Origin of the sequence: Bradyrhizobium sp. 17, assembly GCF_023073515.1 — a bacterium.
Taxonomy (GTDB): domain Bacteria; phylum Pseudomonadota; class Alphaproteobacteria; order Rhizobiales; family Xanthobacteraceae; genus Bradyrhizobium; species Bradyrhizobium canariense_D.
On record NZ_JADPJQ010000036.1, the window covers coordinates 55,168 to 106,237 of the forward strand.

Annotated in this window: 49 protein-coding genes, 1 tRNA gene and 1 pseudogene (1 of these 51 cut by a window edge); 19 read left to right on the top strand and 32 right to left on the bottom strand. The window is 63.4% G+C overall.

Translation table 11 applies throughout. From position 1 onward, the window contains the following. The 3 genes in view from IVB13_RS06870 to IVB13_RS06880 are tightly spaced (each overlapping or abutting the next) and all read right to left on the bottom strand, a layout consistent with a single transcriptional unit that may run on beyond the window. Positions 1-240, bottom strand: partial view of a Smr/MutS family protein gene (locus IVB13_RS06870; protein WP_018459635.1) — the 5' portion only. It extends 351 nt beyond the left edge of the window; 240 of the gene's 591 nt are visible here — the first part of the coding sequence; it begins with the start codon at positions 238-240; its stop codon lies off the left edge, out of view. After that, a complete protein-coding gene (locus IVB13_RS06875; RefSeq protein ID WP_018459636.1) occupies positions 237-1,760 on the bottom strand; it encodes an MltA domain-containing protein in 1,524 nt (507 codons plus the stop codon). The genes IVB13_RS06870 and IVB13_RS06875 overlap by 4 nt, the downstream gene beginning before the upstream one ends. After that, positions 1,738-2,433, bottom strand: a complete 696-nt coding sequence (locus tag IVB13_RS06880) for a Tim44/TimA family putative adaptor protein (protein ID WP_007604067.1) — start codon at positions 2,431-2,433, stop codon at positions 1,738-1,740. The genes IVB13_RS06875 and IVB13_RS06880 overlap by 23 nt, the downstream gene beginning before the upstream one ends. 415 nt (positions 2,434-2,848) lie before the next feature. On the opposite strand from IVB13_RS06880, the gene secB reads away from it, so the two are divergent. Next, entirely contained in the window at positions 2,849-3,331 is a 483-nt protein-coding gene (gene secB / locus IVB13_RS06885; RefSeq protein ID WP_007598595.1) for a protein-export chaperone SecB, read from the top strand. On the opposite strand, the gene dnaQ is transcribed toward secB, so the two are convergent. The 4 genes from dnaQ to IVB13_RS06905 are packed head-to-tail and all read right to left on the bottom strand — an operon-like array spanning position 3,328 to position 6,162. After that, positions 3,328-4,044: a DNA polymerase III subunit epsilon gene (dnaQ, locus tag IVB13_RS06890; RefSeq protein ID WP_018459637.1), complete on the bottom strand. Its 717-nt coding sequence runs from the start codon at positions 4,042-4,044 to the stop codon at positions 3,328-3,330. The genes secB and dnaQ overlap by 4 nt on opposite strands. 28 nt (positions 4,045-4,072) lie before the next feature. After that, positions 4,073-4,672: a dephospho-CoA kinase gene (coaE, locus tag IVB13_RS06895; RefSeq protein WP_085349243.1), complete on the bottom strand. Its 600-nt coding sequence runs from the start codon at positions 4,670-4,672 to the stop codon at positions 4,073-4,075. A 23-nt stretch (positions 4,673-4,695) separates the two neighbouring features. Further along, positions 4,696-5,304, bottom strand: a complete 609-nt coding sequence (locus IVB13_RS06900) for a Maf family nucleotide pyrophosphatase (protein ID WP_247295824.1) — start codon at positions 5,302-5,304, stop codon at positions 4,696-4,698. A gap of 18 nt (positions 5,305-5,322) precedes the next feature. Further along, positions 5,323-6,162 (bottom strand): pyruvate, water dikinase regulatory protein, encoded by an 840-nt coding sequence (locus IVB13_RS06905; protein ID WP_018459640.1) that lies wholly within the window; start codon positions 6,160-6,162, stop codon positions 5,323-5,325. A 461-nt stretch (positions 6,163-6,623) separates the two neighbouring features. Between IVB13_RS06905 and hemJ the strand changes: the two genes are divergently transcribed. The 7 genes from hemJ to IVB13_RS06940 all read left to right on the top strand — a co-directional run bounded on the left by hemJ (position 6,624) and on the right by IVB13_RS06940 (position 15,182). Further along, positions 6,624-7,058 (top strand): protoporphyrinogen oxidase HemJ, encoded by a 435-nt coding sequence (gene hemJ, locus IVB13_RS06910; protein WP_018459641.1) that lies wholly within the window; start codon positions 6,624-6,626, stop codon positions 7,056-7,058. 247 nt (positions 7,059-7,305) lie between these two features. Further along, the gene (gene rho, locus IVB13_RS06915) at positions 7,306-8,571 is read left to right on the top strand and encodes a transcription termination factor Rho (RefSeq protein WP_007598612.1); all 1,266 of its coding nucleotides are present in this window, start codon (positions 7,306-7,308) and stop codon (positions 8,569-8,571) included. A gap of 309 nt (positions 8,572-8,880) precedes the next feature. After that, positions 8,881-10,239, top strand: a complete 1,359-nt coding sequence (gene mnmE / locus IVB13_RS06920; protein ID WP_247295821.1) for a tRNA uridine-5-carboxymethylaminomethyl(34) synthesis GTPase MnmE — start codon at positions 8,881-8,883, stop codon at positions 10,237-10,239. 435 nt (positions 10,240-10,674) lie between these two features. Next, positions 10,675-12,555, top strand: a complete 1,881-nt coding sequence (mnmG, locus tag IVB13_RS06925) for a tRNA uridine-5-carboxymethylaminomethyl(34) synthesis enzyme MnmG (protein ID WP_247488078.1) — start codon at positions 10,675-10,677, stop codon at positions 12,553-12,555. A gap of 7 nt (positions 12,556-12,562) precedes the next feature. Further along, positions 12,563-13,336: a 16S rRNA (guanine(527)-N(7))-methyltransferase RsmG gene (gene rsmG, locus IVB13_RS06930; protein ID WP_018459644.1), complete on the top strand. Its 774-nt coding sequence runs from the start codon at positions 12,563-12,565 to the stop codon at positions 13,334-13,336. 30 nt (positions 13,337-13,366) lie between these two features. Continuing rightward, a complete protein-coding gene (locus IVB13_RS06935) occupies positions 13,367-14,221 on the top strand; it encodes a ParA family protein (protein ID WP_018459645.1) in 855 nt (284 codons plus the stop codon). A 76-nt stretch (positions 14,222-14,297) separates the two neighbouring features. Beyond that, a complete protein-coding gene (locus IVB13_RS06940; RefSeq protein WP_018459646.1) occupies positions 14,298-15,182 on the top strand; it encodes a ParB/RepB/Spo0J family partition protein in 885 nt (294 codons plus the stop codon). A 154-nt stretch (positions 15,183-15,336) separates the two neighbouring features. Here IVB13_RS06940 and holA read toward each other — a convergent pair whose 3' ends face one another. The 4 genes from holA to IVB13_RS06960 form a co-directional block, all read right to left on the bottom strand. After that, positions 15,337-16,365, bottom strand: coding sequence for a DNA polymerase III subunit delta (holA, locus tag IVB13_RS06945; RefSeq protein ID WP_018459647.1), 1,029 nt, complete (start codon positions 16,363-16,365; stop codon positions 15,337-15,339). Between the two features lie 47 nt (positions 16,366-16,412). Beyond that, the gene (lptE, locus tag IVB13_RS06950; protein WP_018459648.1) at positions 16,413-16,964 is read right to left on the bottom strand and encodes an LPS assembly lipoprotein LptE; all 552 of its coding nucleotides are present in this window, start codon (positions 16,962-16,964) and stop codon (positions 16,413-16,415) included. Then, on the bottom strand, positions 16,951-19,575 hold the full coding sequence (gene leuS, locus IVB13_RS06955; protein ID WP_018459649.1) for a leucine--tRNA ligase: 2,625 nt from the start codon (positions 19,573-19,575) through the stop codon (positions 16,951-16,953). Before leuS ends, lptE begins: the two co-directional genes overlap by 14 nt. Positions 19,576-19,772: 197 nt before the next feature. Next, positions 19,773-21,470, bottom strand: a complete 1,698-nt coding sequence (locus IVB13_RS06960) for a diguanylate cyclase (RefSeq protein WP_018459650.1) — start codon at positions 21,468-21,470, stop codon at positions 19,773-19,775. Positions 21,471-21,578: 108 nt separating this feature from the next. On the opposite strand from IVB13_RS06960, the gene IVB13_RS06965 reads away from it, so the two are divergent. Continuing rightward, the gene (locus tag IVB13_RS06965; protein WP_018459651.1) at positions 21,579-22,268 is read left to right on the top strand and encodes a YggS family pyridoxal phosphate-dependent enzyme; all 690 of its coding nucleotides are present in this window, start codon (positions 21,579-21,581) and stop codon (positions 22,266-22,268) included. 138 nt (positions 22,269-22,406) lie between these two features. On the opposite strand, the gene IVB13_RS06970 is transcribed toward IVB13_RS06965, so the two are convergent. Together IVB13_RS06970 and IVB13_RS06975 are read right to left on the bottom strand one after the other, a co-directional pair. Next, complete coding sequence (locus IVB13_RS06970) at positions 22,407-23,180, bottom strand: fumarylacetoacetate hydrolase family protein (protein ID WP_018459652.1); 774 nt, start codon at positions 23,178-23,180, stop codon at positions 22,407-22,409. A gap of 6 nt (positions 23,181-23,186) precedes the next feature. Continuing rightward, positions 23,187-23,723 carry a L,D-transpeptidase family protein gene (locus tag IVB13_RS06975; RefSeq protein WP_018459653.1) on the bottom strand — a complete coding sequence of 179 codons (537 nt, stop codon included), beginning with the start codon at positions 23,721-23,723 and terminating at the stop codon, positions 23,187-23,189. 235 nt (positions 23,724-23,958) lie between these two features. Here IVB13_RS06975 and IVB13_RS06980 point away from each other — a divergent pair, with 235 nt between their 5' ends. Together IVB13_RS06980 and IVB13_RS06985 are read left to right on the top strand one after the other, a co-directional pair. Next, positions 23,959-24,645: a response regulator transcription factor gene (locus tag IVB13_RS06980; RefSeq protein WP_007598630.1), complete on the top strand. Its 687-nt coding sequence runs from the start codon at positions 23,959-23,961 to the stop codon at positions 24,643-24,645. A gap of 58 nt (positions 24,646-24,703) precedes the next feature. Then, a complete protein-coding gene (locus tag IVB13_RS06985; RefSeq protein ID WP_007598631.1) occupies positions 24,704-25,147 on the top strand; it encodes a cyclic nucleotide-binding domain-containing protein in 444 nt (147 codons plus the stop codon). Between the two features lie 120 nt (positions 25,148-25,267). On the opposite strand, the gene xth is transcribed toward IVB13_RS06985, so the two are convergent. The 13 genes from xth to IVB13_RS07050 form a co-directional block, all read right to left on the bottom strand. Continuing rightward, positions 25,268-26,083 carry an exodeoxyribonuclease III gene (gene xth / locus IVB13_RS06990; protein ID WP_018459654.1) on the bottom strand — a complete coding sequence of 272 codons (816 nt, stop codon included), beginning with the start codon at positions 26,081-26,083 and terminating at the stop codon, positions 25,268-25,270. A 143-nt stretch (positions 26,084-26,226) separates the two neighbouring features. Beyond that, entirely contained in the window at positions 26,227-26,982 is a 756-nt protein-coding gene (locus IVB13_RS06995; RefSeq protein WP_018459655.1) for an outer membrane lipoprotein carrier protein LolA, read from the bottom strand. Positions 26,983-27,133: 151 nt separating this feature from the next. Then, the gene (locus tag IVB13_RS07000) at positions 27,134-29,608 is read right to left on the bottom strand and encodes a DNA translocase FtsK (protein ID WP_026233856.1); all 2,475 of its coding nucleotides are present in this window, start codon (positions 29,606-29,608) and stop codon (positions 27,134-27,136) included. Between the two features lie 9 nt (positions 29,609-29,617). Further along, positions 29,618-30,832 (bottom strand): aminotransferase class I/II-fold pyridoxal phosphate-dependent enzyme, encoded by a 1,215-nt coding sequence (locus IVB13_RS07005; RefSeq protein ID WP_247488080.1) that lies wholly within the window; start codon positions 30,830-30,832, stop codon positions 29,618-29,620. 310 nt (positions 30,833-31,142) lie between these two features. Then, the gene (locus tag IVB13_RS07010; protein ID WP_018459659.1) at positions 31,143-31,547 is read right to left on the bottom strand and encodes a GFA family protein; all 405 of its coding nucleotides are present in this window, start codon (positions 31,545-31,547) and stop codon (positions 31,143-31,145) included. Between the two features lie 119 nt (positions 31,548-31,666). Continuing rightward, positions 31,667-33,265 carry a caspase family protein gene (locus IVB13_RS07015; protein ID WP_039801002.1) on the bottom strand — a complete coding sequence of 533 codons (1,599 nt, stop codon included), beginning with the start codon at positions 33,263-33,265 and terminating at the stop codon, positions 31,667-31,669. A 205-nt stretch (positions 33,266-33,470) separates the two neighbouring features. Continuing rightward, a complete protein-coding gene (locus IVB13_RS07020; RefSeq protein WP_018459661.1) occupies positions 33,471-34,919 on the bottom strand; it encodes an ammonium transporter in 1,449 nt (482 codons plus the stop codon). 38 nt (positions 34,920-34,957) lie between these two features. Beyond that, positions 34,958-35,296, bottom strand: coding sequence for a P-II family nitrogen regulator (locus tag IVB13_RS07025; RefSeq protein ID WP_007598642.1), 339 nt, complete (start codon positions 35,294-35,296; stop codon positions 34,958-34,960). 435 nt (positions 35,297-35,731) lie between these two features. Continuing rightward, positions 35,732-36,334 (bottom strand): ATP-dependent Clp protease proteolytic subunit, encoded by a 603-nt coding sequence (locus IVB13_RS07030; protein ID WP_018459663.1) that lies wholly within the window; start codon positions 36,332-36,334, stop codon positions 35,732-35,734. Between the two features lie 42 nt (positions 36,335-36,376). Next, positions 36,377-36,751, bottom strand: a complete 375-nt coding sequence (locus IVB13_RS07035; protein WP_018459664.1) for an SRPBCC domain-containing protein — start codon at positions 36,749-36,751, stop codon at positions 36,377-36,379. Then, positions 36,748-37,062 (bottom strand): metalloregulator ArsR/SmtB family transcription factor, encoded by a 315-nt coding sequence (locus tag IVB13_RS07040; protein ID WP_018459665.1) that lies wholly within the window; start codon positions 37,060-37,062, stop codon positions 36,748-36,750. Before IVB13_RS07040 ends, IVB13_RS07035 begins: the two co-directional genes overlap by 4 nt. A 41-nt stretch (positions 37,063-37,103) precedes the next feature. Beyond that, entirely contained in the window at positions 37,104-38,405 is a 1,302-nt protein-coding gene (locus tag IVB13_RS07045; protein ID WP_018459666.1) for an ammonium transporter, read from the bottom strand. Between the two features lie 125 nt (positions 38,406-38,530). Then, complete coding sequence (locus IVB13_RS07050; protein WP_007598647.1) at positions 38,531-38,869, bottom strand: P-II family nitrogen regulator; 339 nt, start codon at positions 38,867-38,869, stop codon at positions 38,531-38,533. Between the two features lie 238 nt (positions 38,870-39,107). On the opposite strand from IVB13_RS07050, the gene IVB13_RS07055 reads away from it, so the two are divergent. Then, positions 39,108-39,998, top strand: a complete 891-nt coding sequence (locus IVB13_RS07055; RefSeq protein WP_018459667.1) for a DUF4339 domain-containing protein — start codon at positions 39,108-39,110, stop codon at positions 39,996-39,998. A gap of 40 nt (positions 39,999-40,038) precedes the next feature. On the opposite strand, the gene tesB is transcribed toward IVB13_RS07055, so the two are convergent. Then, positions 40,039-40,902, bottom strand: a complete 864-nt coding sequence (gene tesB, locus IVB13_RS07060) for an acyl-CoA thioesterase II (protein ID WP_018459668.1) — start codon at positions 40,900-40,902, stop codon at positions 40,039-40,041. 139 nt (positions 40,903-41,041) lie between these two features. Between tesB and IVB13_RS07065 the strand changes: the two genes are divergently transcribed. Then, positions 41,042-42,262 carry a ubiquinone biosynthesis hydroxylase gene (locus tag IVB13_RS07065; RefSeq protein WP_018459669.1) on the top strand — a complete coding sequence of 407 codons (1,221 nt, stop codon included), beginning with the start codon at positions 41,042-41,044 and terminating at the stop codon, positions 42,260-42,262. 118 nt (positions 42,263-42,380) lie between these two features. On the opposite strand, the gene IVB13_RS07070 is transcribed toward IVB13_RS07065, so the two are convergent. Both IVB13_RS07070 and IVB13_RS07075 read right to left on the bottom strand, forming a co-directional pair. Beyond that, positions 42,381-42,578 (bottom strand): Trm112 family protein, encoded by a 198-nt coding sequence (locus tag IVB13_RS07070; protein ID WP_018459670.1) that lies wholly within the window; start codon positions 42,576-42,578, stop codon positions 42,381-42,383. 61 nt (positions 42,579-42,639) lie between these two features. Further along, positions 42,640-43,170, bottom strand: a complete 531-nt coding sequence (locus IVB13_RS07075; RefSeq protein ID WP_247295815.1) for a TetR/AcrR family transcriptional regulator — start codon at positions 43,168-43,170, stop codon at positions 42,640-42,642. A 106-nt stretch (positions 43,171-43,276) separates the two neighbouring features. Between IVB13_RS07075 and IVB13_RS07080 the strand changes: the two are divergent. From IVB13_RS07080 to IVB13_RS07090, 3 genes and pseudogenes are all read left to right on the top strand, one after another. Further along, positions 43,277-43,626 (top strand): annotated as a pseudogene (locus IVB13_RS07080) (hypothetical protein). A 221-nt stretch (positions 43,627-43,847) separates the two neighbouring features. After that, entirely contained in the window at positions 43,848-44,126 is a 279-nt protein-coding gene (locus IVB13_RS07085) for a PepSY domain-containing protein (protein WP_007598654.1), read from the top strand. Positions 44,127-44,173: 47 nt separating this feature from the next. Further along, positions 44,174-44,767, top strand: coding sequence for a cytochrome b/b6 domain-containing protein (locus IVB13_RS07090; protein ID WP_018459674.1), 594 nt, complete (start codon positions 44,174-44,176; stop codon positions 44,765-44,767). A gap of 231 nt (positions 44,768-44,998) precedes the next feature. On the opposite strand, the gene IVB13_RS07095 is transcribed toward IVB13_RS07090, so the two are convergent. Beyond that, complete coding sequence (locus tag IVB13_RS07095) at positions 44,999-45,166, bottom strand: hypothetical protein (RefSeq protein WP_231191005.1); 168 nt, start codon at positions 45,164-45,166, stop codon at positions 44,999-45,001. Positions 45,167-45,196: 30 nt separating this feature from the next. On the opposite strand from IVB13_RS07095, the gene IVB13_RS07100 reads away from it, so the two are divergent. After that, positions 45,197-47,560: an EAL domain-containing protein gene (locus tag IVB13_RS07100; protein ID WP_247338189.1), complete on the top strand. Its 2,364-nt coding sequence runs from the start codon at positions 45,197-45,199 to the stop codon at positions 47,558-47,560. A gap of 12 nt (positions 47,561-47,572) precedes the next feature. Here IVB13_RS07100 and IVB13_RS07105 read toward each other — a convergent pair whose 3' ends face one another. After that, a complete protein-coding gene (locus IVB13_RS07105; RefSeq protein ID WP_018459676.1) occupies positions 47,573-48,250 on the bottom strand; it encodes an LON peptidase substrate-binding domain-containing protein in 678 nt (225 codons plus the stop codon). Positions 48,251-48,281: 31 nt separating this feature from the next. Then, positions 48,282-49,205: a thioredoxin gene (gene trxA / locus IVB13_RS07110; protein WP_007598659.1), complete on the bottom strand. Its 924-nt coding sequence runs from the start codon at positions 49,203-49,205 to the stop codon at positions 48,282-48,284. A 276-nt stretch (positions 49,206-49,481) separates the two neighbouring features. On the opposite strand from trxA, the gene IVB13_RS07115 reads away from it, so the two are divergent. Both IVB13_RS07115 and IVB13_RS07120 read left to right on the top strand, forming a co-directional pair. After that, a tRNA-Gly gene (locus IVB13_RS07115) sits at positions 49,482-49,556 on the top strand. Between the two features lie 710 nt (positions 49,557-50,266). Next, positions 50,267-50,926 carry an N-6 DNA methylase gene (locus IVB13_RS07120; protein ID WP_247488082.1) on the top strand — a complete coding sequence of 220 codons (660 nt, stop codon included), beginning with the start codon at positions 50,267-50,269 and terminating at the stop codon, positions 50,924-50,926. The last annotated feature ends 144 nt before the right edge of the window (positions 50,927-51,070 follow it).

Sequence of the window (51,070 nt, forward strand, 5' to 3'; positions counted from 1 at the left end):
CGCTGCGCGCGGTGCCGGGGCAGCGGCAATCGGACGTGGCGACGGCGCAATCCGGGGGGCGGGCGCTGCAGGCGAAGACTCGGTGCGTGGTGCAGCTTGCGCCTTCGCCGCACGATGCTTTCTCAGCGGCTTGACCTGCTTTGCGACCGTATCCCACAGCGCGCGCTCTTCCTCACTCAGCGCGCGACGGCGCGGCGAGGGACGAGGCTCCAGCACGGGCGGACGGGACGATCGCTTCATTGTTGCCGATGGGAGCGATTTTTCACCGGCCGCCGCGGCTCCTGAACTGGCTCGATCACGGGACGCGGCACCGGCAGCGGGACTGGACCGGCGACAGCGACCGTCTCGCTCTTGCTTTGCAGCTCGGCAGGCGGCTTGTCCTTCGCAGGCTCCGTTTGCGGAAACAGCTTTGCGATCTTCTCCGAGGGCCGCGGGTCCGGCACCGGGAGCCGCGCGCCGCGCGTTGTGGGATCGAGGCTCTTCGGCACCAGCATCACGAAATGCATGGCATGGCGCAGCCGTCCGGAGACCCGGCCGGCATCCTGACCCGCGCCGAAATAGAGATCGGCGCGCGCCGGACCGATGATGGCCGAGCCCGTGTCCTGCGCGATCATCAAGCGATGGAACGGCGTCTTCGCGCGTTCGGAATCGATCGGCAGCTCGCCTTCGATGAAAAACGGGGTGCCGTAGACGTGGAGCGATTTGTCGACCGCGATCGAGCGGCCGGCCGTCAACGGAATGCCTTGCGCGCCGACCGCCTCCTCCTTGTCGGATAGATTGACCTCGCGAAAGAAGATGTAGGAGCGGTTCTGGCGGCGCAGCTCCTTGGCACCGTCAGGGGTCTGCGCCATCCACTCCCTGATCTTCTGCATCGACATCTCTTCCTTTGGAATGATGCCGCGCTCGATCAGGATGCGACCGACCGCCGTATAGGGATAGCCGTTATAGGCGTCGTAGTTGAGCCGGACCGTGCCGCCGTCGTCGAACTTGATCCGCGCCGAACCCTGGATCTGGGCGAACAGCAGATCGGTCGGGTCCTTCAGCCAGGCAATCTCGAGTCCGCGGCCGGCGATCTTGCCGTCCTCGATCTCGGCGCGGTCGTAATAAGGCACGAGCTTGCGGCGGCCGATCTTGCGATAGACCGGGCCCTTGTTGGGCAGGCTGACCGAATCCTGCTTGTAACCGCGCACAAAGAGATTCGAGGGGCGGCGATAGACCGGGACATTGTAGACGTCGGTCTGCGTGCGCGATCCCTCCAGCACCGGTTCGTAATAGCCGGTGACGAAACCATCGGGCTCGCCGAGGCGCGAGATCCGCAGCGGCGCAAAATTCTCCTCGAAGAAGGTTTTGGCCCGAGCGTCGTCGGTAAGCTCGAGCGATTTGGCGACCCGGCAGGGTTCGCCCAGCGAGGCGCCCAAAGCCTTCGGTTCGGGAGCGCCGGTCTGCGCGTTGATCGGACGGCAGCTCGCGCGAAAGGTCTTGTAGGCGGCGAGATGATTGTCGTCGCCCCAGCCCTTCACGTCGGCCCAGGCCAGCGGCAGATATTGGGCGCCGGGAATTTCGAGCGGCAGGGGAAGCTGCGGATATGGCAAGGCGCGCGGCGGCGCGGCAGGCAATTCCGGGAGATGATGGTGATGGCTGCGATAGTGGCGCCGCGCCGCCTCAGCGCCGAGTGAAAACGACGACAGCGCGACGGCACCTGCGCAAAGCGCCGTCGCGCTGGTCTTCAGGAAAACCTTAATTCGCGCTTCCGGTGCCAACCAGCTTCCAGTTCGGATCGCGAGAAGTGATGTCGCGGGCGAAAGTCCAGATGTCGGTGATGTCGGCGACCGTGTCGGCGCTTCCGTCGACGATGTTGCCGGCCTTGTCCCGGGTGGCCGAGATCATCTGCGAGACGAAGCGGATCGTGAGCTGGGCGGTGCGGTCGCGCAGTTCGGCGCCGACGAGCTCGGCCTTGTCGATCGAGACAAAACGCGTCTCGGTCTTCTGCTCGTTCTTCTCGCGCTCCTTGATCGCGGCATCGAAGCTTTCATAGACCTCCGACGACAGCAGGTCGCGCAGCGCGCGGCGGTCGCCATTGGCAAAGGCCAGCACGATCATCTCATAGGCGCCGCGGGCGCCGGAGATGAAATGCCGCGGATCGAAGGTGGAATCCTTTTCGACGATGGCGTCGAGACCCTGGGCGAGCACGGTGCCCGGCTCGGTCAGGCCCTTCCAACGGTCGGAGGGCGGGGTCGGCTCGGCCGTCGGCGCCAAGGGAGCCTGGTCGATGACCTTGCCCGGCATGGTGACGACGTTCTTGTCCTGGGCGCCCTGGAGCGCGTTGCGGTCGAACGGCGGCCGCTCGTTGCCCGTGCGCTGCCCCAGCACGCTGCGCAGCCTCAGAAAGATGAAGACCGCCAGCGCCAGGAAGATGATGGTGTAGATGTCCACGTCGTATTCGCTTTCTGGTCGTCTGTAGAAGGGGCCGTCTCGAAAGGATCGTGCCGGGAAAATCGATCCGGCCAGTAGACCGTTCCATACCGGAACGGCAAGTCTACATCACCATTTTGGGTCCGCGCGTCAGGTCCGTGGGATGTAGGCACGAAATCTTGCCCGGCCAATGGCGCCTTTTGGCACAGCACCGAGTGTAGCGCGTTTTATGCTTAAGGGGAAACCCGATCCTGCCCGGAAATCGCGCATCTTCAATCGTTTAAGGCGCAGTTGCGCTGGATCGCCGGGGTGAACGCCACAGTTGTGGGCGTGGCCGGAATTCCCCATCCGGGACCGTTCGTCCTTGTGGAACGAGGTAGCCCTATGTTAGCCAACCGCCGCGAAATTCAGCCCAATCGGGTAAGGAGACACTCTTATGACCAACGGTAACGGCACCCCTCCCGAGGCGGCCCAGGCTCCCCAGCTCAACGTCCTGGCGCAATATACCAAGGACCTCTCGTTCGAAAATCCGAATGCGCCCAGCTCGCTCCAGCAGCAGAGCCAGCCGCCCCAGATCAACATCCAGATCAATGTCAGCGCCAACAATCTCAGCGAACAGGAGTTCGAGGTGACGCTGTCGGTCGAGGGCAAGGCCGAGACCGCCGGCAAGATCATGTTCTCGTTCGAGCTCGCTTATGCCGGCGTCTTCCGCATCTCCAACGTGCCGAAGGACAATTTGCATCCGCTGGTCATGATCGAATGCCCGCGCCTGCTGTTCCCGTTTGCCCGTGAGATCATCGCCACTGCCGTGCGCGACGGCGGGTTCCCGCCTTTGATGCTGGATCCGGTCGACTTCGTCGGCCTCTATCGCCAGAACATGGAGCGGCAAATGGCCGCTCAGCCGAGCGGCCAGGCTTAACCAGCCAAAGGGGCGGCTGGAGCGGGCAAGAACTCGTTCCAGATCGCCTTGTCGCCGAGCGTTGCGATGAAGGCCCGGTGGGCCTCGCGCTCGGCGTCCGAAATGCGCGGGGTGAGCGGCGCCGGCCGTTGCCGCCGAGGCGCATCGGCAGCCCCATTGGCGCGAGTCTCTTCGGATTCCGAAGCAAGCAGCAGCTGCGACTGCCGCGCCCCGACCAGATCCACATAGACTTCCGCAAGCAGCTCGGCGTCGAGCAATGCGCCGTGCTTGGTGCGGCGTGAATTGTCGATCGCATAGCGTGAGCAGAGATCGTCGAGCCGGTTCGACACGCCGGGATGCTTGCGCCGAGCCAGCAGCAGCGTATCGACCAGCCGCTCGCGCGGGATCGCCGGGCGCTTGATCCGGTCGAGCTCGGCATTGATGAAGCTGATGTCGAACGAGGCATTGTGGATCACCAGCGGCGCGTCGCCGATGAACTCCAGAAAATCGTCGACGACCTCGTGAAACAGCTGCTTCGTCGCCAGGAATTCGGCCGACAGCCCGTGCACCGCAAAGGCTTCTGCCGGCATGTCCCTTTCGGGATTGATGTAGACGTGGAAACTCTGCCCCGTCGGCATGCGATTGAGCATCTCGACGCAGCCGATTTCGACCAGGCGATCTCCCCGCAACGGGTCAAGGCCGGTGGTTTCTGTGTCGAGAACGATTTCGCGCATGATCTGGGAAGCCGTGTCAGGCGGCGAATCAGGCGCGCCGCTGCGGCATCTTAACGACGTCGGCGAGGATGTGCGCGATTTGGGCGCGCACCGGTTCGAGTCCGTGGGATGTATCCACCACGAAATCGGCACGCCTGCGCTTTTCCGCATCGGGTGTCTGCTTGGCGATGATGGCGTCGAGCTTGGCCTCGTCCATCGTGCCGCGCGCCAGCACCCGCTCGCGCTGCAGTTCCGGAGACGTGGTGACGACGACTACGGCATCGACCCGCGTCTCGCCACCCGTCTCGAACAGCAGCGGTATGTCCAGCACCACGACCGGCGCGTTGGCGGCTTCGGCGTCGGCGAAGAACTTTTTCCGGGAAGCGCCGAGCATCGGATGGACGATCTGCTCGAGCTGCTTGATGGCCGCAGGATCGTGCACCACACGCGCCGAGAGTTTTGGCCGATCAACCTTGCCGTTCGCGGTAGTGCCGGGGAAGGCGGCCTCGATCGCGGGTGCGGCCTCGCCCTCATAGAGCTGATGGACGGCCGCATCGGCATCGTAGACAGGCACGCCAGCCTCCGCGAACAATTTCGCGGTGGTGGATTTGCCCATCCCGATCGAGCCGGTCAGTCCCAGGATCCGCATCAGCGCCCAACCATATCTGCCAGTCACACCGCAACTAGCCGCTCGCGCCGCAGGAACGCAAGCAGCGGCAGCAGCGGCAAGCCGAGAATGGTGAAGTGGTCGCCCTCGATACGCTCGAACAAATGGATCCCCAGGCTTTCGAGCTGATAGCCGCCGACGCTGGTGCTGACGGCGCCGCCGGCGATGTCGAGATAGGCCGAAAGCTCGGCCTCGGTCATCTGCCGCATCGTGAGGCAGGCAACCGAGACGTCCTCGAAGATGATCTCGCCATCGCGTGCGATCGCCACGGCGGAATTCAGCTCATGGCTATGGCCGGAGAGATCGCGCAGCTGCGCCAGCGCCTGGGCGCGGCCCGCTGGCTTGTTGAAGAGGCGATCGCCAAGCGCCAGCGTTTGATCAGCACCAATGACGGTGCTTCCAACGTGATGGGCCGAGACTGCCTTGGCTTTTTCGCGCGCCAGCAGCAGGGCAATCTCGCGCGGACCAGAAAGCCCGGAGGCGGCCTGGATGCCGCGCTCGTCGATATCAGCCGTGATCGCCTTGAACTCGAGCCCGGCATTCGCCAGGAGCATCTTTCTCGCGCTGCTCTGCGAGGCCAGGATCAACGAAGATTTGCCGAGCCAGAGACCCATCGCGAAACTATCCCAAAGCTATTCAGAAGGCCGGTTACGCTGACGATCGCTGTAAAGTTTCATGATCGCCGCGGCGGTTTCCTCGATCGAGCGCCGCGTGACGTCGAGCAGCGGCCAATCGTGCTTGGCGCTCAGCTTGCGGGCAAATGCGACCTCCTCGGCGACCGATTGCTTGTCGGTATAAGTGTCGCTGCTGGAATCGGCCCCCATGGAGAGCAGGCGGTTCGTGCGCACCTGGATCAATCGTTCCGGCGTCGCATGCAAGCTCACCACCAGCGGTCGCGTCAACGTCTCCAGTTGCGAGGGCACCGGAATGCCTGGAACCAGCGGCACGTTGGCAGTGCGGATGCCTCGGTTGGCAAGGTAGATCGACGTCGGGGTCTTGGAGGTGCGGGAAACGCCGACGAGCACCACGTCCGCGTCGTCGAGCCCTTCGACATGCTGGCCGTCATCGTGGATCATCGTGTAGTTCAACGCGTCGATACGCTTGAAGTATTCGGCATTGAGCACGTGCTGGGCGCCGACCCGGCCGGTCGTGGCAGCTCCGAGATAGGCCTCGAACAACTGCATCACCGGCCCGATGATCGACAGGCTCGGAACATTGATCCCCTTGCACTTATCCTCGAGCCTCGAAACCAGATCCTTCTCGAGCAGCGTGAACAGCACGATTCCCGGCGCTTCCTCGATCTCGTCGAGCACGCGATCGAGCTGTTTCTGGCTGCGCACCAGCGGATAGACGTGCTCGACCGGGGTCACGTTGGCGTACTGGGCGGCAACGGCGCGCGCGACCGTGATCAGCGTCTCACCGGTGGAGTCGGAGACGAGGTGCAGATGGAAATAATTGTTCGAAGTCGGCACAAAAGCCCTTTGTATGGAGTCGGTGTGGTTTGTGGATTTCTGTGGAGCTTAACCTCCCGGAAAGGGATGTGCGACACCGGGGGCGGGACAACGGCGGATTTTCTTCACACCGCTGCCCCTGAGAACAACTTCGACGCCCTCCCGAAAGGGAAACGGGATTGCGTCGATAACCCTCTTGATAAGCTGCCGACAGAAACGCGCAAGCCTTTGAAGCTGACCGACTTATCGAAAGCGGCCGGAGCTGTCAGAGGATATGTTGATGGATGTGAACAAGCGCGTGTGAACGGGCGGACGGAGATGTGTGAGTCCAATTCACCGTCACATAGACTCAAACCTTAAGAATCTAAGATTCTTATTGGAGAAGGGCGCTACGGACGGATATGTGTGCAGGCAAGACCTTAACGAGTTCTTACTATCCCCAACGTTTCCCCTCGGCTGGGCAGGAATCCGGACCCCCAGACATGTTTGAAGACGTCTACCTCTGGATCAAGGCGCTGCATGTGATCGCCGTCATTTCCTGGATGGCGGGCATGCTCTATTTGCCACGGCTGTTCGTTTATCATTGCGAGGCTGAAGTCGGCTCGCAGCAGTCGGAAACGTTCAAGATCATGGAACGGCGGCTGTTCAAGGCGATCATCAACCCCGCTATGATCGTGACCTGGCTCGCCGGGCTCTACCTCGCCTGGGCTGGACACTGGTTCACTTTCGGCTGGCTGCACGTAAAACTGGCACTGGTCCTGGCGATGTCCGCGGTCCACGGCTTTTTTTCGCGCTGGCTGAAGGATTTCGCGGCGGACCGGCGCCCCCGGAGCCAGAAATTCTATCGGATTATCAACGAGGTACCAACTGCCTTGATGATTCTGATCGTCATCATGGTGATCGTGAAGCCGTTCTAGGCAGCGGTCGCGAACAATCGCTCAGTGCTTCTGCTTGCGGAGTGTGAGGCGATTTTCTATATTAGCGATATCCCACCCAACGCAGGCGGATGTGGTCGTGTCTGAGCTTTCCAGAGGCCGGACACCCCATCAGGTTTGAAGCCTCACCGGCGCTCTCCTTGCCAGACCTGCGGACCTTACCTTTTCGCGTCCGCATTTCAGAGCCTCCTCGCACCCCCCTCCCAGGTTACCCCACAGGACCACCCCAATGCGGGAAATCAAACTCCAGGACCTCAAGTCGAAGACGCCGGCCGAGCTCGTCTCGTTCGCGGAAGAGAATGGGGTCGAGAATGCCAGCACCATGCGCAAGCAGGAGCTGCTGTTCGCCATCCTCAAGCAGCTTGCGCTCGCCGAGACCGACATCGTCGGCGAAGGCGTCGTCGAGGTTCTCTCCGACGGCTTCGGCTTCCTCCGCTCGCCCGATGCGAATTATCTGCCGGGCCCGGATGACATCTACGTTTCGCCCTCGCAGATCCGCCGTTTTGGCCTGCGCACCGGCGACACTATCGAAGGCCACATCCGCAGCCCGAAGGAGGGCGAGCGCTATTTCGCGCTGCTGAAGGTCAACACGCTCAATTTCGAGGACCCGGAAAAGGCCAAGCACAAGGTCAATTTCGACAACCTCACGCCGCTGTTTCCGAATCAGCGCTTCCGCATGGAAATCGACGACCCCACGCGGAAAGACCTGTCTGCAAGGGTGATCGACATCGTTGCGCCGATCGGCAAGGGTCAGCGCGCGCTGATCGTCGCGCCGCCGCGCACGGGCAAGACCGTGCTGATGCAGAACATCGCGCACTCGATCGCGCATAATCATCCCGAGTGCTATCTGATCGTGCTCCTGATCGACGAACGTCCGGAAGAAGTCACGGACATGCAGCGCTCGGTGAAGGGCGAGGTCGTCTCCTCGACCTTCGACGAGCCGGCGGTGCGCCATGTCCAGGTCGCCGAGATGGTGATCGAGAAGGCCAAGCGTCTGGTTGAGCATGGCCGCGACGTCGTGATCCTGCTGGACTCCATCACGCGCCTCGGCCGCGCCTACAACACCGTGGTGCCGTCATCGGGCAAGGTGCTGACCGGCGGTGTCGATGCCAACGCGCTGCAGCGGCCGAAGCGGTTCTTCGGCGCCGCCCGCAACATCGAAGAGGGCGGCTCGCTGACGATCATCGCGACTGCGCTGGTTGATACCGGCAGCCGTATGGACGAAGTCATCTTCGAAGAGTTCAAGGGCACCGGCAACTCCGAGCTGATCCTCGATCGCAAGGTGTCGGACAAGCGGACCTTCCCGGCGATCGACATTTCGCGCTCCGGCACCCGTAAGGAAGAGCTGATCACCGATCCGGTGGTCTTGAAGAAGATGTACGTACTCCGCCGCATCCTGAATCCGATGGGGACGATGGACGGCATCGACTTCCTGCTCGACAAGCTGCGCTCGACCAAGAGCAATTCCGAGTTCTTCGATTCGATGAACACCTGATTGCAGTGCAACATGATCCAAAGGGCGCCTTCGGGCGCCCTTTTTCTTTGTGCGACTTTGTTGCAGCGAGCTGCAGCATGGCGGGGCGTTGTCGTCTGGAGTAGGCGTCGTCTAAGATGTTGATATAATTTATGAATAGCGGATCGAGGGATGCCGCTCATTCCGTTGCAAGTGGTTCTTGCAGTAGACGCTCGCGAATTTATTGCATCGCACTATTGGTTTTGCTGCGAGAATCCAAGCAGCATAATCGCTCGATTTGTCAGCCGAAACGGATGTTTGCCTTTTCCCTTTCAGCCGGACAAATAGGCTATGTATCCGCGAGACCACACCATCTTTGCACTGTCGTCTGGCCGTCCGCCAAGTGCGCTTGCGGCGGTGCGTGTCTCCGGGCCAGGCGCCAGCCTGGTGCTGACGACGCTGGCGGGCAAGCTGCCGGCGCCGAGGCAGGCCAGCCGCCGGCTCCTTCATGACGGCGTGGGCCAGCCGATCGACGATTCGGTGGTGTTGTGGTTTCCGGGGCCCGGCAGCGCGACCGGCGAGGACGTCGCCGAATTTCACGTCCATGGCGGCCGCGCGGTGCTGGCCGCACTGTTTACCGCAATTTCCGTAATTCCGAATATGCGAGCTGCCGAACCGGGCGAATTCACCCGGCGCGCCTTCGAGAACGGCAAGCTCGACCTGACCGAGGCGGAGGGCCTCGACGATCTCATTCATGCCGACACCGACCGCCAGCGCCGCCAGGCGTTGCGGCAGTTGCAGGGTCTCCTCGGCAATCGCGCGCGCGACTGGCGCGAGCGCATCATCGACGCCTCGGCCTTGATCGAGGCCGGCATCGATTTCTCCGACGAGGGCGATGTGCCCGCCGAGTTGAGAGCGCCTGCGGTCAAGGCGATCAGTGCGCTGCATGACGAAATCGCAGAAGTCCTTGCGGCACAGGGACAAGCTGAACGCTTGCGCGACGGCCTGGTGGTTGCGATCGCGGGCGAGCCGAATGTCGGCAAGTCGACGCTGATCAACCAGCTCGCGCGCCGCGACGTCGCGATCGTCTCGCCGCATGCCGGCACGACACGCGATGTGATCGAGGTGCAGCTCGATCTTGATGGCTATCCCGTCACGGTGATCGACACGGCCGGCATTCGCGAGACCGACGATCCGGTGGAGCAGGAGGGTGTTCGCCGGGCGCGAGCCCGAGCCGAAGACGCCGACCTCGTGTTGTGGCTGGTGGAGGCGGGGCGCGCGGTCGATCCGGCCGCAATGCCGTTGCTGGGGAAGTCCGGCAATGCAGGCAGCCGCTCCGGCGGTTCGGTCTGGATCGTGCGCAACAAGATCGATCTCGGCGGGGTCGAGGACGTCGGCCTGTACGGTGAGTTCGGAATCGCCGCCAGCCGGGGGGACGGCATTCCCGCGCTGGTCGATGCTATGGTGAAATTCGCCGCCGACTTCTTCGGAACGACTGAGGGCGCGTTGGTGACCCGGGCCCGGCAGCGGGATTTGCTGCGCCGGGCGTCGGACAGCTTGCGGCGGAGTCTGGAGCTTGTAGAAGACGGCGAGGAGCTTGCCGCCGAAGAGCTGCGCGCTGCGGCCTATGCCTTGGGCCGGCTGCTGGGTCGGGTGGATGTCGAGGACGTCCTGGGGGCGATTTTTCAGAAGTTCTGCGTTGGGAAGTAGCCCTAGTTCTTCATTGTACAACTAGCCTTTGTTCCACTTCTTCGTTTCACGTGAAACACTGCGGTCGCGTTCCGAGACGTTTCACGTAAAACGTGACTCCATTACCCATATTTGCTGGCAAACGTGGCAGCTAAGGGAGCGGGTGAGCGGAGAGATCCCGGATCACTCCGCTCGCGATGATGGGAGTATGCCGCTGCCATCGAGCTTCGAGACCGGGCCGCATCTGGACGTTACGGCCCTTCAGTAGACACTTTATGCGTCGGGAGCTCCGTTTTCTCCCACTGAAAATGATAATCTTTCCAAGGGCGGTTCTACTGTGCCTGGGGTTGTTTTCGCGAAAAACATCTGGGCTCCGCTTGCACCGTTTTCACGTGAAACAACCGCCTTTCCAGTTTCCGCTTCCGGCTTCCCCGCCTCTGAGCTAGAAGTCCGTCCATGCGCACAGAGCGAGAGAGCTTCGACGTCATTGTGATTGGCGGCGGCCATGCCGGCTGTGAGGCCGCTTCTGCCTCTGCCCGGATGGGCGCGGCGACCGCTCTGGTGACGCACCGCTTCTCCACGGTCGGCGCGATGTCCTGCAATCCCGCCATTGGCGGTCTCGGCAAGGGCCATCTGGTTCGCGAGGTCGACGCGCTCGATGGTCTGATGGGCCGGGTCGGCGACGCCGGCGGTATTCAGTTTCGCGTTCTCAATCGCCGTAAGGGCCCAGCGGTCCGTGGTCCGCGCGCGCAGGCCGACCGGAAGCTCTATGCGGCCGCGATGCAGGCGGCGATCCGGGAGACCGAGGGTCTTTCCGTGGTCGAAGGCGAAGCGGACGAGCTGATCGTGGTCGAGGGACGGGTGATCGGCCTGCGCCTGGCAGATGGCCGCGAGCTTCGGGCAGGGGCTGTCGTCGTCACCACCGGCACCTTCCTTCGCGGTCTGATCCATCTCGGAGAGAAGAATTGGCCCGCCGGCAGGGTCGGCGAGGCGCCTGCGATGGGCCTTTCGACCTCGTTCGAGCGCGCCGGATTCACCCTTGGACGGCTCAAGACGGGCACTCCGCCGCGTCTGGATGGCACGACGATCGACTGGTCGGCGGTCGAGATGCAGCCGGGGGACGAGCCTCCGGAGCCGTTTTCGATGGTGACCGAGCGGATCACGACGCCGCAGATCCAGTGCGGAATCACCCGAACCAATTCCGCCACCCATGAGGTGATCCGGGCCAATGTTCATCGCTCTCCGATGTACTCCGGCCAGATCAAGAGCTCCGGACCGCGCTATTGCCCCTCGATCGAGGACAAGATCGTTCGCTTCGGCGATCGCGACGGTCACCAGATCTTCCTGGAGCCGGAAGGGCTCGACGACAGCACTGTCTATCCCAACGGCATCTCGACCTCGCTGCCGGAGGACGTTCAGCTCGCCATTCTCGCAACCATTCCCGGCCTGGAGCGGGTGAAGATGGTCCGGCCGGGCTATGCCATCGAATACGACCACATCGATCCGCGTGAGCTCGATCCGACCCTCCAGACCAAGCGCCTGCGCGGTCTGTTCCTGGCCGGCCAGATCAATGGCACCACGGGGTACGAGGAAGCTGCCGGCCAGGGCATCGTGGCCGGGCTGAACGCGGCATTGGCTGCGAGCGGCGCCGCGCTGACAGTGTTCGACCGAGCTGATGGCTATCTTGGCGTCATGGTCGACGACCTCGTCACCCGCGGCATCAGCGAACCCTATCGGATGTTCACCTCCAGGGCCGAGTACCGCCTGACACTGCGTGCCGACAATGCCGATCAGCGTTTGACCGAGAAGGGCGTCGCTCTGGGCTGCGTTGGCAGCGCCCGGACGGTGCATCATCGCGCCAAGATGGACGCCCTGAATGCGGCACGAGCGCTCTCGAAGTCGCTGACGATCACTCCGAACGAATCGATCAAGCATGGTCTGTCCCTGAACCGGGACGGCCAGCGGCGCTCGGCTTTCGAACTGATGGCCTATCCCGATATTGGCTGGAGCCAGGTCCGTGCGATCTGGCCCGAGCTGTCCGGCATTGATCCCGTCATTGCCACCCATCTCGAGATCGACGCGAAGTACGATGTCTATCTGGAGCGCCAGAGCGCGGACGTCGAAGCCTTCAGGCGGGACGAGGGGATGGTGTTGTCGGACGTCGATTACCAGCAGGTCCCCGGTCTCTCCAATGAGGTGCGGGCCAAGCTGGAGAACGCGCGGCCGTTCACCGTTGGCCAGGCCGGCCGAATCGACGGCATGACGCCTGCCGCGCTCGGCATTCTTGCGGCCTATCTCCGCCGCGAAGCGCGGAAGACTTCCAAAGTAATCGCATAGGTTTCACGTGAAACAGCGCGGGCCGGGCGGCGGCAGATCGTCTTCAGGAAAACCCTCGGCGGGTGAGGGTGCCGGTGTTCGCTCCGAACCGGCGCCTGCCCGGCCAAAGATCGACAAGGCCAGCGCCAACGATCGATCGTGGGACGTCGTCATTGCAGCCGACAAGGTTGCGGCGCTCAACCTCGCGCCTGTTTCACATGAAACGGAAGCCCGGCTCGATCGCTACATCGCACTGCTGCGGGAGTGGCAGGCCAAGACCAACCTCGTCGCGCCCTCGACATTGCCGTACCTCTGGACCCGGCACATCGCCGACTCTCTTCAGCTCGTCGCTCTCGCCCCATCGGCCAAACGTTGGGCCGACCTCGGCAGCGGTGGCGGCTTTCCCGGGATCGTCCTGGCCTGCGCCATGGCCGGGACGGCCGGGGCGAGCGTCCATCTGGTCGAGCGAATCGCCAAGAAGGCGGCCTTCCTGCGCGAAGCCGTGCGCGTCACGACATCTCCGGGAGTCGTACATCTCGCTGAGATCGGGGATAATGTGGATAGAATCACCGGCCCGGTCGATTGCGTCACCGCGCGTGCGCTGGCTCCGCTACATCAACTCATCGGCTTTGCGGAGCCGCTGATGCGCCGGGGCGCAAAGGCGTTGTTTCTCAAGGGTCAAGATGTAGAGTCTGAATTGACCGAAGCCACTAAATATTGGAATATTCAGCCGCAGCTCCACCACAGCCGTACAGGCGACGGTTGGATCGTCGAGCTGGCTTCCGTCGAACGGCGCGGGTGAGGCGTCAGGGGCCGAGTGGGGGAATTTGCGATGAGCGTGATTGACGAACCGCAGCAAGAACAGACCGCCGCCGTCCCGCAGGGCCATCCGCGCATCCTGGCGCTGGCGAATCAGAAGGGCGGCGTGGGAAAAACAACCACGGCGATCAATCTCGGCACGGCGCTCGCTGCGATCGGCGAGCGCGTCCTGATCGTCGATCTCGATCCGCAGGGCAATGCCTCGACCGGACTCGGCATCGATCGCCGCAACCGCTCCTGCTCGACCTATGACGTTCTGATCGGCGAGGCGAGCCTGCGGGAAGCGGTGGTGTCGACGGCAGTGCCGCGGCTGCATATCGCGCCCTCGACCATGGATCTCTCCGGCCTTGAGCTCGAGCTCGGCACCACGCCGGGTCGTGCGTACAAGCTGCGCGATGCGATCAGCGCGCTCAACAACAACGTCTCGCCCGACGCCGATTACACTTACGTGCTGATCGACTGTCCGCCCTCGCTCAACTTGATCACCGTGAACGCGATGGCGGCTTCCGACGCAATCCTGGTGCCGCTCCAGTGCGAGTTCTTCGCGCTCGAAGGTCTGTCGCAATTGCTGCAGACGGTGGAGCAGGTGCGCTCGACGCTCAATCCGAGCCTGTCGATCCACGGCATCGTGCTGACCATGTTCGACTCGCGCAACAATCTCTCGAACCAGGTCGTTGCCGACGTCCGGCAGTTCATGGGCGAGAAGGTCTACAAGACCATGATCCCGCGCAACGTGCGCATCTCGGAGGCGCCGTCCTACGGCAAGCCGGTGCTCGTCTACGATCTCAAATGCGTCGGCAGCGAAGCTTATCTGCGGCTCGCCACCGAAGTGATCCAGCGCGAGCGCGAGCTGCGGACGACGCATTGAAGCGGCGTTGATGCTACGAGTTACGAGTTTCGACAATTCAGTTCTGGAGTGCAGCGTGAATCCAAGGGAGCTGGCGATGGCCGACGAAGCGCGTTCGCGACTGGGCCGGGGTCTTGCGAGTCTGATCGGTGACGTCGGCGGCGAGGCTCAGCATGTCGATCGGCCGCGCGCGCAACGCAAGGTGCCGATCGAGTTCATCAAGCCCAATCCGCGCAACCCGCGCCGCACCTTTTCGGAGAGCGAGCTCAGGGAGCTCAGCGATTCGATCAGGCAGCATGGCGTGATCCAGCCGATCGTGGTGCGCCCGGTGAAGGGTGCGCAGGACCGCTTCGAGATCATCGCCGGCGAACGGCGCTGGCGCGCCTCGCAAATGGCCGGCCTGCACGAAGTGCCGATCGTCCCCGTCGACATCAGCGACAGCGATGCGCTGGAGTTCGCGATCGTCGAGAACGTGCAACGCGAAGACCTCAACCCGATGGAAGAGGCGCTTGGGTATCACGCGCTCGCCAACGAGTTCAAACGCAGCCAGGACGACATCGCCAAAGTCGTCGGCAAGAGCCGCAGCCACATCGCCAACATGATGCGGCTGACGAAGCTTCCCGCCGAGGTGCAAACCCTGATCACGACCGGCGAGCTGACCGCGGGTCATGCCCGCGCGCTGATCGGCGTGCCTGATCCGCTCGCTGCCGCCAAGCGCATCGTCGAGGAGGGCCTCAACGTCCGCCAGGCCGAGGCGTTGGCGCATGAAGAGGGCGTGCCGGAGCGCAAGCCGCAGAAGGCGCGCACGGGGGCGAAGGAAAAGGACCCTGACACGGTCGACCTCGAAAAGCGCGTCAGCGACGCGCTCGGGCTCAAGGTCACGGTGAGCCACCGCGACCCCGGCGGCTCGGTCCAGATCAACTACCGCAACCTCGATCAGCTCGACGAGGTGATGCGGCGGCTGGCGAAGGGCGCCCTGTAGCCGCTTGGTGTCGTCCTGGCGAAAGCCAGGACCTCATGCCGATCCACACGTCATTGCGAGCGCAGCGAAGCCATCCAGAATCTTTCCGCGGAGAGATTCTGGATTGCTTCGTCGCAAGGGCTCCTCGCAATGACGAGGGGACAGTGCGGGAAGCTCAGCTCCGCCGCTTCGCGTTTGCGGCGATCGCCATCAGCGTGCGCTGGGCGATGGCGGCGGCGAGGGTGGATTGCTTGCGGGTATCGAGCGCGGCGGTCGCGAGCTGCTCGATGATGACGGCGAGCCGCGCCACGCTGAAATTGCGCAATGCGGTTTCGACCGCGGGCTTCCGCGAAAAATGCAGGCGCGGATAGCCGCTGTCGAGCACCGCGGATGCGGGCGTGCCGTCGGCGATTGCGAGCGCCGATTTGTGCAGCCACGCCGCCTGACGCTGCGCCGCGGAGATGATCACGCCGGGGTAGGTGCCGGCGATCATGGCTTTGGCAAACTCGTTCTCGACGATCTCGGGCCGGCCGGCGAAGGCGCCATCGACGATCGGATCGAGTTTCAGTTCCGACGCATCGGCGACGACAGCCATCACGTCATCCAGCGTGATCTCGCCCTTGCCATGGGCATAGAGCGTGAGCTTGCGCAGCTCGTTGCGGGAGGCCTGGCGATCGCCGCCGAGGAACGACATCAGCGCCGCGCGGGCATCTTGCGCGATGCGCAAATTGGCGATGCGGAGCTCGTCTTCCATGAGCTTGGCGAGATCGCGCTCGGTATCGGGATAGCAGGCGATCGCGACGGCCGTCTTGGCGCGTTCGCAGGCCTTGCGCAGTGGCGATTCCGGACGCAGCTCGCCGGCCTCGATCACGATGCGGCAATCCCTGACGCCCATTTCCGCCAGCGTGTCGATAGCACTGGCAAAGCTGCGCGAGCCGGCGCGCACGCGGATGGCGCGGCGGCCGCCGAACAGCGGCACCGTCATGGCCTCGTCGACGAGGCGCGACGGCTCGGCGGAGAGCTCGTCGCCATCGACCTTGACCAGCGAGAAGGGATCATTGGGATCGTCGACGGACGAGGCGATCAGCGCATCCGCGCGTTCGCGGACCAGGCCGGCGTCGGGACCATAGAGCAGGATGATCGGACGGCCCGCATCGGGGCGGGCGAGAAAGGCGTCGATCTCTTTTCCGCGCAGCGCGACCATGTTGCCTGGGACTCGTCATTCCGGGCGAACCGGGGTGACGGGATGAATTAAGTGCCCGCGGTGAAGAACGAGGCGAGTCGAGTCGTGATGTTCTCGGCGATCTCGTTGGCAGCACGATCCTCGGCATCACGTACCGCGCGGTTGCGGCTGAAACGCTGATAGGAGCCGGGCATGTCGTAGGACACGCGGGAGAACGTGGTGCCTGTCATCACCGACTTGCCGCTGACGACCTCGATCAGATTGTACTGGGCGTCGAGGCCGTAGTTTTCGCTGCTGGGCAGGCCGGTGTTGGGATCGACGATCAGCGACGTCTTGCTGCTTGCGAAGCGGATCTCGAGGCGGTGGGTTGGCGGCATGCCAGTGGCGCTGCCATAGAGCTTGAAGGCCAGCGCGTTGCGGACCTCGACGCCGACCCGGGCCTCGCGTGAGGCATTGGCTTTGGCGATCGGGGGTAGATCGACCCCCATCAGCTTCTCGCGCAGACCGGGGGTGCCGTCGGTGTGCTCGGCATACATCGGGTGGAAGCAGCCGGCCGTCATGGCCGCCAGTGCGGCGACCGCCAGCAAGCGGGCTGCGATGCGGATCCTAGCCGACAACATTCACGATCCTCTTGGGGACGATAATCACCTTGCGGACGGGTTTGCCATCCAAGGCCAGTTTTACCGCATCGAGGGCCAAAACGGCAGCCTCGATTTCCGGATTCTCGGCCGCTGTTGCAACTGTGACCTCGCCCCGCTTCTTACCGTTGACCTGGACCACCAGGGTCACACTGTCTTCAACCAGCAAATCGCGTTCGATTTGGGGCCAATTGGCCTCGGAAACCAGCCCGCTATGGCCCAGAACCTGCCAACACTCCTCGGCCAAATGCGGCATCATCGGGGAGAACAGCTGGACCAGGATCTGGCTGGCCTCCCGGATCGCCCAGGCCAAATCTGGAGCCGGCTGGCCGGGACGTTGCAAGATCTCCGCAAACGCATTGGTGAATTCGCGGATATGGGCGAGGCAGACGTTGAAGTGCAGTCGCTCGATTCCGGTGGTGACCTTGTCCAGCGCGCCATGGGCAGCCTTGCGCAAGGCGGTGGCGTCCGGGCCGAAGCTGGCCGGCCGGGCCGTCGGCGCGCCCTTGCCGGGTTCCACAGAATCGTTCACCAGCCGCCACAGCCGCTGCACGAAGCGCGAGGCGCCCTGGACGCGCTCGTCGCTCCAGATCACGTCGCGCTCGGGCGGGGAGTCCGACAGCATGAACCAGCGGGCGACGTCGGCGCCATAGGTCTCGATGATGTCGTCGGGATCGACCGTGTTCTTCTTCGACTTCGACATCTTCTCGATCGGGCCGATCTGGATGTCTTCGCCTGACGTTAGCAGCGTGGCGCGGCGGCCGTTGGCGCCGGTCTCGACCTTCACCTCGACCGGCTGGACGTAGGTGCCGTCGGCCTTCTGGTAGGTCTCGTGCACTACCATGCCCTGCGTGAACATGCCCGCGAACGGCTCGTCCAGGGCGATGTGCCCGGTCGCCTTCATCGCGCGGGTGAAGAAGCGGCTGTAGAGCAGATGCAGGATCGCGTGCTCGACGCCGCCGATATACTGGTCGACCGGCAGCATCCGGTTGGCGACCTCTGGCGTCGTCGGAGCGTTCTCGTTCCAGGGATCGGTGAAACGCGCAAAGTACCAGGACGAATCGACGAAGGTGTCCATGGTGTCAGTTTCGCGGCTAGCCTTGCCGCCGCATTGCGGACAGGTGACGTGCTTCCAGGTCGGATGATGATCGAGCGCGTTGCCCGGCTTGTCGAAGGTCGCATCGTCCGGCAGTTCGACGGGCAGATCGGCATCCGGCACCGGCACGACGTCGCATTTCGGGCAATGGATGACGGGGATCGGGCAGCCCCAATAGCGCTGGCGCGAAATGCCCCAGTCGCGCAGGCGGAAATTGACCTGGCGCTCGCCGACCGGCGCGTTGCCGCGCAGCTCGCTCTCGAGACGCTTCGCCACCTCGTCCTTGGCCTGATCGATGGTCATGCCGTCAAGGAAACGCGAATTGATCATGCGGCCGTCACCGTCATAGGCGGTATCGGTGATGACGAATGATTTCGGATCCTGGCCCTCGGGGCACACCACCGGCGTGTTGCCGAGAGCGTACTTGTTGACGAAGTCGAGGTCGCGCTGGTCGTGTGCGGGACAGCCGAAAATGGCGCCGGTGCCGTATTCCATCAGCACGAAGTTGGCGACATAGACCGGCAGCTTCCAGCTCGGATCGAACGGGTGGACCGCGCGGATGCCGGTATCGAATCCCTGCTTCTCGGCGGTGTCGATGATCTCCTGCGCCGTGCCCATCCGCTTGATCTCGCCGATGAACTCGGCAAGCTTCGGATTCTTAGCCGCGGCTGCCTGCGCCAACGGATGATCGGCCGAGATCGCCATGAACTTCGCGCCGAACAGCGTGTCGGGGCGTGTCGTAAAAATCTTCAGCTCGCTCTCGCCGGCCGGCGTCGTCGTCGCGTCGAGCGCGAAGCGGATCAGCAGGCCCTCGGACCGGCCGATCCAGTTGCGCTGCATCAGCCGCACCTTGTCGGGCCAGCGGTCCAGCGTATCCAGTGCAGACAGCAGCTCCTGCGAGTACTTCGTGATCTTGAAGACCCACTGGTTCATTTCCCGTTGCTCGACAACGGCACCCGAACGCCAGCCCTTCCCGTCGATCACCTGCTCGTTGGCGAGCACGGTCATGTCGACGGGGTCCCAGTTCACCTTGCGCTTCTCGCGCTCGGCGAGGCCTTCGCGCAGGAAGTCCAGAAACATCTTCTGCTGGTGCTTGTAATAGGAGGGATCGCAGGTCGCGATCTCGCGGCTCCAGTCCAGCGACAGTCCGATCGAACGGAGCTGCTTCTTCATCGCGGCGATGTTGGCGTAGGTCCAGGCCTTCGGTGCGACCTTGCGCTCGATCGCGGCGTTCTCGGCCGGCAGGCCGAAAGCGTCCCAGCCCATCGGGTGCAGCACGTTGAAACCCTTGGCTCGCATGAAGCGGGCCAGTACGTCGCCAAGCGTGTAATTGCGGACATGGCCGATATGGATGCGCCCCGACGGGTAGGGGAACATCTCAAGCACATAGTATTTCGGCCGCGGATCGTCGTTTTTGGAGACGAAGATCGCCTGTTGGTCCCAGGCGGCTTGCCAGCGCGGTTCGGCGTCGCGGGCGTTGTAGCGTTCGGAGGTCATGGAATCGTTGGGTTTTCGTGGATCTGGCCGTCTAAAGACGGCGGACTAGGCCATAGAAGTCCTCGGGGGGTCAATGGGTTGCCGCTGGCGGCGCGGCGCCGCAAGGCTGCTCCGCAAAAATACGGAGAGTCCTGTTCGGCTCGCCGGGCCTGGTCACCGAGAGCGAGGTCGATCGCGTCCGGGCTGCGGGTTAGCCCTCAGCCCGCCATCATCATTTCCGCCGCGCCGTTGTCGATCACCGTGATGCCATGCTCGACGACGTTGTTGCGACCGCGGTGCTTGGCGGCGTAGAGCGCGGCGTCGGCGGCTTCGATCAAATCGCCCGGACGCAAGCTCTCGTTGGGCTTGGTCGCGGCAACGCCGATCGAGACGGTGACGATCATGTGGTCGGAGGTGATGTGCGGCAGGCCCAGCTTCAGCACGGCCGCACGCGCCTGTTCGCCAATTTCGACGGCGCGCGCCACGTCGGTGTTCGGCAGCAACAGGCAGAATTCCTCGCCGCCGTAGCGGGCCGCGAAGCCCATCGTGTCGGCGGCGATGCCGGACAGCGATTCGCCGAGCCTGGTCAGGCAAGAATCGCCTTCGAGATGGCCGTAGGTGTCGTTGAACAGCTTGAAATGGTCGACGTCGATCATCAACAGCGCGAGGTCGCTGCCATATTGCTGCGCGCGCATCCATTCGAAATCGAGGCGGCTCTGGAAGCCGCGGCGGTTGGCAAGCCCCGACAACATGTCGATCGAGGCCATCACCGTGAGTCGGTCATTGCTCGCCATCAGCTCGCGTTCGCGCTGGCTGAGCTGTGCGGCCATCGCGTTGAACGCGCGGGCGAGCGGCACGAACTCGGCCGGCAGGCGATTGCGCGCGGCACGCGCCGACAGATCGCCCTCGCCCAGACGCTTGGCCATGTCGGCGAGCATCCTGATCGGCTTGATCACCAGTTTCTCGGCTGCGATCAGCGCGCCGAGCAGCACGAATACGACGACGAAACCGAGCTGGAGATAGGCGGTGCGGATGTCGCGGCTCACGGCCGCGGACACCTTGTCCTCGTCGATGCTGGCGATCAGGCGGGCATTGGTTCCGGCGATGCGGATATAGCTGACCGCGCGGCGGGAGCCGTCGGCAGCGAGGAAAGAGAGTGAACCTTCGTCCTGGTCAGACCTCAGCGCCTTGTCGGCGATCGCGGACATCAGCGGCATGTTGTCGAGCGGACGGCCGATCGCACTATGCTGGTCGGCCGGTGCCGCCAGCACGGTGCCGGTGCTGTCGACCAGCACGGCCGTGATGCCGGCGCGCCCCCCCAGATTGCTCATGACCTTCGACATCCAGTCGAGGTTGACGGTGGCGAGCACGACGGCATCCGCTACGCCGCTGAAGGCGGACACCGGGTAAACCGCCATGACGGTCGGTGTCAGCACCGGGCGCGACAGGATGAAGTCGCTCAGGACGAAGCGGCCGGTTTCCTGCGCCTGCTGGAAATACGGCCGGTCACTGAGGTCCAGGCCGACATACATGTTGTTGGTGGCGCACTGGATGCGCCCGTCCTGGCCGGCGATCAGAAGCGTGCGGATCCAGGGAAGGTTCGACGGCAGGCTCGCGCGCAGCACGTCACAGCTCTTGCTGATGCCGCCGGCGGAGGCGCGGATGAAAGCTTCCGATTTCAGGATGGTCTCGACCGACGAGATCACCTCGCGCTGCGCATCGGCGCTGTGTCTTGCAACGGTGGTGAATTCGGCTGTGGCCTGTGCGATCTGCCGTGTGCGCGTGTCTTCCAGCGATCGGATGCGTTCGAACATCAAAGGCGTCACCAGAATCACCGCGAGCAACGCAAGCCGCGCCCGGATTCCGAGAACCTGCTTGAGTTTCGCTCGTTTGCGGTTGAAACTGACGTTTGACATCTTCGCTGCCCACCCCGCGGCTAAGGTAAAGCGAGGGGTTCAAAAACTCTTTCTTGAACTCGGTAAAATTAGAACTAGCTCCGCAACAACCAGCTCCGATGCGACATCATGACTGAAGCCAACGCCGCGCCGCTAACCGGCCATTCACCAAACGCGCTCGCCGCGGTCGAAGCCGAAATCGCGCGCGCCTGCAAGGATGCGCGGCGCGAGCGTGCCTCCGTGACGCTGATCGCGGTGTCGAAAACTTTCGCCGCGGATGCAATTACCCCGGTCATCGGCGCCGGGCAGCGCGTATTCGGGGAGAATCGCGTGCAGGAGGCCAAAGGCAAGTGGCCCGCGTTAACTTCTGTTTACCCCGATATCGCGCTGCATCTGATCGGCCCGCTGCAATCCAACAAGGCGAAAGAGGCAGTCGCGCTGTTCGATGCCATCCATTCGGTCGATCGCCCGAGCATTTGCCAGGCGTTAGCCAAGGAAATCGAATCCCAGAACAAGCACCCGGAATTGTTCGTGCAGATCAATATCGGTGAGGAGCCGCAGAAGGCGGGCATCGCGCCCGGCGAGGCCGATGCTTTCATCGCGAGCTGCCGCGACACCTACGGGCTGACGATCTCGGGGTTGATGTGCATCCCGCCGGTAGACGAGCCGCCGGCGGCGCATTTCGCGCTGACCGCCAAGGTCGCCGCGCGCAATGGATTGAAGAAGCTCTCGATGGGCATGAGCGCGGATTATGCGACCGCGATCATGCTCGGCGCCACCCATGTGCGCGTGGGCAGTGCGATCTTCGGGCGCCGGTGAGAGCCGTTAGCGACGGCAGAGCGCCATACGAACTCTCGATTTCGTCATTGCGAGCACAGCGAAGCAATCCAGAGTCCCTCCGCGGAAAGATTCTGGATTGCTTCGCTGCGCTCGCAATGACGGTGGTGTATGTGGGGCCTATTCAAACCCCACTGCCACCTTCCCCAGCGCGCCAAAGTCCGCGACAAACCGATCACCCGCCTGGATCGGAAGCGGCGGATGGCACGTGCCCGTGGTCACTACCTCCCCTGCCCGCAAGATGATGCCGAGGCCACGCAGCTCGTTGGCCAGCCAGGCCAGGGCAATGCGGGGATCGCCGAGCACGTTCTTGCCGTGGCCGAGATAGCGCTGGCCGCGTAGCGTGATCTGCGGCCGCTCTTCGACGAGATCCATGGCACGCCAGTTCGCATTCGTCGCTGCGCCCAGCACGAACAGATGCGCACAGGCGTTGTCGGCGATGAGCTGCGCCTCGCCGGCGCTGGCGAAATCGGCAAAGCGCGAATCGGGAATCTCGATCGCGGGATGCAAGCTGTCCACGGCGGCGAGCACCTCGTCGACAGTATATGGCGCCGCGCGCGGCGGCAGATCGCGCCCCATGCCGAAAGCGAACTCCGGTTCGCCGACGCGCATCGCGTTGCCCTTCATCGAGGCGGTGCCGCCATCGGCGATCACGGTGTCGCTCATGATCCGACCGGCCAACGGTCCCGCGACATTGATGTGCTTCTGTCCGGACTCGCTCGTTGCCGCGATCTTCCAGCCGAACAAAGTCCCGCTGAGCGCAGCCTGCACGGCGTAAGCCTCGGTGCGGTTCTGAGGCCGCAACTCTGGCTCCAGCGCGTCAAGCTTGGTGCCGTCGCGCCAATGTTTAACCAGGACCTGCGAAGCGGCGGCGATCTGATCCTTGTCGAGCATGTGTCCTCATCCGATGATGATTTTTGTTTTTGGTCCAAGCCGCCGCAGCAATTGTCGCATCGCCGCTTCGGTCATCGAGACGCAGCCTGCGGTGGGGCCGAAATTGTCGCGGGCCAGATGCAAGAACACCGCGCTGCCCCGGCCGGCGATCCGCGGCCTCGTATTGTGGTCGATTTCGATGATGAAGTCATAGAGATGGTCGGCCCGCTTGAGCCGGTCGCCGCCCTGCCCCTGGCGGAGGCGGATTCCCTGATTGTAATGACGGTCCTTGGGATCCTCGCACCAGGCGTCCTCGCCGGTGATGATCCGGGCCGGCAGGAAGGTCTGCGGGCGGCTGTGCCGGTCGCCCCGCCACCACAATCGCCTCGGACGGAAGCTGCCCCGCGGGGTGCCGCCATCGCCCTCGCGCTTGTTCGCCAGAATGCCGCCGCGTCCGAGCGCCACCGGAATCGTCAGCGCTCCGGCGGTCAGCCAGCCCCGGCGCGGCTTCCCGGCGGCAGGCTTAACGCGGATCACCGAGAGCGGCCCGGCGCTCCGGTTCATGGTGTAACTAGCTGAAGCAGCTTTATTTTTCATGTGAACGTGCGATGTCGAATTCATTACAGGACATTCATCAAAACGGCCTGCTATTCTAGGTTAGAGTGGTTCTGGCTTGTGAATCGGTAACAGCCCACTACTTCAAGACGAACAACAATAATAACGGCGACCCCTAAACTTCCCTCTCGGCTGGGTGCAGCATGGATGCGCGCCGCGCCGGACCCCAAAAGGATGACCCCCTATGGCCAATGCCCGCAAGATCCTGATCGTGGATGACGATACCGATCTGCGCGATACGTTGGTGGAGCAATTGTCGCTGCACGAAGAATTTGAAGCCTCCGCGGTCGATACCGGCGCCAAGGGCGCGAGCGCCGCGAAGGCCAATGCCCCCGATCTCGTCCTGATGGATGTTGGCCTGCCCGACACCGATGGCCGCGAAGTGGTCCGTTCCTTACGCAAGGGCGGGTTCAAGGCTCCGATCATCATGCTCACCGGGCATGACACCGATTCCGACACGATTTTGGGGCTGGAATCCGGCGCCAACGACTATGTCGCAAAACCCTTCCGCTTCGCCGTACTGCTGGCGCGCATCCGCGCCCAGCTCCGGCAGCACGAAGCCAGCGAGGACGCAGTGTTCTCGGTCGGCCCCTACTCTTTCCGGCCCGGCTCCAAGATGCTGACCGCCGCCAATGCGCGCAAGGTCCGGCTGACGGAGAAGGAAACCGCCATCCTCCGCTTCCTCTACCGGGCCGGCCAGATGCCGGTCTCGCGCGAGACCCTGCTCCAGGAGGTCTGGGGCTACAATTCCGGCGTCACCACCCACACGCTGGAAACCCACATTTACCGGCTTCGCCAGAAGATCGAGAAGGACGCCGCGAACCCGGAAATCCTGGTCACGGAAGCCGGTGGCTACAAGCTGGTGCCGTGATACGCTTCAGGGGCGTGCGAATCGTTTTAGATTGCGTGCCCTTGAGCCCCGGACCTGAATGTCAATCGACGATGATGTAGCGCTTCTCGAGCGTGTCCCGACACTGCGCCTGTTGGGAGACGCTTCGTTGCGCATGCTGGCGATCGGCTCCGAGCAGCGTGACTTCGTCCGCGGCGACGTCTTGTTCAATCTCGGCGACGATGCCGATGCCGGCTTCGTGGTCCAGCGCGGCGCCTTCCGGGTCGACGACGGCGCCGGTGCGGAGATGATCGCAAGTCCCGGTGCGTTGATCGGCGAGCTCGCGCTGATCGTGCCGATGAAGCGGCCGTCGAGCGCGATCGCGATCGAGCACGCCTCCGTCATCCGCGTCGCGCGCAGCCTGTTTCAGCGTGTGCTCGAAAGCGACCCCGCCGCCGCCGTCCGCCTGCGCGACGAATTCGCGGTGCGCTCCAGCCAGATCGCCAGCGATATATTGATGGCGGGTGCGAAGCTGACGTCGTGATGTCGTCCTGGCGAAGGCCAGGACCCGTCATCCCAAATGTTTCTGGCTTGGTGCGATTGCCGATGTCCTCGCGCAACAACGAAGATTGGTGTAATGGGCCTGGCTTTCGCCAGAGCGACATTAAACCTCGAGCGTCACCGTCACCGGCACATGATCCGACGGACGCTCCCAGCTCCGCGCATCGCGCAAAATCTTGAAATCACTCACCGCATCTTTCAGCGCGCGCGAGACCCAGATGTGGTCGAGCCTGCGGCCGCGGTCGCCGACAGTCCAATCGGCGGAGCGGTAGCTCCACCACGTGTAGACCTTTTCCGACATCGGAATGCGATCGCGCGCGACATCGACCCATTCGCCGGCGGCGAGCGCGGCTTGCAGCTTCTCGGTTTCGATGGGCGTGTGCGACACCACTTTCAGAAGCTGCTTGTGCGACCAGACGTCATTCTCATGCGGGGCAACGTTGAGATCGCCGACCAGGATGTGGCGATCCTCGCCGCGCGGATGCAACGGCTCGCACGCCTTCATCTCGTCGAGGAAGCGGAGCTTGTGATCGAATTTCTCGTTCAGCGCGGGATCGGGAATGTCGCCGCCGGCGGGCACGTAGAAATTATGCACCACCAGGGGTTTCGCGATCCCGGCCCTCTCACCGAACGACACCGAGATGTGGCGTGAATCCACCTTGTCGCAGAAGGTGCGGATGTCCTTCGACTCGAACGGAATCTTCGAGACGATGGCGACGCCGTGATAACCCTTCTGGCCGTTCAACGCGACATGCTCGTAGCCGAGCCGCTTGAAGCGCTTCAGCGGAAAAGCGTCGTCGATGCACTTGGTCTCCTGGAGACACAGCACGTCCGGCCGCGCGCTCTTGAGAAATTTTGCGACCAGATCGATGCGCAGCCGCACCGAATTGATGTTCCAGGTTGTCAGGGAAAAACGCATGAGATTGATCTAACAAACTCCATCCGTCATGGCCGGGCTTGACCCGGCCATCCACGCCTTTTTGTAGGTCCAGATTGTAGGTCCAGAACGTGGATGCCCGGGACAAGCCCGAGCATGTCGATCATCGCAGCAGCGAGTAAGTCTCAGCCCGGCGACGGGCCGTAATTGGTAAAATCGATCTTGAACATGCCGGGATCGAGCTTCTTGCTCGTATCCAGATTATAGACCGCGATCGTGGTGTCGTAGCCCTGCGGGTCGGTGACGGTCCACTGCTTCAACTGGCCGTCCTTGGCGCCGAACATCAGCAAGAGGCGACTGGTGCCGACCAGCGCCTGCTTCTCCTCGATGGTGACGCTGACGAAGACGTCGTCGGCCGAGACGTTGACGACGTTGGTGTCCTTCATCAGGTCGATGCGGTCGGACAGCAGGAAACGCAGCGGTGTCTGTGACAGCGGATAGACGTCCTGCGTCGCGAGCTTGCGGTCGCGCACCACCAGCGACGATCCGTCGGCGACGATGTCGATCGGGCTCGGCGCGTCATATTCGAAGCGCACCTTGCCCGGCTTCTGGATGTAGAAGTCGCCTTGCGTCTTGCTGCCGTCGGGGCCGACCTGGACGAAATTCCCGACCAGCGTCGACAATGACGACAAATAGGCGCTGACCTTGGCGGCCTGGGCCTTCTGGTTCGCATCGAAGGTCTGGAAGATGCTGCTCGGCACGTTGCGGCGTGGATCCGGAATCACCGGATTGGGCGGCGTCTGGGTCGCGCCGGTGACCGCGGGCCCTCCAACGGCCGGACCGCCGTCGCGGCCCTTCGGTGCAGGCTTCGGCACGGGAACGGTCTGCGCGAACGACGCCGTGATCACCATCGCGGCGGTGACGAGAATTACGCCGGCCATGCGCGCGCTCCGCGCGGCGACAATGGCAGCGAATCGAATGTCCGGATGTCTGATCAACGCGTCGTCCTGTGTGGCTGGGCGCCCTTTTAGCGTGATTTCGGCCAAAAGCAGATAACGTTTTTGCGTGAATGATGGTTTGAGGCGGCTCGCCTCACATATGGCTGTCTTCTTCCTCGACCAGGATCTCGCGCTTGCCGGCGTGGTTGGCGGGTCCGACGATGCCCTCCAGTTCCATGCGCTCCATCAGCGATGCGGCGCGGTTATAGCCGATCTGCAGGCGGCGCTGGATATAGCTGGTAGAGGCCTTACGGTCGCGTTTGACGATCGCAACAGCCTGCGAGAACAAATCGCCGCCGCCATCCGCGCCCATGGCGGACGCGTCGAACACCGCGCCGTCCTCGTCTTCGCTGGGTTCTTCGGCCGTGACGGCTTCGAGATATTCCGGCTGTCCCTGCGTCTTGAGGTGGCGCACCACCTTCTCGACTTCCTCGTCCGACGCGAAAGGTCCGTGCACGCGGCTGATGCGACCGCCCCCGGCCATGTAGAGCATGTCGCCCTGGCCGAGCAGCTGCTCGGCACCCATCTCGCCGAGAATCGTGCGGCTGTCGATCTTGGACGTCACCTGGAAGGCGATGCGGGTTGGGAAGTTCGCCTTGATGGTACCGGTGATGACGTCGACCGATGGACGCTGCGTTGCGAGGATCACGTGCAGGCCGGCGGCGCGCGCCATCTGCGCGAGGCGCTGCACCGCGCCTTCGATGTCCTTGCCGGCAACCATCATCAGGTCGGCCATTTCGTCGACGATGATGACGATGTAGGGCAGCGGGTCGAGCGAGAGCTTCTCTTCCTCGTAGATCGCCTTGCCGGTTTCCTTGTCGAAGCCGGTGTGCACCGTGCGCGTCGGCTCTTCGCCCTTGGCCTTCAATTCGAGCAAGCGCGTGTTGTAACCGTCGATGTTGCGCACACCGAGCTTGGCCATGTTCTTGTAGCGCTCTTCCATCTCGCGCACGGCCCATTTCAGCGCGACCACCGCCTTCTTCGGGTCGGTCACGACGGGCGTGAGCAGATGGGGAATGCCGTCATAGACGGAGAGTTCGAGCATCTTCGGATCGACCATGATCAGGCGGCACTGGTCCGGGCGCAGCCGATAGACCAAGCTGAGGATCATGGTGTTGATGGCGACCGACTTGCCGGAGCCGGTGGTACCGGCGATCAGCATGTGCGGCGTGCGTGCGAGGTCGATGATGACGGGATCACCGCCGATGGTCTTGCCGAGGCAGAGCGGCAGTTTCGCAACCGAATCGACAGTCTCCTTGGCGACCAGCAGCTCGCGCAGATAGACCTTTTCGCGATGCGCGTTCGGCAGCTCGATGCCGATGGCGTTGCGGCCCGGCACGACGGCGACGCGCGCCGAGAGCGCGCTCATCGAACGGGCGATGTCGTCGGAAAGTCCGATCACGCGCGACGATTTGATCCCCGGCGCCGGCTCCAGCTCGTACAGCGTGACCACGGGACCCGGATGGGCCTTCACGATCTCGCCGCGAACGCCGAAATCCTGCAGCACGCCTTCGAGCGCGCGCGAATTGGTTTCCAGCTCGGCCTTGCTGAGCGGCTGGCGATCGCCGGCCTTGGGCGCGGCCAGCACCGACACGGACGGAAGCTCGAACTTGTCGGAAGATTTCTTGGAAGCAGCCTTTGGAGCAGCCTTCTTGCGCGGCGCGCGCGCGGCGGGCTCCTCCTCCTCTTCCTCCTCGTGGTCTTCTTCGTGCTCGTCCTCGTCGTGCTCGTCTTCGGACTGCGGCGAGATCGGCGGCGCGGCGCGGCCGCCACCGAGCTTCGGCTCCTGACGGCTGAAGGCAACGGCCTTGGTCTTCGGTCCGCTCGAGACCAGCGAGCGGTAGGCCGCGCCAAGCAACCAGATCAGTCGTGCCTTCGTGCTCATCAAGGCGTGGAACAGCCAGCCCAGCGATACCGAACCGCGATCGCTCTCCTCGTCCAGGTCGAGCGGCTTGTCATCGTCCTCGATCTCAGCGAGTTCGTCGTCATGCTCGCGTGCGCCGAGGCCGCAGGCGATCAGGAAGGTCGCCGCCATCGCGGCGAACAGGATCGTGCCGAGCACGATGCGATAGATCATGCCCGGCGGTCCGAAGATCACCGCGGGCGCGCGAACCAGGGCATCGCCGACCACGCCGCCGAGGCCTGTCGGCAGCGGCCAGGCGCCGCCATGTGGCCAGCAGCTGACGAAGCCCGCCGCGATCACCGTGCAGAGAATCCAGCAGCCGAGCCGCAGCGCCTCGCGGTCGAACGGGCGATGGGTCAGCATGCGCCAGCCCCAGACCGCGACGGTCAGGACCAGCATGATCGCGCCGAGCCCGAGGATCTGCATCGCAAGGTCGGCGCCGATCGCGCCGGCATAGCCGAGAATATTGCGGATCGGCCGCGACGTTGCGTGGCTGAGGCTGGGATCCTGCACTGACCAGGTCATCAGCGCCGCCGAGGCGGCGCCCGACAATGCGATCAGGCCGAGACCGCTGAGCTCGCGCACGCGCCGCGCCAGCCCCTCGCGGATCGAGGGCGGCAGATGGCTGACCAAGGGAATGACACGTTCGATTGTCGACATGCTCATGGGCCCCGCCTAACCCAGAGTCTCGACCAGGCGGTGCAGCGCCTGCGCCGTGGTCTCGCCATCCTGCACAAGCGCAAGGCGAATGTAGCCTGCGCCGGGATTGAAGCCGTCGGGCTGGAGCCGCGCCAGATAGCTGCCGGGCACCACGCGCACGCCTGTTTCCTTGAAGAGTTTCAGGCACACAGACACATCGTCGCCGATTTCGGACGTGTTGAGCCAGACGCAGAAGCCGGCATCGGGCCGGCGATAGCCGTAACGATTGCCGATGATCTGGTCGGCGAGATCGAACTTGATGCGGTAGAGCCTGCGGTTCTCCTCGACATGCGCCTCGTCGCCGTAAGCAACGGTCGCGACATGCTGCAACGGGACCGGCACCTGCGGCGCCGCGATGTTGCGCAATTCGAGGAACATGCCGATGAGTTTTTTGTCGCCGGCGGCGAAGCCGACGCGCAGGCCCGGCAGGTTCGAGCGCTTGGACAGCGACTGGAACGCGACCACGCGGGTGAAATCAGGGCCAGCGCATTCGAGCGCGCTGCCGGGCGCTTCGCGGGTGTAGATCTCCGAATAGCACTCGTCGCTGAGGATCACGAAGCCGTAGCGGTCGGCGAGCTGCTTCAGGCGAATGAAATAATCGCGCGAGGCCACCGATCCCTGCGGGTTGGCGGGCGAGGCCAGATAGAACGCCACCGTGCGCGCCAGCGTCGCCTCGTCGATGGCGTCGAGATCGGGCAGGAAGCCGTTCTCGGCGGTGGTCGGCAGGTAGACCGGCTCGCAAGCAGCGGCGCGGGCGCCGGCGCCATAGACCGGATAGAACGGGTTCGGCATCAGGATCGCGGGCTTGCCGGGACGCGGGCCGACATAGCGCGCAGCCGCGATGGCGGCGAGGAACAGCCCCTCTCGGCTGCCATTGAGGACGAGAATCTCGCTCTCGGGATTGAGCGGTCGCGGCAGCTTGAAACGCGACGACAGCCAGGCGCCCGCGGCCAAGCGGAACGGGTCGGTGCCCTTGTTCGCGGGGTAACGGCCGAAATCGGCGATGTGCTTGGCCAGTACCGGGCCGACGAAATCAGGCACCGGATGCTGCGGCTCGCCGACGGCAAGCGAAATCAAAGGCTTGCCGGGCTGATGCGGTGCCAGCAGCTCGTTCAGCCGGACGAAGGGAGAGCGTTCGCTATCGGAGCTTCCACTGTCCTGCGGCGCACGGGATGAAGCGGTCATAGCCATTCTGGACGCCAGCACTCTTGGAACAGCCGGTCGCAGCACGGCGCCGACGGGAAGCGGTTCAGTTCACCATAGATAGGGCGAGGTTAAGACGCGATTAACCATCGGTCGCCGCCTCGGTCCAGAGCAGGAATAATGAGGCCACGGGCGGCTCTCGGAGCTGGTCATGCCATTGCGAGGGGGTGGACGTCTTGGCGATGTCATGGCCGGGCCTGTCCCGGCCACCCACGGCCTTTCCGACGGCGTCCAAGAACGTGGATGCCGGGACAAGCCCGGGCATGACGGCTTATGACGGCTTTGGCGGATAGGCGCCCTAATGCCCCGGCAGCTTCTCGAATGTCGCCATGCCCGCGGGGATCGCGTGGAAGTCCTGCTTGTCGCAGGTGTAGATCGCCATCTGCGGATGGAACTGCGCAGGTTCGTCCAGCGTGCCGACCTTCAGGATCGCCGCCGGCAGGCCGGGAACCTTGGTCACCAGATGGGTCCCGCATTGAGCGCAGAATTCGCGCGTGACGGCGCGTTCGAGGTCCTTGCGCGCGAATTGCTTGGGTTGCCCGGTGATGTAGCTGAAGCCAGCCGCCGGCATCGCGATGAAGGTGTTGGGCGCGCCGCCCGAGATGTACTGGCACTCGCGGCAATGACACTGCGCCTGCATCATCGGGTCGCCCTCGGCGACATAGCGCACTTCGCCGCAATAGCATCCGCCTTCCAAACGCATGACGACCTCCCGATTGTTGTTTCTTGTGGTCGATATTTCTGCGCGGGCGGTGTGGAATGGCAATCTTTTTCTTTCGCCTGGACGGACCAAGACAGACCTCCTGCAGCCGGTTCGTGCATCTATCTCTTGGCAAGTCCGCAGCCGTTGAATCCCCGGCCGCGCCAGCACCCGCTGCTCATGCACTCGGCTTCCAGCCGTGGACAAGCGGTTGAAGCGCAATCCGCGCGGCCACCCATACCGACGCATGCCGTGGCGCACCTGCTTCGCATGAACGAACAGCTCATGCCGCTTCCGGTCTGCCGCGGTTGCCCTGCTCCGGCCTGATCTGGCGGCAGCACGGCCGTCTTGTCCTCGCGCTTGGGCGCCCGCTTCGAATCAGGTTGGCCCGGACTTGCAGCGGGGCTCTGTGTCGTCAGCTTGGAGAGTTCCATCCGACACGGTCGGCTGGTATCGGTGCGGACGCCGGCGCCGGTGGTTCCTTTCAGCTCGAGTGCGAGCTTGTACTGATAGGGCGCGCCGGCTGTGCGGCGCAGCGGATCCTTCTCGCCAATCAGCCCGTTGACGGTGACAGTCGCGCTGCCATCCGCTTCGATCTTCCCGTCATAGATTGTGGCACCGGGCTTGCCCTCTTCCCCGGAGAGAGTGTGCAGCACGCCATCCTTGACGCGCAGGGCATACTGGAAATAGGCCTCGGGAAATGGGGGCTTGTTCTCGCAAGTCTCCTTCGCGATCCAGGTTCCATCGAATGCGGTTACGCGCTTGGCGGTGTCTGATGGTTTCGCCAAGGTCTCGACGCGCGATTTCGCCAGATCTGCGAACGCGCAGGCCGGGAAGCGTGCGAGGTGATCCTTGAATGCCGCGAGCGTTCCCAGCGCTTCCGCGCTACGCCAATGGTCTCCGGCCTCCGCGCAGGGATCGACCTGAGGCGTCGCAGGCGACAACGCCGCCGTCTCGGGCTTGCCGTTCAGGTAGAACTCGCCGAAGAACGACAGCGACAGCTCCGGTACTTGCGAGCCTTTGGAGCGCTGGTAGACGCCGGCGCTGATCGTCTGAAATACCGTGTTGACGTTGCCCTTGTCGCCGATGTGCTCCAGGAACGCGCTGGTGTAGGGGCTGTTGCGGCCGCTGCCGTCGTCGGCGGTCCGGCCGGCCTGTGTCGCGTAGGAAATGATGGTGCCCTCGGGACTTTCCATCTTGGCAAGGCCGCGTGAGACGGTGACGCCACGGCCCTGTCCGACGTTTCGCCGCAACTCGTCGGCAAATGGATTGTCGCGGCAGGCGTCGAGCACGAGGATGCGCAGGTTCTTGGCCTGCTGCAGATCCGCCAGGATCTCGTCGGCGCGCACCAGACGGCGCAGATCGACCTCGTCGCGAACGACGGCATCGACAGGCACCAGATAGTTGACGCCGGCGAACTGGAGCGCGTGCCCACTGTAATAGAACAGGGCGACATCGGCGCCGCGGGCCTCACGCGCGAAGCGAAGAATGGTGTCCTGCATGGCGGACTGGTCGAGGTCGGTCGTGACAACAGGATCGAACCCCGATCGCTTGAGGGCCGCGCCGACATCGGCCGCATCGTTGGTCGGATTGGCGAGCGGGGGAACGTTTCGGTAAGCGCCGTTGCCAATCACCAGCGCGACGCGCTTGTCCGCGCGGGCATCGAGGCTCGACAAAGCGAGCAACAGGAAACACCAGACTAGGCAATAGGGCAGACGCATGAAATCCTGCTCCAAACGGGGAGCATGATATTCAGCAAGCTCGCAGCAATGCAATTTAACTTATGACGGCCCAGCGGCACGGGACCAAAAAGAAAGGGGCTCCAACTTGCGCTGGAGCCCCTCAACGGTCGGGACATTGCCGGGTATGTGCCCCAAACCGTAGTTGTGAGCGCGACCTCCGAGGAGGCCGCGCCCGGGAGGAGACTTACATGTTGTAGGCGCGCTCTGTGTGCTCGGTGATGTCGAGGCCTTCACGCTCGCTCTCGACATTGGCGCGGAGGCCAACGATCACATCGACGACCTTGTAGAGAATCGCCGAACCGATGCCCGACCACACCAGCGTGGTGCCGACGCCCCAGACCTGGGAGATCATCTGCGCCGCGAAGTCGTAATCGGCAACCTTCGGCGGGATCGCGGTGTAGTCGATGATGCCCGCACCACCCAGCGCCGGATTGACGAGGATGCCGGTGCCGAGGGCGCCGATGATGCCGCCGACGCAGTGCACGCCGAACACATCGAGGGAGTCGTCGTAGCCGAGCGCGTTCTTCACGACGGTGCAGAAGAACAGGCAGACCACGCCGACCACGAGGCCGAGGACGATCGCACCCATCACGCCGGAGAAGCCGGCGGCAGGCGTGACGGCCACGAGGCCCGCGACAGCGCCGGAGATGACGCCGAGCACCGACGGGTGACCCTTGATGATCCACTCCGCGAACATCCACGACAGCGCGGCGGCTGCGGTGGCGACGAAGGAGTTGGTCATGGCGAGGGCTGCGCCGCCGTTGGCTTCGAGGTTGGAGCCGGCGTTGAAGCCGAACCAGCCGACCCAGAGCAGCGAGGCGCCGATCATCGACATCGTCAGCGAGTGCGGAGCCATCAGCTCCTTGCCGTAGCCGACGCGCTTGCCGATCAGCAGGGCGCCGACGAGGCCTGCGATGCCGGCGTTGATGTGCACCACGGTGCCGCCCGCAAAGTCGATCGCGCCCTTCTTGAAGATCCAGCCTGCGTCGGCGTTGATCTCATCGAGCTTGGCCTGCGCTGCGGTCTTCGCCGCGCCATCAGCCGCAGCAGCCAGAGCCTTGGCTGCGTCCTGGATCATGTCCGGGCCGGGCCAGTACCAGACCATGTGCGCGATCGGGAAGTAGATCAGCGTGACCCAGAGCGGGACGAAGAGCGCGAGCGCCGCGAACTTCATGCGTTCGGCGAAGGCGCCGACGATGAGGGCGGGCGTGATCGCCGCGAAGGTCATCTGGAAGCACATATAGATGAGCTCCGAGATGTTGGCGTCGACCGAGAAGGTCGCGGCCTTCGAGTCGGTGGTGACGCCCATCATGAAGGCCTTGGAGAAGCCGCCGATGAAGTCGGAACCGCCGGTGAAGGTGAGGCTGTAGCCGTACACGGCCCAGATCACGGTGACGACGCAGACGGTGTAGAACACCTGCATCAGGACGGAGAGCATGTTCTTGGAACGGACGAGGCCGCCGTAGAACAGCGCGAGGCCGGGGATCGTCATCAACAGCACGAGCACTGTCGATGTCAGCATCCAGGCGTTGTCTCCCTTGTTGACCGTTGGCTCGGCGTAGGCTGCGGTCGCAGCGAACAGGCCGACTGCGAGAGCCGCCAATCCCGCGCCATAGGGACGCTTAAACGTCATTTCATTTACTCCTGATTGAATTTTGATTGAGCGCGAAATCAAAGGGCCGCAGCATCGGCCTCGCCGGTGCGGATGCGAACCGCATGGTCGAGATTGATGACGAAGATCTTGCCGTCGCCGATCTGTCCGGTTTTCGCGGCGGTCGTGATGGCGTCGATGGTCTTGTCGACCTGGTCGGAGGCGACAGCGACCTCGATCTTGATCTTGGGCAGGAAGCTCACGGCATATTCGGCGCCGCGATAGATTTCCGTATGGCCCTTCTGGCGGCCATATCCCTTGACTTCCGTCACCGTGAGACCGTGAACGCCGATGGCGGTCAGGGCGTCACGGACTTCTTCCAGCTTGAATGGCTTAATAATCGCCATAACAATTTTCATGGGTCCTATCCCCGCTTGGGCCCGGTCCGGACGTGGCCGGGCGCTTCTCGACTGGTTCGCCACGAGGGAGAAAGTTCACTACGCGGGCACAGCCAGGACCCTTAGAATCAAATGCCGTGCCAGATCGGGCGTGTTGCCTAACGGACTATGAAAACGGGTGTTTTCGCGTTTGACGCGTAGTGCCGTGCAGTGCGCCATTACGCCGCGCTCAATACCTGACCATGCCTGATTAAAATACAGGCACGACAGGCTGTCGACACATTGGTGCTCACACGTAGGGCAGCAGAAAGGTATTTCCGTAAGGCGCGCGCCTATTGCAGGGCTTGTCGTGCCGCGAAATATCGGGCCCGTCGCACTTGTGCTCACGGAATGCGCGCAACCGGCCAACCTGCTTGAGCGGGCGAGGCTTGCCGGACGGGTCCCCGGCAGGGACCGTCAGGCGGCGCTGCGTTCCGCGAAGACCCGGTCGATCAGGCCCCAGTCGACCGCCTGCTGCGCGGTCATGAAATGGTCGCGGTCCAAGGTCCGTTCCACGTCCGGTTCGGGGCGCCCGCAATGCTGGGCATAGAGCCGGATGATGCGCCGCTTGGTTTCCTGCATTTCGGTGGCGTGGATCAGGATGTCGGACGCCTGGCCCTGAAAGCCGCCGAGCGGCTGATGCACGTGAAGGCTCGCATTGGGCAGGGCGGCGCGGTGACCGGGCTCGCCGGCCATCAGCAGAAACGAGCCCATCGAGCGCGCGGTGCCCATGCACAGCGTATGCACCGGCGCCTTGATGAATTGCATGGTGTCGTACATCGCAAGGCCGCTGGTGACCACGCCGCCATAGGAATTGATGTAGAGATTGATCGGCTTGTTCGGATTCTCCGCCTCCAGAAACAGGAGCTGCGCGCAGACCAGTCCGGACATCGCATCATTGACCTCGCCATTGAGGAAGATGATGCGCTCGCGCAACAGGCGCGAATAGATGTCGAAGGATCGCTCGCCGCGGGCGGATTGTTCGACGACCATAGGGACGAGCTGAAGCATGTCGCGCATCGGCGACCTCCATTTTCTGCGGGTGATGAAGTGGTGTTGGTGTCAGGCGGCCGCGCGCATCAGGCAGCCATTGCTGTTGGCCGGCTGCGGCAGCTTCATACGGATCTCGCAGGCTTGCTGGATGATGCGAAAGCGGGTGCCGCCATCCTCGTTCGGCTCGATCCGGAAGATGACATGGCTTTCGCGAAACGGCGGTTCGGAATCGCGCAGCCGGTAGCGCACCTCCTGGCCCGGGATCGCTGATTCCGGCTCGGCGCCCGCAAGATCGCAATCCGGCAACCAGCGCTCGCGCAAAGCCGGAATGGTCACCGCGCGCCAGACCTTCGCCGGCGGCGCATCGAATTCATATTCGAGCACCAGGTCTGTTTTGAGCGCCAAGTCTGCGTCGGAGGGATCAGGCTTCACGGCGTCGCTCATTGATCCATCTCCTTCAAGAGATCGGCGAGGGCATCCATGCGTTTCGGCCAATAGGCGCGGTAGCGCGCAAGCCAGGCCCCGATCGCGGAGATTCCTTCGGGATCGACTTCGTAATTCACAAAGCGGCCCTGCCGCTGTTCGCGCACCAGGCCCGCGCCGCGCAGCACCGCGAGATGCTGCGACATCGCCGGTTGGCTGATCTCCAATCCGTCGCGCAAGGCGCTGGCATTCAGGCTTCCGCCGGCAAGCTTCTCAAAGACCTTGCGGCGGGTCGGGTCGGCCAGCGCTTTGAAGATGTCGGCTTCGATCATGGCGACACATAAGCATACGCTTATGTGTTGCGCAAGCCCAATTACTGCAGCGCCTCGCCGTGCTGCGAAATATCCAGCCCCTCGAGTTCGTGCTCGCGGGAGACCCGCAACGGCACGAACAGACCGACCAGCTTGAGCAGGACGAAGCTCATGCCTGCCGACCAGACGAAGGTGACGGCGACCCCGTAGAGCTGGATAAGAAGCTGCTGCGGATGGCCTTCGAGCAGGCCGGCGGTGCCGCCGATCGCGCTCGTTGCGAACACGCCGGCCAGCAGGGTCCCGGTCATCCCGCCGATGCCGTGGACGCCGAACACGTCGAGCGAATCGTCATAGTCGAAGCGGTGCTTCAGCCAGGTGCAGGCCCAGTAGCAGACGAGGCCTGCGATCACGCCGATGACGATGCCGTGCCAGGGCGCCACGAATCCCGAGGCCGGCGTGATGGTGCCGAGGCCGGCCACCGCGCCGGAGATCATGCCGAGCACGGACGGCTTGCGCCGCGTCGACCATTCGATCGCGCCCCAGGTCAGCGCGCCGGAGCAGGCTGCGAGATGGGTCGCGATGATCGCCATCACCGCGCGAGAATTGGCTGCGCCCGCCGAGCCGCCGTTGAAGCCGAACCAGCCGACCCACAACAGGCCGGTGCCCATCACCGCGAGCGACAGATCGAATGGCGAGAGATTTTCCGTGCCGTAGCCATGACGGCGTCCCATCACCTTCGCCGCGACGAGGCCGGCGGTGCCGGCCGACAGATGCACCACGAGGCCGCCGGCGAAATCCAGCACGCCCATTCCGGCGAGGAAGCCGCCGCCCCACACCCAATGCGCGAGTGGAATGTAGACGAAGATGAACCAGGCCACGGAAAAGAGGAGATAAGCGGAGAACCGCATCCGGTCGGCCACCGCGCCCGCGACCAGCGCCACCGTGATGATCGCAAACGTCATCTGGTACAGCATGAACAGCGCTTCCGGGATCGTCTTCGCCGCCGGGTTGACGCTGTCCATGGTCATACCGGAGAGAAACCAGCGGTCGAGCGTGCCGATCCACGGGCCGTCGCCGACGAAGCACAACGAATAGCCGAACGCGACCCAGAGAATGGAGATGATCGTCACTGCGGCGAGGCTCTGCGCCATGGTGGCGAGGACGTTCTTCTTGCGCACCATGCCGGAATAGAACAGCGCGAGCCCCGGGATCGTCATCATCAGCACCAGCGCGGTGGCGACGATCATCCAGGCGGTGTCGGCAGTGTTGATCTCGGAGCCCGCGGCACGCGCCGGCGAAGCCATGATCGACCCAAGCCCGATCGGCGCGGCGATAGCAGCCGCGCGGCGCAACAATCCCGCCATGTCGTTTCCCCCAGCTATTGATTGTGTCGCACGCCGTGGCGCCGTTGCCCGGTGCGATCGAAGAAGAGCGTTGTCGAGCGAAGCGGTTACCGGTTCGCGAAAAGAAAACGCGTCAAAGCAAAAATCTAGAGCGCGTCGCTGTCGGTCTCGCCGGTGCGAATGCGGGTCGCGTGATCGATCGGCGTGACGAAGATCTTGCCGTCGCCGATCTGGCCGGTGCGCGCGGTCGCGGTGATGACCGCGACGGCCTTCTCGGCGATATCGGAGGCAACCGCGATCTCGATCCGCAGCTTCGGCAGGAAATTCACGACATATTCGGCGCCGCGATAGATCTCGGTGTGGCCCTTTTGGCGGCCATAGCCCTTCACTTCGGTCACGGTCATGCCGTGGACGCCGATCGCCGTCAGGGCCTGACGGACCTCATCGAGCTTGAAGGGTTTGATGATCGCGACGACGAGTTTCATGGTCAGGCCTATTCCCCGGGATGCGCCGCGCCGTATGTCCCCGGCGCAGCGTCAATCTGGCATCTTTCCGGGCAAATGGCATAAAAAACTTGCAGATTGAAGCGGAAAATCGTTGGGCCATGTGAACGGCCGCCTCTGTACAGGGCAGCCGTTCATCCTCCACAATGCGTTTTTGGCATGGATGCGATGAACCCAAGCGTCGCGGCCGGTACAAAACTATGTTCGAGGGGGACGCTTCATGGCGAGTTGGTTCTACGCATCCGAGGGCAAGCAGCAGGGGCCCTATCCGGAAGGGCAATTCCGTGACCTCGTCGCCCAGGGAGTCGTGCGTCCGGATACGCTGGTGTGGTCGGACGGCATGGCCGGCTGGCAGAAGGCGGCCGAAATCCCCGGCCTGATCGGCGGGGGCGGTGCGCCCCCGATGATGCCGGCTGGCGGCCCGCCGATGATGGGCTCCGGGGGCTACGGCGGCGGTGGCGCCGGAGGATCGCTGGCGGTCGATTTCGGCATCCTCGAGTTCACCTGGCGCAGCATCGTGATGCTGATCGGCATGTGCTTCATCATCCCGGTGCCGTGGGTGTTCGTCTGGTACACGAAATGGATCGTGTCCTGCGTGAAGGTCCCCGGGCGGCCCAATCTCAGCTTCACCGGCAATGCGATGGCGCTGGTGCCCTGGTATTTCGGCTTCATCGTTCTGGCGGTCGTGATCGGCTACATCGGCGTTCCCTTGCTGAGCAATTTGCTGTTCATCGCCCAGCTCGTTCTGTACTGGCTCCTGATCAAATGGATGGTCGCGAATCTCGCCTCCAATGGGCAGCCGCTCGGCCTGAGCTTCACCGGCACGGTTTGGGCCTATGTCGGCTGGAGCCTGCTGTTCGCGATTTCCATCATCACCATCATCGGCTGGGCCTGGGTCGCCGCGGCTCAGATGCGCTGGTTCTGCCGCAGCATCGAAGGCACGCGGCGCGAGATCGTGTTCAACGGCAGCGGTCTCGGGATTCTCTGGCGGGGCATCGTGGCCGCATTCCTGTGCGGCTTCATCATCCCGATCCCGTGGGTCTATCGCTGGATCATGAACTGGTTCGCGTCGGAGACGGTTCTGGCTCCGCGGGGATCGCTCCGGGCCTGACCTCGAAAGGCACAAGCGCGATCGATCGTGCTTGTGCCTCTTAGGCTCTCCGTTCGCGCACCGAGCCTTCCTGCGCGACGGAGGCCACCAGCGTGCCGTCAGGCTTGAAGATCGAGCCGCGGGTCAAGCCGCGGCCGCTTCGCGCGCTCGGCGAATCCTGTGCGTAGAGCAGCCATTCGTCGGCGCGGAACGGGCGGTGAAACCACATCGCGTGGTCGAGGCTCGCGGGCATCATGCGCTTGTCGAACAGGGTGCGGCCGTAGCGCGCCATAATCGCATCGAGCAGCGAGAAGTCCGACGCATAGGCCAGCGCGCACATGTGCAGCGCCGGATCGTCCGGCAGCGTTGCCGCGGTCTTGATCCAGACATGGATGCGGCCGTCCTCGATCCTCTCACCGAAATAACGGCCGAGCTCGACCGGGCGCAGCTCGATCGGACGGTCGGATTCATAATAGCGGCGGATGAACTCCGGCATCTCCTTGAACATCGGCTGCTTCGCGACTTCCTCCGCCGTCAGCTTTTCCGGCGGCGGCACGTCGGGCATCTTGTCCTGATGATCGAACGCGCTCTCTTCCTCCGCGTGGAACGACACCATGATCGAGAAGATCGCGTTGCCATGCTGGATCGCGGTGACGCGTCGCGTCGAGTAGCTCTTGCCGTCGCGCAGGCGCTCGACCTGATAGATGATCGGGATCTGCGGATCGCCCGGCAGGATGAAATAGCAATGCAGCGAATGCGGCAGCCTGCCCTCGACGGTGCGGCACGCTGCAACCATCGCCTGTCCGATCACCTGGCCGCCGAACACCCGCTGCCAGCTGGTCTTCGGACTGTTGCCGCGGAACAGATTCACCTCGAGTTGTTCGAGGTCGAGGATCGAGATGAGGTCGATCAGGCTCTTGGACATGGATTTCAGCTTTCGCCTTGCCGCCCCGGGGTTCGCTGCTCCGGATCGACACAATGGGGGCTATCCGCCCTTGTTTCACCGCACTGTTTCGCCCACCTCAAGTCTGCTAGCAAGGCCAGGATTTAGCCGGGAATTGGGTATGTCGGTACAGGGTAGCATTGTCATCGGTGGCGGCGCGTTTGCGGGCCTGGCGCTGGCCCTGGCGCTGCGCCAGGGGCTCGGCCCCGAGATCCCCGTCATCGTCGCCGACCCCGCGCTCTCCACACGTCCGAGCCGGGACCCGCGCGCGACCGCGATCGTGGCCGCCTGCCGCCGCCTGTTCGAGGCGATCGGCGCCTGGGACGACGTCAGGGGCGAGGCGCAGCCGATCCTCGACATGATTGTCACCGATTCCAAGCTGGAAGACGCCACCCGTCCGGCGTTCCTCAACTTTGCCGGCGACGTCGCGCCGGGTGAGCCCTTCGCGCATATGGTCGAGAACCGCCGCCTCATTGATGCGCTGGTGGTGCGCGCCGAGGCCGAGGGCATCGATCTCCGCGCGACCACAGTGTCGTCTTACGACGCGCGGGCCGAAGGTATCGACGTGACGCTCGGTGATGGCAGCGTGATTGCAGCGAGCCTCCTGGTTGCGGCCGACGGTGCGAAGTCGAAACTGCGCGAGCGCGCCGGCATCGCCACCCACGGCTGGGAATATGATCAATCCGGCATCGTCGTCACTGTCGGCCATGAGCGCGATCACGAAGGCCGCGCCGAAGAGCATTTTCTGCCGGCGGGTCCGTTTGCTATCCTGCCGCTTTCGGGCAAGCGCTCCTCGCTGGTATGGACCGAGCGCCGCAGCGAAGCCGCGCGTATCGTTGCGTTGAGCGATGGGGAATTTCACGGCGAGCTCGAGCAGCGCTTCGGCCTGCATCTCGGCGAGGTGAAGGCGCTCGACAAGCCGCGCGCGTTTCCGCTGTCCTATTTCGTCGCACGCTCCTTCATTGCCCAGCGCCTCGCGCTGGTCGGCGATTCCGCCCACGTCATCCACCCAATCGCGGGCCAGGGTCTCAACATGGGGCTGAAGGACGTCGCCGCGCTGGCCGAGGTCGTGGTCGATGCCGCGCGGCTCGGCATGGATATCGGCGGCGTCGACGTGCTCGAACGTTATCAGCGCTGGCGCCGCTTCGACACCATGGCCATGGGCGTTGCCACCAACTCGCTGAACTTCCTGTTCTCCAACCAGTCCACCTTGCTGCGCACCGTCCGCGACATCGGCCTCGGCCTCGTCGATCGCGCCCCGCCGCTGAAGAATCTTTTTATCCGCCAAGCCGCGGGTTTGACCGGTGAGATACCGCGGCTGTTGAAGGGCGAGGCGCTGTAGGATTTTCGGTAGCCCGGATGGAGCGCAGCGTATTCCGGGGCCGCTGCGTCATACGAGGAACCCCGGATTTCGCTGCGCTCCATCCGGGCTACAAGTCTCTCATCGGGCCACAAGTCCCTCAATCGATCTTGCGGGCCTCTTCCGGCAGCATGATCGGGATGCCATCGCGGATCGGATAGGCGAGCTTGGCGCTGCGCGAAATCAGCTCCTGCTTTGCAGCATCGAACTCCAGCGGACCCTTGGTCAGCGGGCAGACCAGAATCTCCAGCAATTTGGGATCGACGCTGGCTTCGGGGCGTTCGGTGGGCGCGTTCATGGGGGTCTCCGACGGTCGGTTGCCTCTAGCATAAAAAATCGTAGCAGCCCATCGCGTCGCCTCAAGCGGCAACCATCCGCAGAATCTCGTCGAGCAGGCCCTCAAGCCGCGCGGCCGGCGCTGGCGGGCCCGACAGGGCGAAGCCGAGAAACGTCCAGTACAGGATTTGCGCGCGGGCTCGCGCTGTCGCCGCCTCGAACCCGCGCTTCCTCAGCAGCTCCTCGATATAGTCGAGCCTGCGCCGGTCGATGGCACGCACCGCCGTTTGTGCCGCCGCATCGAAGGCCGTCCAGTTCCGCACCGCGCGCTCGAGGTCGAGCCGCGCGCCAAAAGTCCTGCGCAGCAGCGCTTTCAGCGGCTCGTCGCTGTCCGCCTCGACATCGGCGATGATCTGCTCGGCCGCGATCTCGCGCCAGCGCTTCAAGAGAGCAGCATGGAATGCGCCGAGATCGGCGAAATGCCAATAGAAGCTGCCGCGCGAGACCCCCATGGCTTTTGCCAGCGGATCGGCCTTCAGCGCGGTGAAGCCGTCTCGCGCGAGCGCCTTCAGTCCCTGTTTGATCCAGTCGTCGGCGGTCAGCTGTTCGGCCATGTCGGGTTCCGGATGCAAACATACACTAGTGTATTGACAGCCGGCAGGCCAGCGCCTATCCCACCATACATAACTGTATGGACCATATTTGCAGGGAGCTTTGACGATGCGTGATCTCTTGCTCCAGTGCGCCGGGGTCTTGACCATTGCCGTGGCCCTCATTCATGGCATTCTCGGCGAGACCAAGGTCTTTGCCCGCGCCCGCATCGAGCCGGAGCGGCTCCGCACCTGATCCGCCTGGTCTGGCAGGCCTCGACCGTCGCCTGGATCGGCGGCGGTGTGCTCCTGATCGCGGCGCCCTGGATGCAATCGGAGCCAGCGCGTCACTGGATCGTCGTCACCATGGCCGGTGTGTTCGGCTTCTCCGCTCTCGCCAACGCATGGGCCACAAGCGGCCGGCATTTTGGATGGATGGCGCTCACCGCCGTCGTCGTCATGGCGGTTGCTGGCTACTGAGCTTGCGCGTCGGGATCAGCCTGCTGTCAAACCGTGAGACGTAAGGCCGCAGTGTCGTCTCAAATGCGCGCTGCATACGGAGAGCGCTGAACTTTTTCGGATCGTTAGAATAACTCTAAAGCGAACTGGCCGCGAACCGCATTGACTTCATCATGTGCTTTGCTTCCTTCGGTCCCGCTTCGCCTGCCGGCGCAGCGCCCACGACAGAAGAGGAGACGTTCGTGAAGGTTATTCGTGTTGTTGCCGTTGCATTGACGATCGGGATTGGCATGGGATCGGCAGCCTTGGCCGATGGTTTCAAGGACTGCACCAAGCTCGACAAGGCGTCGTGGAAGCCGGCGAGCGACGCCGAAGCCAAGGCCAAGGCGCTCGGCTACGAGGTGCGGCGCTCCAAGATCGAAGGCTCGTGCTACGAGGTCTACGGCGTCAAGGAAGGCAAGCTTTACGAGCTGTTCTACAGCCCAGAAGATCTCAGCCTGAAGCACACGATTGCGAAGTAGACCGCGCGAAGTGTCTGCGCAATGCTACGCCTGAGGGTGGTCCTCGCTTGATCGAAGAAACGGTGCCGCACGCTCGCGGGGGGTCCGACCGGACCCCCGCGGATCGAACCGCCGCGCGGACAGTCGCGGTCTGGGACCTCCCGCTGCGGCTCTGGCACTGGGCGCTCGCGGCTTGCGTTCTGGCCGCGTGGTTCACGCCGACCGTCTATGACCGACTTCACCGCATCGTCGGTTATGCCGTACTCGGCCTTCTTGCGTTCCGTCTGGTCTGGGGTTTTTGGGGAAGCCGCTATTCGCGCTTTCGCATGGTCGGCGTCAGGCTTCGGGCCGCGCCGGGTTATCTCTGGAATCTGCGCCGCGGCATCACCGGCCGCTATATCGGTCTCAATCCAGCCGGCACGTTGATGCTGGTGGCGCTGCTGGTCTCGCTGGCGGTCTCGACGATCACGGGCGCGATGTCGGTGACCGTGACCTTTTTCGGTGTCTGGTGGGTCGAGGACACTCACCATTATTCATCCGACGCGGTCATCGTCCTGATCGTGCTGCACGTCTTGGGCGTGCTGATGATGGGGCGTCTTCAGCGCGAGAATCTGATCAGCGCGATGATCACTGGACGTAAGCGCATCCGTCATCACCTCTAGAGCACTATTGGTTCTGATTGTGTCAGAACCGAAGCTTCGGTTCGGCGCGTCTCCTCCCCCGCCAATCGGTGTCGCCTTCCTCCGCTCCAGGCCTCGCTGCCGGTTCCAGAGTGCTCTCGGTTGGCTCTACGACCGGTGGCGCGCATTGTCCTGCGCGGGCGCCCGCCAGATTTCAAATTGCACTGACCACGTTAAGCAACCAATAAGCATGCAATCAGGCGTTGCACAAAATTAACGCGAAGGCGGATTAGCACGGACACTATCGGCAATATCCACGATGGAGCGGCTGGGATGTTTCGGGTTTTCGCTTGCCTTGCCGTCGAGCACGATTGGCGGCTTGTCCTGCTCGCCGGTCTGGTCTGCTTGCTCGCGAGTAGCGTCGCGGTCAGTATCTTTCATCGTGCGATCGTGGCGCCCGCAAGAACGCGGTTGATCTGGATCGGGATTGCCGGCGCTGCCATCGGATATGGGATCTGGGCAACGCATTTCGTCGCGATGCTCGCCTACGAACCCGGCGTTACGACCGGTTACGGCATCGTACTGACGGCGCTTTCGCTTGCTACGGCAATGCTGTTGACGTCGGGCGGCTTCGGCATTGCGGCCGGCTATTCCGGCCGGTGGCGCGCCGCGGCAGGCGGTGTCGTCATTGGCGGCGGCATCGCCAGCATGCACTATCTCGGAATGTGGGCACTTGAAGTGCCGGGCCGCGTCACCTGGTCGCTGGATCTGGTGTTTGCCTCGGTCATTCTGGGCATGTGCCTCGGCTGTGCCGCCCTCGTTGTTGCAGTCAGGTACAAGAACTCCTGGGGCGCACTGTTGGCGGCAGTCCTGCTGACCCTTGCTATCGTCTCGCATCACTTCACGGCGATGGGTGCCGTGCAGATCGTTCCAGATCCGACGCGTTCAACCGACAGTCTGTCGCTTTCGCCGACTTTCCTCGCTCTCGCCATCGCCGGCGTGGCACTATCTGTACTTGGGATGAGCCTGATCGGCGTACTCGCCGACCGCCGCCTGGCAAGTAGAACCAGCAAATTCGAGGAGATCATCAGCCAGCTTTCGATCGCCCGGCAGCAGCTCGAAGGCTCGCAGAGAGAGTTGCAGGATCAGACGCTCAGGCTGGACACCGCGATCAACCACATGGTTGAGGGCCTTTGCATGTTTGACGCCAAGAAGCGGCTTGTCGTCTGCAACGAGCGCTACGCCCGACTCTATCGGCTGCCGCCGGAACTGCTGCGGACGGGGACGTCGCACACCGACATCATCAGGCATCGCATCGTGAACGGAATCCTCAAGGGCGATCTCAGCGAGGGGGCTGCCGAGCAATTCATCTCGAAGCTGGCCGCGCTGCCGTTCGATGCGGTCTCAAGCAGGATCGACGAGTTTGCCGACGGTCGGTTGATCTGCGTGACGCGGCAGCCAATGGCCGGTGGCGGATGGGTTGCCACACATCTCGATGTGACCGAGCAGCGCCGGTCTGAGGCCAAAATCACTCATATGGCGCAACATGACGCGTTGACCGATCTGCCCAACCGCGTGCTGCTCAGGGAGCGGATGGAGCATGCCATCGCAGTTACTCGCAACGGTGGCGTCGACTTGGCCGTGCTCATGCTCGACCTCGACCGCTTCAAGGAAGTCAACGACACGCTTGGACATCCGGCGGGGGATTCCCTGCTCCGCGCCGTCGCCGCGCGCCTGCGCGAATGCACCACCGAAACCGCGTTGATCGCTCGACTGGGCGGCGACGAGTTCGCAGTGATCGATTACGTCACCAATCCAGCCGTGGAGGCTGCCGGCCTGGCCGAGAGCATCGGAAGGGCGCTTTGCGAGCCCTTCGATCTCGGCGATCACCGGGTCACGGTCGGCACCAGCATCGGAATCGCCATCGCGCCGCGCGATGGCAGCGATTCCGACGTGATCATGAAGAGCGCGGATCTCGCCCTCTACTCCGCCAAAAGTGGCGGACGTGGCGCATACCGCTTCTTCGAGCCGGAACTCGACGAGCTCATGCACGCGCGACGCAACCTGGAGCACGATATGCGGGATGCCCTTGCCGATCGTCAGTTCGAGCTCCACTATCAGCCGTTCGTCAGCGCCGCTACCGGCGAGACCCGCGGCTTCGAGGCCCTGCTCCGCTGGCATCACCCACAGCGAGGACTGGTCACGCCGAGCGAATTCATCCCGCTTGCGGAGGAGACAGGCCTTATCGTGCCGCTGGGAGAATGGGTCTTGCGGACCGCCTGTGCGGAAGCCGCCAATTGGCCTGCGCATGTCAGGATCGCTATCAACCTATCTCCCGCTCAATTCAGGAGCAAGGAACTCGTTGCTGTCATTGTCGGCGCGCTGGCGAGTTCGGGAGTGGCGCCACACAGGCTCGAGCTCGAGGTCACCGAGACGGTGATCATGCACGATAGCGAGGCTGCTTTCGCGGTGCTCGGACAATTGCGCGAGCTTGGCGTGCGAGTTGCCCTGGACGATTTCGGCACCGGCTATTCGTCTCTGAGCTTTCTGCAGAGATTCCCGTTCGACAAAATCAAGATCGACCGCAGTTTCGTCAGCGAACTATCCAGCCCGAGCGCAGAGGCGCACCATCTTGCGCGGGCAGTGGTTCGTTTTGCTGTCAGCCTCGGCAAGATAACGACCGCCGAAGGCGTCGAAACGAAAGAGCAGCTGGACATCCTCCGTGAGGAAGGCTGCGTCGAAACACAAGGCTACTATTTCAGCCGGCCGATGCCTGCATCCAGCATCACCAGCATGCTGCGGCGAGGTGCCGAAGCGGCCTACCACGCTGCATGAGCATTCCTACCCTCACTGCAGCGGCGGATCGCCGCTGGTGCGCTTCTTCGCGAGGTCCATCTCGGTCACCGCGATCAAAATTTCGGCGCGGGTCTTCAGGTCGGGCGCTTCCAGCATCGCCTGCTTCTCGGCCACGCCATAGGGCGACATCATCGCCAGCGCGTTGACGAGTGCTTCGTTGGGAGCGGTCTCGACGCCCTCCCAGTCAACCTTGAGGTTGTTGGCCTTCAGAAAGTCCGCCAGCACCGTCAGCAGTGCTTCGCGATCGACCTCCTCCTCGCCCATGCGCGGCGTGAAGTCGTCGACGAAGGCAAAGAAATCCACCTTGCACTGCCGGTAGGCGGTGAGAACCTCAAGCTCCTCGACGACCTTGAAGCGCGAGACACCGGTGAGCTCGAGGATGTAGCGGCCGTCGCCGGATTCCGCGAGCTGGGTGATGCGGCCGACACAGCCGACACGGAACAGCGCCGGCTTGTCGGAATTCTTGGGCGAATGCGCGATGTCGGGCTGGATCATGCCGATCAAGCGATGGCCGTCGCGAAAGGCATCGTCGATCATCGCGAGGTAGCGCGGCTCGAAGATGTTGAGCGGCATCTGCCCGCGCGGCAGCAGCAGCGCGCCCGGCAGCGGAAACACCGGAAGGATCTCCGGAAGGTCGGCCGGCCCGCGATATTCGATGTTGATCGGCATCTGCCGGGTCCCCTGGCCTTGCCAGCGCGCGTCAGGAAAACAGGATGATCGACAAGCGCTTGCGTCCCTCGACGGTTGCATCGTCCGTGCCGCCCCAGGCCTCGAAGAACTGTACCAGCTGCTTGCGGGCGCCGTCGTCGTTCCATTTGCGGTCGCGCTTGACGATCGCGAGCAGCTGCTCGGTGGCCGCTGCCCGGTTGCCTTGCGCGTTGAGCGCGATCGCGAGGTCGAATCGGGCCTGATGATCGAGCGGGTTTGCGGCGACTTTCTGTTCCAGCTCGGCGACGGGCCCGAGCTGTTCCGCCTGCTCGGCCAGATCGATCGCGGTCTGCACGGCTTTCACAGCCGGGTCGTTGCGCTTGGATTCCGGGACCATGGCGAGCGTCTGCTTGGCCTGCTCCATCGCGCCGGAGACGGCGTAGCATTTCGCGAGCCCGGCGAGGGCCGCAATGTTGGTCGATTCGAGCTGCAACACCTCCGCGTAGATCTGGGCGGCCGCGGCGGCATCGCCCTCTGCGAGCACGGCCTCGGCTTCCTGGAGGATCTCCGCGATATTCGGCTCACCCGGCGCGGTCACGCCCTTGGTCAGCTTCTCGATGAAGGCGTTGAGCTGGCTCTCCGGGACCGCACCCATGAAGCCGTCGGCCGGCTGGCCGTTGACGAAGGCGATCACCGCCGGAATCGACTGGATGCCCATCTGGCCCGGGATCGCCGGGTGCTGGTCGATGTTCATCTTGACCAGCTTGACCTTGCCCTTGGCGGCCTTGACCGCTTTTTCCAGCAAGGGCGTGAGCTGCTTGCAGGGGCCACACCACTCCGCCCAGAAGTCGATCAGCACCGGCTGGCGCTTCGATTCCTCGATGACGTCCTTCACGAAGGTCTGGGTAGTCGTGTCCTTGATCAGATCGGCGGCAGCCGGGCCCGCTGCTCCGTTACCCTGGTCGATGATCGTCACGGGATCCCCTCGTCTGATGTCTGGAATTGGCGGGTCTTTAGCACGTCGCCAATTCATATGCTTCGCTGTTGGCCCTAAATTGGGCCGGGACGGCCGAATTTCAATCCGTGTGGGCCGATTCGCCGGTTCCGGAGCCTTTTTTGGGGCATTTGGCCGCGTTCGGGTCCATATCGGGCCTCCGATTGCGCATCTATGCCGCCGGTAGCTGTTGCATTCCCCTCCCGCTTTTGGCATACGACAGCCGTTGCCGGCGCAGTCATGCGACCGACACAGGATGCGGGTGTAGCTCAGTGGTAGAGCACGACCTTGCCAAGGTCGGGGTCGAGGGTTCGAGCCCCTTCGCCCGCTCCAGATTTTCTTGGCAACCGAATAGCTTAGATACGTCTCTTTATCCCCTGTATTCTCGTTGTTGACTTCGGGGGAGCGACCGGGGGAGCGCTAAGCTCGGTTCGTATCGCTAGTTCGAATCCCTCTTGCCCGCCAGCCAGCCAAAATATTTGGTACTTCGATGCGGAGACAGCCCGAAAAGGCCGTTTTCAGCGTTTTGCCCGCCAGAGAGACCGCGCCGCCGATCAAACTAGGCGCCCGACAGGCCCGGAGAACCGAATTTTCTCCGAATCTTTAGTACCCAGCGAATCAGTCTAGTAGGGCATTTTCCGAGGGATCCAAGCGTTCAGCGGGGCAGCGGTTTGGATCTCTCTCGCTCAACCGAGATGACAAATCCCAGAACTGGAATTCGCTAGTTCGATACCTGCCGCTCCAGCCCGGCATTCATGCGTTCGGCAAGCTTCTCCAAGAAACGCGAGAGTGGCCGGGAGAATCCGGCATTTTCCACATTAGATTTTGTCTCGCGGCTGCTGGTTCGCCGATCCTGAGATGTTAATTGCAGAACTCCTCCAGCCTTGATGACAAATATTCTCGTTTTGCGGAAACTATGATCACGACTGCCGATCGCCCGGCTGCCCCACTGAATTTCGGTTGCATGCTAGAGCAACTTCCGCGAGAAATAAGGCAAGCATTGGCCGGTTCTGCTTCGGCGGGAAGGCTCTGGGGGCACGTCTATGGAGGGGAAGGTTGAGGCTCGGCTTGAGGCTGAGCGGCCTTGGCAGGCTGATTTGTGCCAGTTCTTCACCCGCGACAAGGTGGTGGAGTTGTGCCTCCGTCACGTGGCTTTTCCTGAAAATCTCCTGACGATGAGATTGCTTGAGCCGGCAGCCGGCCAAGGTGCGTTCTTTTTGCCGTTGCTGCCTCGCTTGGTTGAGGCGGGTCGGACGCAAAAGAAGACGATGGATCTCCTGCGGCCGGTCATTCGCGCCTACGAGATTGACGGGGAGGTCGCGACGAACCTTCGCAGGCAATGCGCGACCACACTTGAAGAGCTTGATGTCCCGCGCGCGAAGGCAATGGAAATCGCGCAATGTTGGATCAGGAACGAAGACTTCCTGGAGGCGCGCCCAAGACAGCGCTTTACGCACATTGTCTCCAATCCTCCTTATATCCGGTGGGATTCGATCCCGGCGGCTCTGCGCGATGTCTACAAGACGCGGTTCAACTCGTTCAAACAGCGAGCTGATCTGTATGTAGCGTTTATCGAACATGCGCTTGGGTTGCTTGAGCCCTACGGTCAGCTCGCCTTCTTGTGCCCCGGCACTTGGACACGGAACGTCTACGGCAACGCCATTCGCGAGGCGTTCACGTCGCAAGGACAGTTGCCCGAGTGACCTGGCGAACGTTCATCCGAACCCAAGTTAAGTAGCGGTCGTGCTGGAGAGCTAGCCGACCACTTCAGTTAAGCGTAAGCGCTGTTCAGCGGCCACCTACCGGATGACGGTGTGATCTGCGAGTCTGCGGTTCGGTTTGGACCG

Coding starts and splice junctions, on each gene's coding strand:
- secB (WP_007598595.1), top strand. CDS start 2,849: ATGACCAACGGTAACGGCACCCCTCCCGAGGCGGCCCAGGCTCCCCAG.
- dnaQ (WP_018459637.1), bottom strand. CDS start 4,044: ATGCGCGAAATCGTTCTCGACACAGAAACCACCGGCCTTGACCCGTTG.
- coaE (WP_085349243.1), bottom strand. CDS start 4,672: ATGCGGATCCTGGGACTGACCGGCTCGATCGGGATGGGCAAATCCACC.
- IVB13_RS06900 (WP_247295824.1), bottom strand. CDS start 5,304: ATGGGTCTCTGGCTCGGCAAATCTTCGTTGATCCTGGCCTCGCAGAGC.
- hemJ (WP_018459641.1), top strand. CDS start 6,624: ATGTTTGAAGACGTCTACCTCTGGATCAAGGCGCTGCATGTGATCGCC.
- rho (WP_007598612.1), top strand. CDS start 7,306: ATGCGGGAAATCAAACTCCAGGACCTCAAGTCGAAGACGCCGGCCGAG.
- mnmE (WP_247295821.1), top strand. CDS start 8,881: ATGTATCCGCGAGACCACACCATCTTTGCACTGTCGTCTGGCCGTCCG.
- mnmG (WP_247488078.1), top strand. CDS start 10,675: ATGCGCACAGAGCGAGAGAGCTTCGACGTCATTGTGATTGGCGGCGGC.
- IVB13_RS06935 (WP_018459645.1), top strand. CDS start 13,367: ATGAGCGTGATTGACGAACCGCAGCAAGAACAGACCGCCGCCGTCCCG.
- IVB13_RS06940 (WP_018459646.1), top strand. CDS start 14,298: ATGGCCGACGAAGCGCGTTCGCGACTGGGCCGGGGTCTTGCGAGTCTG.
- holA (WP_018459647.1), bottom strand. CDS start 16,365: ATGGTCGCGCTGCGCGGAAAAGAGATCGACGCCTTTCTCGCCCGCCCC.
- lptE (WP_018459648.1), bottom strand. CDS start 16,964: ATGTTGTCGGCTAGGATCCGCATCGCAGCCCGCTTGCTGGCGGTCGCC.
- leuS (WP_018459649.1), bottom strand. CDS start 19,575: ATGACCTCCGAACGCTACAACGCCCGCGACGCCGAACCGCGCTGGCAA.
- IVB13_RS06960 (WP_018459650.1), bottom strand. CDS start 21,470: ATGTCAAACGTCAGTTTCAACCGCAAACGAGCGAAACTCAAGCAGGTT.
- IVB13_RS06965 (WP_018459651.1), top strand. CDS start 21,579: ATGACTGAAGCCAACGCCGCGCCGCTAACCGGCCATTCACCAAACGCG.
- IVB13_RS06970 (WP_018459652.1), bottom strand. CDS start 23,180: ATGCTCGACAAGGATCAGATCGCCGCCGCTTCGCAGGTCCTGGTTAAA.
- IVB13_RS06975 (WP_018459653.1), bottom strand. CDS start 23,723: ATGAACCGGAGCGCCGGGCCGCTCTCGGTGATCCGCGTTAAGCCTGCC.
- IVB13_RS06980 (WP_007598630.1), top strand. CDS start 23,959: ATGGCCAATGCCCGCAAGATCCTGATCGTGGATGACGATACCGATCTG.
- IVB13_RS06985 (WP_007598631.1), top strand. CDS start 24,704: ATGTCAATCGACGATGATGTAGCGCTTCTCGAGCGTGTCCCGACACTG.
- xth (WP_018459654.1), bottom strand. CDS start 26,083: ATGCGTTTTTCCCTGACAACCTGGAACATCAATTCGGTGCGGCTGCGC.
- IVB13_RS06995 (WP_018459655.1), bottom strand. CDS start 26,982: ATGGCCGGCGTAATTCTCGTCACCGCCGCGATGGTGATCACGGCGTCG.
- IVB13_RS07000 (WP_026233856.1), bottom strand. CDS start 29,608: ATGAGCATGTCGACAATCGAACGTGTCATTCCCTTGGTCAGCCATCTG.
- IVB13_RS07005 (WP_247488080.1), bottom strand. CDS start 30,832: ATGGCTATGACCGCTTCATCCCGTGCGCCGCAGGACAGTGGAAGCTCC.
- IVB13_RS07010 (WP_018459659.1), bottom strand. CDS start 31,547: ATGCGTTTGGAAGGCGGATGCTATTGCGGCGAAGTGCGCTATGTCGCC.
- IVB13_RS07015 (WP_039801002.1), bottom strand. CDS start 33,265: ATGCGTCTGCCCTATTGCCTAGTCTGGTGTTTCCTGTTGCTCGCTTTG.
- IVB13_RS07020 (WP_018459661.1), bottom strand. CDS start 34,919: ATGACGTTTAAGCGTCCCTATGGCGCGGGATTGGCGGCTCTCGCAGTC.
- IVB13_RS07025 (WP_007598642.1), bottom strand. CDS start 35,296: ATGAAAATTGTTATGGCGATTATTAAGCCATTCAAGCTGGAAGAAGTC.
- IVB13_RS07030 (WP_018459663.1), bottom strand. CDS start 36,334: ATGCGCGACATGCTTCAGCTCGTCCCTATGGTCGTCGAACAATCCGCC.
- IVB13_RS07035 (WP_018459664.1), bottom strand. CDS start 36,751: ATGAGCGACGCCGTGAAGCCTGATCCCTCCGACGCAGACTTGGCGCTC.
- IVB13_RS07040 (WP_018459665.1), bottom strand. CDS start 37,062: ATGATCGAAGCCGACATCTTCAAAGCGCTGGCCGACCCGACCCGCCGC.
- IVB13_RS07045 (WP_018459666.1), bottom strand. CDS start 38,405: ATGGCGGGATTGTTGCGCCGCGCGGCTGCTATCGCCGCGCCGATCGGG.
- IVB13_RS07050 (WP_007598647.1), bottom strand. CDS start 38,869: ATGAAACTCGTCGTCGCGATCATCAAACCCTTCAAGCTCGATGAGGTC.
- IVB13_RS07055 (WP_018459667.1), top strand. CDS start 39,108: ATGGCGAGTTGGTTCTACGCATCCGAGGGCAAGCAGCAGGGGCCCTAT.
- tesB (WP_018459668.1), bottom strand. CDS start 40,902: ATGTCCAAGAGCCTGATCGACCTCATCTCGATCCTCGACCTCGAACAA.
- IVB13_RS07065 (WP_018459669.1), top strand. CDS start 41,042: ATGTCGGTACAGGGTAGCATTGTCATCGGTGGCGGCGCGTTTGCGGGC.
- IVB13_RS07070 (WP_018459670.1), bottom strand. CDS start 42,578: ATGAACGCGCCCACCGAACGCCCCGAAGCCAGCGTCGATCCCAAATTG.
- IVB13_RS07075 (WP_247295815.1), bottom strand. CDS start 43,170: ATGGCCGAACAGCTGACCGCCGACGACTGGATCAAACAGGGACTGAAG.
- IVB13_RS07095 (WP_231191005.1), bottom strand. CDS start 45,166: ATGAAAGATACTGACCGCGACGCTACTCGCGAGCAAGCAGACCAGACC.
- IVB13_RS07105 (WP_018459676.1), bottom strand. CDS start 48,250: ATGCCGATCAACATCGAATATCGCGGGCCGGCCGACCTTCCGGAGATC.
- IVB13_RS07120 (WP_247488082.1), top strand. CDS start 50,267: ATGGAGGGGAAGGTTGAGGCTCGGCTTGAGGCTGAGCGGCCTTGGCAG.